We start from the raw sequence: 54,617 nt of genomic DNA, 5'->3' as shown, positions 1-54,617 counted from the left end.
CGGGAGCTGGATATCCGGCCCGCGGCGCGGCAGATGCTGGGCGATCTCGGCCACCCCTTCGCCGAGGGCAAGCCGGTCTACGACATTACCTTCGAGAACGTGCAGGCCGGGCTGCGCACCGACTACCTGTTCCGCGCGGCGAATTTCCATGACGGCATCGTGCTTGGCACCGGCGACCTGTCGGAGCTGGCGCTGGGCTGGTGCACCTATGGCGTCGGCGACCAGATGTCGCACTACAACGTCAACTCCGGCGTGCCGAAGACGCTGATCCAGCACCTCATCCGCTGGGTCATCGCATCCGGGCAGTTCAGCGGCGAGGTGGGCGAGGTGCTCGGCGCCATCCTCGACACCGAGATTTCGCCAGAACTCGTCCCGGCCGAGGACGGCCAGGCGCTGCAAAGCACCGAGGCCAAGGTCGGCCCTTACGCGCTGCAGGACTTCAACCTCTACTACACGCTGCGCTACGGCTTCCGCCCGTCGAAGATCGCCTTCCTGGCGCTGCATGCCTGGGGCGATGCGGCGGCCCGCCACTGGCCGCCGCATTTCCCCGAGGCGAAGCGGAACGCCTATGATCTGCCGACCATCCGGCACTGGCTGGAAGTCTTCCTCAACCGCTTCTTCGGCTTCAGCCAGTTCAAGCGCAGCGCGATGCCGAACGGACCGAAGGTGGCGGCCGGCGGCTCGCTCTCGCCGCGCGGCGACTGGCGGGCCCCGTCTGATGGCAATGCCCGCGCCTGGGTGGAAGAATTACGCCGGAACGTGCCGGAGTAGATTGCATCCCTGCCATGTCTGCGTCGTTCACGCGGCATGGCACAAGACGAACTGCATCACGGCCCGCTGACCGAAACCTGCCTGCATCTCTGCATCGACATGCAGAACCTCTTCGCTGGGCATACCGAATGGCACACCCCCTGGATGACGCGGGTAGCGCCGATGGTGGAGCGGCTGGCCGTCGCCCATCCGGAGCGCACCATCTTCACCCGCTTCATCCCCGCCGACCGGCCGGGCGAGGGAACCGGCACCTGGCGGCGCTACTGGGAGCGCTGGCCCTCCCTGACGCGGGAGCAGTTGCCGGAGGGCGCCATCGACCTGCTGCCACCGCTGCAACGGCTGGTTCCGCCGGCCGAGCTCTTCGACAAGAAGGTCTATTCGCCCTGGGTCTGCGGCACGCTGCACCCGCGGCTGCAGGAGCGGGGGATCGAGACGCTCATCATCAGCGGCGCGGAGACGGATGTCTGCGTCCTCGCCGCTGTGCTGGGCGCCGTCGATCTCGGCTACCGGGTGGTGGTGCCGACGGATGCGATCTGCAGCTCCTCCGACCATACGCATGACGCGATGCTGGCCCTCTACAACGAGCGCTACGGCCAGCAGGTGGAGGCGGTGACGACGGAGCTGATCCTGCGGGAGTGGTGTTAGACAGGGACCTCCACATCCAGCAGCGGCGCGTGCTGCTGCGCGCCGTAGACATCGGTGTCGCCGAAGTCCCCGGCCGGCACCAGCCGCGGCAGCGTCGCCTTGAAGGCGGAGGCGGTGTCGTAGGGGGTGAAGAGCACATCCCCTTCGGCCACGCCATAGAGCCGGGCGAAGAGCGCGGCGCTCAGCACGCCGGTCGCCTTGACGCGGCGGTACAGCGCCGGGTCCTCGAACAGCACGTCGATCGTGACCATGAAGGGCCCGGCATTCTTGCTCTTGCAGATCTGGGCGATATCGCGGATCCGGGGCATCACACGCTCTCGTATTCGATGGGGAAAAGGGCGCAGGGGTCGTCCACCGCGAGGGTGTGGAAGATGCTGAACCGGTAGAGCTCGCCGAGCGGGATGTCCGATGGCGAAAAGGGGAAGGCCATGTTGCCCTCCTTGCAGAGCCGGCCGGGGAAGTCGGCATGCAGCAGGCTGGTGCGAGCCATGGCGAGGACCGCATTCGCCACCTCCTGATCGTCGGCCAGCACCTCGATGACGAAGCCGAGCTCGTGCGAGGTGACGGCCCGCACCGGCTCCCACCCAGCCATCACCGCATCCCGCCCGATGACGCGGACGGCCATGCGGTAGCGCTCCGCGGAGACGCCGAAAGAGGCGGCCTTGGCCTCGACCTTGGCGCGGTGGCTGGCGAGGTAATCGTCGATCTGGCCGATCAGCACCGGGTCCCGCGTGGCGCAGATAGTGATGGCGCGGTAGCCGGCGAGTTCCACCCCCTCCAGCTTCACCGTGTAGGTGTCGGCCGGCGTCCAGCGCATGCCGGCGACCTTCACCGCCCGGTCGGAGACGGGGGTGAAGGTGACGTCCGAGGTGTCGAGCAACCCGCCCGGCTCCACGTGATGGGTGGGGCTGGAATTCTCGTGCAAGGCGAAGTTGGCGACCGAGAGCGGCGTGCAGCGGCGGATCGGGTTGGGCGGCTCGCAGACCAGATGGTCGTCCTCGATCGTCACCAGCAGGCAGTCCGGCTCCTTCGGCGTCGTCGGCTCGGCGCCGCATTCCAGCATCTTGCCGGCATACCAGGAGGGCGCCGGCGCCATGCCCGCGCGGATGGCGGGCGCGGCCCATTGCGCCGGGTCGCTGCTGCGGCCGGCCAGGATCACCTGCGCGCCGCCGTCGAGCGCCTTGGCGATCGGCTCCGGCCCCATCATGCCAACGATGCGCGTGGCGCGATCGATGGTCGCCGCGTCGAGCGGCGGCAGCTTGGCCAGCGGCTTCGTCCGGTCGAGCCGGCTGCCGAGCATCGCCTTGTCCTGCTCGGCATGGATCAGCGCCATGCGGAAGGAGAGGCCGTCCTCCCGCGCGATCTCCCGCGCCAGCGCGGCCATGCTCTGCAGGTGCGGCTCGCCCCCGGCCCCGCCCGAGGTGCCGATGATGCAGGGGATACCGGCCGCGACGGCCGCCTGCAGCATCAGCCGGAAGTCGCGCTTCACTGAGAGGCGCGAGCAGAAGGAGGTGCCGGCGCCGAGATAGTGCGGGCCAGGGTCCGTGGAGCCGCCATCGCAGCCGATGACCTGCGGCTGGCGGCTCATCCCGATACGGAGCGATTCCTCGGCATAGCCGTAGCCGAGGATGCCGCTCGTCGAGAGCATGGTGAAGGTTTTCATTGGCGGGGCAACAACCCTTCCTTGGCGGCCTTGGCCCAGCGGGCGTCGTCGTCGCGCAGCGTGGCGGCCAGCGCCTCGAGATCCATCGGCGCCGGGTCGGAGGCCATGGTCCTGAACTTCTCCTGCATGGCGGGCGTCGCGCTGACCTCGGCGCAGGCGCGGTTGAAGCGGCGGGCGATCTCCACCGGCAGCTTCGCCGGGCCGAAGATCCCGACCCAACCGATGAAGGTGCAGTCGGGCAGGCCGCATTCGACCAGGGTCGGGCTGTCCGGCAGGAAGCCGGACCGCTCGGGCGAGGTGACGGCGATCACCTTCACCTTGCCGCCCGGCAGCAGCGGCATGGCCGTCGCCGTGCTGCCCCAGGCGAGCTTCAGATGCCCGCCGGTGAGGTCGCCGAGATAAGCGCCGCTGCCGCGGTAGGGCACCTCGGTCAGGTCGATGCCGGCGGCCTTGGCGAATTGATTGGCGGCATAGGAGGATTGCGCATCGGAGGTCGCCTGGGCGATCTCACCCTTCGGCCGCGTCTTGGCATAGGCGATGAGGCTGGGGACGTCCTTGAAAGGCGCGTCTGTATTCGCCATCAGCACCAGCGGGTAGCGCGCCATCAGCGCGATCGGGGTGAAGTCATTCGTCGGGTCGAAGGGCAGGTTCGGCACCATGTGGCGGTTCATCACATGGGTGCTGGTGACGGTGACGAAGGTGTAGCCATCGGGCTGGCTGCGCGCCACGGCCTCCGAGCCGACGATGCCATTGGCGCCCGGTCGGTTCTCGACGACGAAGGTCTGGCCGAAGCGCGCGGTCAGCGCCTCCGCCATCGCCCGGGAGGTAAGATCGGTGCCGCCGCCCGGCGCATAGGCGACGACGAGGCGCACCGTGCGCTCGGGCCAATTGCCCTGCGCGCGCACTGCGGGTGCCGCCAGCAGCCCGATGCCGGCCGCGGCCAGCCCACGCCGGCCGAGAATCCCCTTCCTCATTGTGCCTTCCTCCATTCGCCATGTTGCGGCCGTTGCAGGCCGAGATTCTCGCGCAGCGTGCTGCCGGCGTAGTCCTTGTGGTAGAGGCCGCGCCGCTGCATCTCCGGCACCACCAGCCGGGTGAAATTCTCGAAGGAGCCGGGATTCTGCGAGGCGACGAGGACGAAGCCGTCGCAGGCGCGGCCCTCGAACCAGCCCTGCATCTGGTCGACCACCTGCTTCGGCGTGCCGGTGAAGTTGGGGAATTCGCGCGTAGTACCGCGGCCGGAGAAGGTGACGAAGTCGCGCACCGTCGGGTTCTGCTTGCCGCTCAGCATGACGATGCGGTCCTTGAAGCCGCCCCAGGACAGCCCCGCCAGCTCGGCATCGGTGAACGGCTCGTCCATCGGCTTCGAGGCGAAGTCGAAGTTGAGCGCCTCGGAGAGCAGCACCACGCCGTCCTCCGCCGTCGCCAGGGCCTCGGTGAAGCGACGCTTCTCCTCGGCCAGGGCCTCGGTCTCGGCGACGTTGACGTAGACGGCGGGGGCGACGGTCACCTCGTCCGGGTTGCGGCCGGATTCGGCGACGGCGCGCTTGAGGTCGGCATACTGCTTCTTGCCCGCCTCGATATTCGGGTAGACGACGAAGATCAGCTCGCCCCAGCGCCCGGCGAAGCGGCGGCCGCGGCCGGACTGCCCGGCCTGGATCAGCACCGGATGGCCCTGCGGGCTGCGCGGCACCGGCAGCGGGCCATGGCTGCGGAAGAACTTGCCCTCGTAGCGTACGGGCCGGACCTTGGAGGCATCGGCGAAGCGGCCGCCTTCCTTGTCGAGCAGGATGGCGTCGTCGTCCCAGCTATCCCAATGGCCCATGACCGCTTCCATGAACTCATCGGCGCGGTCGTAGCGGAGGTCGTGCTCGAGATGCTCGGTGCGGCCGAAATTCGCCGCCTCGCTGTCATTGAGCGAGGTGACGACGTTCCAGGCGGCGCGGCCCCGCGTCATCAGGTCGAGCGTGGCGAAGAGGCGGGCGACGTGGAAGGGCTCGTAATAGGTGGTCGAATAGGTCCCGCCGAGGCCGAGGCGCGAGGTCGCCTGCGACATGACGGCGAGGATCGTCGCCGGGTCCATCTTGACGACGCGGATGCCGTTCTCGACGGCTGCCACATGGTCCCGCCCGTAGATGTCGGGCATTGCCAGCCGGTCGTCGAAGAAGGCGAGGTGGAATTTGCCCTCCTCCAGGATGCGGGCCACGCGGGTGAAGTAGTCCGGCGTGAGGAAATCCGTCGCCGCGGCGGGGTGCCGCCAGGAGCCGGGGGCGATGGAGCAATTCTGCGCCTGCAGGAAGCCCACCATCTTGATCGTGCGGTCCATTCTTCTTGTCCTCCCGGCCTAGATGGCGCCCGATTGCCGCAGCGCGGCGATGTCCTCGGCCACCATCCCCAGCCAATTGCCCAGGATCTCTTGCGTGTCGGCCCCCCTCGCCCGCCCGGCATGGCGAAGCGTCGGCGGCGTCTCGGTCAGCCGCGGCACCGGCGCCGGCAGGGCCAGCTCCCCCGCCCGCTCGTCGATGACGCGCAGGATGTTCTCGCGCGCCGCGATATGCGGGTCGGCGAAGATGTCGGCGATGCTGTTGATCGGGCCCCAGGGCACGTCCGCGGCGTCGCAGGCGGCGCCGAGCTGCTCCATCGTCATCCCCGCCGCCCAGTCGGCGACGATGCCGTTCACCTCCGAGCGGTTGGCGATGCGCTGGGCCGTCTTCTCGAAGCGGTCGGGTGCCGTCAGCTCCGGCCGCCCCATGGCTTCGGCGAGGCGGGCGAAGATCTTGTCGCTGGTGCAGGCGATCGCCACCCAGCGCCCTTCGCTGGTCTGCCAATGGCCATGCGGCACCACGGTCGGCACATCGGCGCCCATGCGCTCCCGCACATAACCCGTCTTCGCATAGGCCGGCGCGATCTCGTCGAGCAGGCGGAAGACGGATTCATAGAGGCCGATATCGACATCCTGCCCCTGCCCCGTCCGCTCCGCCACGCGCAGCGCCATCAGCACGCCGACCGCACCCCAGATGCCGGAGAGGTAGTCGGCGAGCGAGGTGGAGCCGGGCACGACGGGTTTCCCATCCGGCTCTCCGGCCAGGAAGCTCAGGCCGCCGAAGCCATGCGCCACGCGGGCGAAGCCCGGCAGGCCGCGCTTCGGCCCGGTCTGGCCATAGGCGCTGACCCGCAGCACGACGAGCCTCGGGTTGATCTCGCGCAGCGCATCCGGGCCGAGGCCCCATTTCTCCAGCGTGCCGGGGCGGAAATTCTCGAGCAGCACGTCGGATTGCGCGACCAGCTTGCGGAACACCGCGGCACCCTCCGGGTGGCGCAGGTCGAGCGTCATGCACTGCTTGTTCCGCGCCTCGCTCAGCCAGGCGAGGGTGTCGCCGCATTCGGTCGGGGTGCCGAAGGCGCGCATCGGGTCGCCGAGCTTCGGGTGCTCGATCTTCAGCACCGTCGCGCCGAAATCGGCGAGGATGGTGCCGGCGAAGGGCGCGGCGAGGAAGGTGGCGATGTCGAGCACCTTTACGCCGGCCATGGGCATCGCGGGCGCGCTCATGCCTCGAGCCCCGCCTGCCGCAGGATGTCGCGCGCCATCAGCGCATGCACGGCATCAACCATCATCCCATCCTCCGCGGCCGCTCCGGCCCCTGCTGCTTCCGCCCGGGCGAGCGTCGCCAGGACCTTCCTCGCCCATGCGATCCGCGCCTCGTCGGGCGAGAAGACCGCGTTGATCGGCGCCACCTGGTCCGGGTGGATCGCCCATTTCCCCTCGTAGCCGAGCGCCCGCGAGCGGGTGGCGGAGGCCCGCAGCCCCTCGCCGTCGCGGAAATCGGCATAGACGGCGTCGATCGGCCTCACGCCCGCCGCGCGGCAGGCATTGGCGATGCGGGCCAGCGCGTAATGCCACTGGTCGTTGGCCGCGCCCGCCAGCGCGTAGTCCGGGTTGGGCAGGCCGACGACCGTATCCGGCGTCCGCATCTCGCGCATGTAGTCGCCGAGGCCGAAGATCACCGTCTCGACGCGCGGGTGGGCCTCGGCGATCTCCTCGGCGCGACCGACGCCCCGCGCCGTTTCCACCAGGGCGGCGATGCCGATGCGCGGGCGGCCGGTTGCCGCCTCCACCCCGTCGAGCAGGGCGGCAAGGAAGCGGATGTCGAAAGCCTCGCCCGCCTTCGGCAGCACGATGCGGTCGAGGCGCGGGCAGGCCTCGGCGACCTCGACGATGTCGCGGTGGCACCAGGGCGTGCCGATGCCGTTCACCCGCACCGACATGATGCGCGGGCCCCAATCCACCTCGTTCAGTGCGGCTATGGCGGCGGCGCGCGCCTCCTCCTTCCGGCCCGGCGCGACGCCATCCTCGAGGTCGAGGACGATGGCATCCGCGGCACTCGCTGCTGCCTTCGGGAAGAAGCGGCCGGAGGTGGCGGGAACCGACAGCTCGCTCCGCTGCGGCTTTGCCGCTCTGGCCTCGACGCTCATCGCCTGCGGTGTCACGCTGCACGCTCCATGTCCGTCAACCTCAAGCTGCTGAATGCCTTCCTGCTGGTCGCCGAGCACCGCAGCTTCCGCCGTGCGGCGGAGCTGTCGGGCCGCTCGCAATCGGCGCTCAGCCTGCAGGTGCGGGAGCTGGAAGGGCAGCTCGGCGCCTCGCTCTTCCACCGCACCACGCGCGCAGTCGGCCTGACGCGGGAGGGCGAGGCGCTGCTGCCGCACGCCCGCCGCGCCGATGCCGAGCTAGCGGCGGGGCTGCGCCGGGTGCGGGCCGCGGCGGCGATGGAGGCGGGGCGGCTCGCCCTCGGCTGCCCGCCGCATATCGCGGAGACGGTGCTGCCGCCGCTGCTCGCCGCCTTCCATCGGGCACATCCGCGCGTCGCCATCCACCTGCGCGAGATGCCGCAGGCGGCGGTGCTGGAAGGCGTCAGGCGGCAGGACCTGGAATTCGGCATCGGCCCGCGGCCGGCCCATGCGCCGAGCCTCGCCTTCACCCCGCTCAGGGAGGAGGCGATCCTGGCGCTGGCCGCGCCGCGCTTCGTGCCCAAGGGCGCGCGGAGCCTGCCGCTGGCGGCGCTCGGCCGGCTGCCGATCCTCATCACCAGCGGGGCGAATACGATGCGGGCGATGGTCGAGGAGGCGGCGGCGAGCATCGGCACCTCCTTCGACCCCTGCTGCGAGGTGCAGATGCCGGCGACGGCCATCGCCCTCGCCGCCGAGGGGCTGGGAGTGGCGGTGATCCCGGAGCTGGCCCTGCCGCGCCAGCGCCCGCAGGGGCTGCGCGTGCTGCCCATCACCGATCCGCCGCTGTTGCGCGAGGTCGGCCTCGTGCAGTTGCGCGGCAGCCGGCTCTCGCCGGCGGCGCTGGCCTTCATCAGCCTGCTGGAGGCGGCCCTCTCCGGGTCTGCCGCATAGGACGTCATGCTTCCACCCTGTTTTCCTGATCGAAGCGCTCCCGTGGCCCGGCAGTCCAGCGAGTTTCGGCAAGCGATTGATCGTGGTTTGCGATCACTGATGCTGCTGGCGGGGTTGCTGCTCGCCGGATGCTCCGGGGCGGATGTGCTGAACGGCTTCGCCTCCGCGAGCGGCGTCGCCGTCAGCGAGGGCATCCCTTATGCCGCCCGCCTCACCCTCGATCTCTACGAGCCAAAGGCGCCGAAGCCGGACGCGCCGGTGCTGGTCTTCTTCCATGGCGGTGGTTGGGAGAGTGGCAGCCCGGCCGACTACCGTTTCCTCGGCACGGTGCTGGCGCGGGAGGGGTTGCGCGTCGTCATCCCCGCCTACCGGCTTTGGCCGGAGGCCGGCTATCCCGCCTTCCTCGAGGACGGCGCCCAAGCCGTGCGATGGGCGCGCGACCGCTGGCCAGAGGCGCGTCTGATGCTGATGGGCCATTCCGCCGGCGCCTATATCGCCGTCATGCTGGCGCTCGATGAGCGATGGCTCGGCGCGGCCGGGCTGCGTCCGGGGCGCGACCTTGCCGGCGTGATCGGCCTCTCCGGCCCCTACGACTTCCTGCCGCTACGGAGCCCCGTGCTGCAGGCGATCTTCGGGCCGGAGCAGGGCTGGCCAGAGACCCAGCCCATCGCCCATGTCTCAGCCGGCGCGCCGCCCATGCTGCTGGCGGCCGGCCTGGCCGATACCACCGTCCGCCCGTCCAATACTGCCAACCTCGCGGCTGCACTGCGCGCCGCGGGTAACATCGTGGAAGAGCGCTACTACCCGCAGCTGGGCCATGTCATGACCATCGGCGCCTTCGCCGGCCTGTTGCGGCCGGTGGCGCCGGTGCAGCAAGACGTGCTCGACTTCCTCGCCCGGCGTCAGGCGCCGTGAGCCGGCACCTGGCGCGCCAAGCCGCCATGCAGGTCGAGCATTCGCTCCTGCCAGTCATGCACCGCATCGCCCGGCTCCAGCAGGGGCAGCGGGCTGACCACGCGTGGCCACATCAGCGTGCCGAAGACGCAGTAGTCGCCATAATCCGGCGCGGGGCCACCGACAAAGGGCTGGTGGCGCAGCAGGTGCCGCAGCGGCAGCAGCAGCGCGCGGAATTCCGGCAGCCGCGCCTCGCGCCCCGCCGTCACCTGAGCGAGCGGCATGCCGAAGCGCCGCTCGCGGCTCTCGATGAAATAGGCCCGGTCCTTGGCGTCGAGCATTGCCGGGATGTCGGAGACGATGAGCTTCGCCAGCGCTGGAAGCAGGACCGCGTCCGACCAGGTGGCGAGGAAGCGCTGCGAGGCGGGCGTTCCCTGGAAGAGGTTCGGCGCCTCCGGGTAGTACTCCTCCAGGTATTCGGCGATGGCCCAGCTGTCGGCCACCGTCTTCGCGCCATCGACCAGCACGGGCACCTTGTCGGAACCGGCGAAGGCGATCGCCTCCGTCTCGGTGAAGCGCCAGGGCACCACCTCCGCCTCCATCCCCTTATGGGCGAGCGCCATGCGGCTGCGCCAGCAGTATGGGCTGAAGCGGCGGGCCGGATCGGTGCCGCAGAGTTCGAAGAGCTTGCGCGCCATGGTCCGCCTTCCCCTGACCGTTCAGCGCAACCATAACCCAATCGCAAGCGTCACTAAAGTCATTGGTACACCCGTGCGGGCATAGCGCCAGAACCCAAGCTCCACCCCCTCCGCCTTCGCGCGCTGGGCGACGATGAGGTTTGCGACGGAGCCAACCAGCGTCAGGTTTCCCGCCATGGTTGACGCCATGGCGACCAGCAGCCAGGCGCGTTGCGGGTCGGCCAGCGGTTCGATGAAGGGCTTCAGCACGAGCACCGCGGGCACGTTGCTGACGAGGCTCGAGAGGATTGTCGTCACCGCGGTGAGCGAGAGCGGGTTGTCGAGATGCAACCGCCCGGCGGCGGCCAGCACTTCCGGCGTCAGCATCGCCTTCTCCAATCCGTCGACGACGACGAAGAGGCCGGCGAACATGGCCAGCAGCGGCCAGTCCACCTCGCGCCAGACCTTCTCCGGCTTCACCCGCCGCGTCAGCAGCAGCAACGCGCCGCCGAGCAGGCTGGCCAGCGCCACCGGCACGCCGGCGAGGAAGGCGATGACGACGCCGAACGCGACCAGGGCCGATTTCAGCGCGAGCGGGCGATGGATGCGCGGCAGCCGCGTCGGCGCCGGCACCGGCAGCCTGGCGACGAGGAACTCGCCCGGATGCAGCAGCAGGATCAGCAGGAAGCAGGCGACGAGGCCGAGCGCCGCGACCGGCGCGAGGGCCAGCGCAAATTCTCCCCAGGAGAGGCCGGAGAAGCCGCCGACGATCATGTTCTGCGGATTGCCGGTGATGGTCGCGGCGCTGCCGATATTAGCCGCCATGGCGACCGCCAGCAGGTAGGGCAGCGGGTCCCGCCGCAAGTGCCGCGCCAGCGCCACGACCAGCGGCGTGATGGCGAGGCAGACCGTGTCGTTCACCAGCACGGCGGAGAGCCCGCCGCTGACCAGCACTACGGCGGCAAGCAGCGTCGCCGGGTGCCGGGCGCGCGCCGCCGCCATCACCGTCACCAGGCGGAAGAAGCCGGCGAGGCGCAGGTTGGCGACCAGCAGCATCATCCCCAGCAGCAGCGACAGCGTGCCGAGATCGATGGCCTCGAAGGCCTGGCGTTCGGTCAGCGCACCGCAGGCGACCATCAGCGCGGCGCCGAGCACCGCGGCGCCGGTGCGGTCGAGCCTGAGCCCCGGCACGCGGCCGATGGCCACCACCGCATAGGTGGCGAGGAAGACGAGGACGGCCGCGATGCGGCTTCCGTCGGCAAGGCTCATCGGGCGGGTCTCGTCTCGGGCATCGTCGACCAGAACAGCAGCGTGCCTGCCCCCGCGATGGCGGCGAGCAGCAGGAATGCGGTGGAATAGCCCGCCGCCACGACGACATAGCCGGCCGCCGCTTGGCTGAGGCTCGCCCCGATGCCCTGGGCGGTGGCGATCGCGCCGAGGCTGATGTTGAAATGGCCGGTGCCGCGCGTCAGGTCCTCCGTGATGATCGGAAAGAGCGCACCGAACAGCCCGGCGCCGACGCCGTCCAGGCACTGCACCGCCACCAGCCAGTAGGGGTCGTCGGAGAGGATGTAGAGCAGGCCACGCGCCGTCAGCACCAGGAAGCCGGCGAGGAAGAGGGGCTTGCGGCCCCAGGCCTCGGCGCGGGCGCCGACCAGCATCGCCATCGGCACCATCACCAGCTGCGCAGCAACGATGCAGACGGACATCAGCGCCGTCCCCTGGTTGGCGTCGCGCTCGGCGAGCTTCTGCCCGACCAGCGGCAGCATCGCCGCATTGGCGAAGTGGAAGAGCGTGACGCAGGCGGCGAAGACCAGCAGCGGCCGGCAGGCGAGCAGCACGCTCCAGGCAGAGGCATGGGCGCCCCGCGCCTCGCCGGGCTCGAGGCCGCGCGCCACGTCGTGGTCGATGGCATCCGTCGGGATGGCGAGCACGGCGACGACGCTCGCCACCGCCATGGCCGAGAGCAGCCAGAAGACGACGATGGGGCCGAACATGTAGGAGAGGCCGCCCGCCGCCGCGGCGGCGAAGGCATTGCCCGCATGGTTGAAGCCCTCATTCCGCCCGGTGCGGCGGGTGAAGGCGGCACGGCCGGCGAGCCCGAGGGTGATGGCGGCAATGGCCGGGGCGAAGACGGAATGCGCCACCCCCGCCAGCGCCTGGGTGACCACCACCGGCCAGAAGCCCGGCACGAAGGGCACGACGAGGCAGGTCGCCGTCACCAGCAGGGCGGCGGCGGCGATGAGGCCGCGCTTGGCGCGGATCGCATCGACCAGCGCCCCGCCGGGCGTCTGCGCGATGAGTCCGGCGACGGCCGAGGCCGAGAGGGCGATGCCGATGCTCGCCTGGTCCCAGTGATGCACGGCCAGCAGGTAGATCGCCAGGTAGGGGCCGAGCCCGTCGCGCACATCGGCGAGGCAGAAATTGAGCGCGTCGAGCGCCCGGTCCGGGCCCCGGCTTCCTGTCATCGGCATCACGGTCCCATTTTGCTGGAGCGGGGCCGGAACGGCAACGAGCTGGCCTGGTTCCCGGAATGGCCGGCGTCTTGCCGCATCGCAATGCAGGCGCCCATAGTCCAGGACACAGGGGAAGGAAACGGCGAATGGCAAGGCTCCCGGGCAAGGTCGCCCTCATCACCGGCGCGGGCACCGGCATCGGCCGGGCGACGGCGGAACTCTTCGCGCGCGAAGGGGCGCGGGTGGCGGTCGCCGAGATCGACGCCGCCGCGGGCGAGGAGACGGCGCAGCGCATCGCCTCCGCCGGGGGCGAGGCCATCGCCCTGCCGACCGATGTGCGGGAGGAGGCGCAGATGGAGGCCGCCATACGCCGTACCGTGCAGCATTGGGGGCGGCTCGACGTGCTGCACAACAATGCCGGCGGCTCGACGCTGGAGGACGGGCCGGTGACAGAGGCGCCGGTCGGCGAGTTCTGGCGCGCCATCACGCTCGATCTCTTCGGCACCTTCCTCGGCTGCCGCTTCGGCATCCCCGCGATCATCGCCTCGGGCGGCGGGGCGGTGATCAACATGGCCTCCATCGTGGCGCTGATGGGCTTCCCGGGTCGGGATTGCTACACGGCCGCCAAGGGCGGCGTCGCGGCGCTGACCCGCTCGCTCGCCGTCGAATACGCGGCGCAGCGGGTGCGGGTGAATGCCATCGCACCCTGCGTCACCCTCACCCCAAGGGTCGAGCAGCTGCTTGCCGGCAACGCGGCGGCGCGGCAGGTGGCGGAGGGCCACCTGCTCGGCCTCGGCCAGCCGATGGACATGGCGCAGGCGGCGCTCTGGCTCGCCTCCGACGAGAGCCGGATCGTCACCGGCCAGGTGATCCCGGTCGATAGCGGGGCGGTCGTAGCATGACGGCGAAGCTCGGCTTCATCGGCCTCGGCCAGATGGGCGCGCCGATGGCAGCGCGGCTGCTCGGCCCGGATGTGGCGCTGCATGTCTTCGACCCGCGGCCGGAGGCGGTGGCGGGGCTCGCAGCGCAGGGGGCCATCGGCTGCGCCAGCGCGCGGGCGGTGGCCGATGCGGCGGAGATCGTCCTCGCCTGCCTGCCCAATGGACAGGTCAGCGAGGCGGTCGCGGGCGAGGTGGCCGATGGCGGCGCCGTCAAACTTTATGCGGAGATGTCGACCATCGGCCGGGCGACGGTCGAGGGCATCGCGGCGCGGCTGGCGGAACGTGGCATCGCCATGGTGGATGCGCCGATCAGCGGCGGGCCCTCGGGCGCGCGGGCGGGGACGCTCGCCATGCTCGCCGCCGGCGCGCCGGAGGCAGTGGCGCGGCTCCGGCCCTGGCAGGAGCGGATCGGGCGCGTGGTCTTCACCCTCGGCGAGCGGCCGGGGCAGGCGCAGGTGATGAAGCTCGTCAACAACCTGGTCTTCGCCGCCAACATGGTCGCCGGGTTCGAAGGGCTCGCCATGGGGGCCAAGGCGGGGCTCGACCCCGATACCATGCTGGCGATGCTGAATGCCGGAACGGGGCGCAGCGTCGTCACCGAGCGCGTGGCGGAGGAGGTGCTGGCGCGGCGCTTCGCCTTCGGCGCGGCGATCGCGGTGGTGGACAAGGACGTGAAGCTTGGCCTCGCCGAGGCGTCGTCGCTCGACGTGCCGATGTGGGCGATCGAGCAGGCGGCGCGGGTCTGGCGCTTCGCCGCCGGGCATGGGATGGCGGGGGAGGACATCTCGGCGCTCGCCCGGCTGATGGAAGGCTGGGCGGGGGCGGAGATCAGGAGCCGGCAGGAGTAAGGCGGATGGCGAAGATCCACTACAAGATCGTGCAGCACGATGGCGGCTGGGCCTACAAGCTGGGTGACGTCTTCTCGGAGTCCTTCCCCACGCATGACGCCGCGATGCGGGCGGCGAAGCGCGTGGCGCAGGAGCAGCACGTGCCGGGCAACGACGCCTATATCGAGTACCAGGACGAGAAGGGCGAGTGGCGGACCGAGTATTCGGCGGGCGGTGACCGGCCGGATGCGGATGTGACCGACTAGGCAGCCACAAGGGCTGCCAGCGCCGCGCGGACCTCGGCCACTTCCAGCGCCGCGAGGCGCGGGTGGCGGAGGACGGCGGCCGCGCGGCCGCGCGGGGCGCAGAGGGCCGGGTCGCTCTCCGGGCCGAACAGCGCGAGGGTCGCGCAGCCTGCGGCAGCGGCAAGGTGTGTCGGGCCGGTGTCGTTGCCGACGGCGAAGGCGGCGCGGCGGGCGATGGCGCCGAGGCCGGCGAGGGTGGTGCGGCCGGTCAGGTCGATCACCGCTCCGGGCCGGGCGGCGGCGATGGCGGCGGCGAGCGGCGCCTCGGCCGGGCCGCCGATGACGGCGACGGGCAGGTCGAGGCCGGCGGCGAGCGCGGCGAAGCGTTCCACCGGCCAGCGCTTGCCGGGGCGGCCGGGCGAGGCGCCGGGGATCAGCAGGGCGAATCGTGCCGGCAGGCCGAGGCCGGCGATGTCGTCATCCAGCCAATCCAGGGCCGGCGCCGGGAAACCGGCGATGCCGGCCATCTCCAGCTGCTCGCGCTGGCGCTCGGCGGTGTGCATCAGGTCCCGCGCGGGGTTGGCATGGGGGTGGCTGGCGCCGGGGGCGATGCCGGACCATTCGGCGCCGTACCCGACCATCCACCGGTAGCGGCAGGAGCGGGAGGAGGTCTGCAGATCATAGACCCGCTCGAAACGGGCGGCGCGCAGGCGGCGGGCGAGGCGCCAGACGGCGGGCAGGTCGGTCCAGGCCGGGCGGCCATCGTCCCAGATGCGGTCGAACCAGGGGCTGCGGCGCAGCAGGCCGGCATAGGGCGGCGTGGTCAGCAGCGTGACGTCGGCGCCCGGGTGATGGGCACGGATGGCGGCGAAGGGCCCGAAGGCCTGCACCACGTCGCCGAGCGCGGCGAGCTTGATGACGAGAATGCGGCCGGCAGTCATGCCAGCTCCCGGTAGACGGCGAGCGTCGCCTGCTGCATCGCGGCCGTGGTGTAGTGGGCGAGCACATGGGCGCGGGCGGCCTCGCCGATGGCGGCACGGCGGTCGGGCGGCAGGCCGAGCGCATGGCCGATGGCGCGTGCCAGCGCCTCTGGGTCGCCTGGGGGGACGCGCCAGCCGGTCTCGTTCTGCATCACCGTCTCGCGCGGGCCGCCGAGATCGGCGGCGATCACCGGGCGGGCCATGGCCTGGGCCTCGATCACCGTGCGGCCGAAGGCCTCGGGCTCGGTCGAGCAATGCAGGACGAGATCGGCGAGCATGAGGGCGGCCGGCACGTCCTCGACATGGCCGGCGAAGCGCAGCCGGTCGCCGAGGCCGAGGCGGGCGGCCTCCGCCTCCAGCTCACGGCGGTAGCGGCCGCCATCGCCGACCAGCACGGCGACGGTCGCGCCGGGCAGGCGCGCCATGGCCCGGAGCAGCACCCCCTGCCCTTTCCAGCGGGTGATGCGGCTGGGGAGCATCAGCACCGGGCGGCCCTCCGGCAGGCGCCATTCGGCGCGGAGGGCGGCGAGGCGCCCGGGCGGGACCAGCGCCGGATCGAAGCTGCGGGGATCGACGCCGCGGGGGATGATGCGGATGCGCGCCGGGTCGGTGCCGTGGCGCTCGCGGATATGGGCGGCAATGAAATGGCTGATGGCGATGACGCGCTCGCCCCTCGCCATGACCGAGTTGTAGAGCCGCTTGCCCGGGACGCCCTCGTTGTAGGTGCCGTGATAGGTGGTGACGAAGTGGGCGCCCGCCCGCCGCGCCGCCAGCATCGCCGACCAGGCGGGCGCGCGGGAGCGGGCGTGGATGATGCCGACGCCTTCCGCCGCCGCAAGCCGGGCCAGGGCGCCGGCATTGCGGAGGATGCCCCAGGGCGCCTTGGTGCGCAGCGGCAGGGTGACGTGGGTGGCGCCCAGCCGCTCCAGCGGGCCGACCAGCGGGCCGCCAGCCGAGGCGACCAGGGCGCGGCCGCCGGCGGCGATGATGGCCTCGGCGATCTCGAGCGTGCCGCGCTCCACCCCGCCGGCGACGAGGCTCGGCAGCACTTGGAGGATGGGCGGCAGGCTCACGCGGCGATAGGGCTCGGCATGGCGAGGCCGGCGGCGGCGGCGCGGGCGGCGAGCGCGGGCGGGATGGAGGGATGAAGGGTGACGCCGCGCGCCAGGGCTTCGGCGCGGCGTTGCCAAGCGCGCTCGCCGGGGAGACGGGGCGGCCGGCCGCCCTCGGCGGGCGGGTTGGTGCGGACGGCGTCGGCGATCCAGCCGCTTTCGCGAAGGAAGCCCTCGGCGCCGCCGAAGCGGGCGGGGTCGATCACCAGGACGAAGATATTGGCGCCCCAGCCGCCGGGCGCCTCGGCGCGGCCATGGCCCGCGAGGCCCGAGGTCAGCGCCTCGACCAGCAGGCCGAGGCCGAAGCCCTTGTGGCCGGCGGCCATGCCGCCGAGCGGCAGCAGGGTACCGTCTTGGAAGAAGGCTTCCGGGTCGGAGGTCGGCTCGCCTTCGGCGGTTAGCAGGGCGTCGAAGGGGAAGCGGGTGCCTTCGGCGCGGCGGCGAGCGGTCATGCCGTTCGTCGTGATGGACATCGAGATGTCGATCATCACCGGGCCGTCCGGGCCGGGCCAGCCGGCGGCGAGTGGGTTAGGCGTGATGATGCGGCGCGTGCCGCCCCAGGGGGCGACGGATGCCGTCGCCGGGTCGGAGGACCAGATCTGGGCGACGAGGCCACGCTGCACGAGGCGCGGGAGGTAGGCGGCGAGGCAGCCGATATGATGGCAGCGGCGGATGGCCACCGCAGCCAGGCCGAACTCCGTGGCACGGGCGGCGACGAGGTCGCCGGCCCGGCGGACCAGCCAGGGGCCGGGGAGCTTGCCGCCGTCCCAGGTCTCGGCGACTGGGGTGCCGGAAAGGACCGTGGGTTCCCCCCTGCCCTGCATGTCGCCGCTGGCGAGGCCGTCGAGATAGGGCGGCAGCAAGGCGAGGCCATGGGTGTCGTGGCCCATCAGGTCACCCTCGACTAGGATTTCGGCCACCACCTCGGCCTTGTCGGCATCCATGCCGCCGGCCGCGAAGAGGGCGGCGGCGAGGGTGGTGAGGTCGGCATGGGCGTAGCGGGTCATCGGAGGCCTCGGCGCGATGGAGGGGTGTTCCTCGGGCCGGCGCGGGGATTCGTCAAGGCGGGGGGCAAGGCGGTTCAAAACCTCAATCAGAGATGCCGCAACGTCTTGTTTTGATTGCGCACCGAGACGAAGGTTGAATGTTTGAAGGATTTAGGCGGGGGGCCCTGGCTCGAGACCACGGCCCAAGCGCTGACAAGTTTCCTATACCAAACGAGCGGACGCCATGTCCAAGAGTTCAGGCCGCCTCGCTCTGCAGAGCGGAGAGGAACGCCTTCAGTCGGCTCTGGAGTTCACGCTCCGTCGCGGTATCAGGGAAGACGAAGGCGAGTTGCAGCCCGTCGCTCATTCCAACGACGCGGCAGGCGAAGTCGGGCAGGCCATCGATCGTCAGACGCACCAGATCGCCGGATGCGACTGCGGCCCGGCTGTAGACCTTGGCGCCGCCAAGGGACAGGTTGGCGACTTGGCCGGCGACCGCTTCTTTGCTGCCCGACGGCAGGACGGTGCAGCGACACCGCACCGGGATGCGCGGGTAGTGCCGCCGGTCGCCCTCCTCCAGGGTGGCGCGGACCAGGCCGACGAGGCGCCCCTGCAGCCCGTCGATCGCGGCTGCCACCTGGCCGGAGGTGCCATGCATCATCCCAATGGACATCCGGTTGTCGTCGAGCTTCGCCGCCGCGCCGACCACCTTGGCGGTCGCGGCCTGTGCCGCCCGCGAGGCATCCTCCGCCGCGCGGGCGACGCTGGCCGCGGTTTCCGCCTGAAGGGACATCGCCTGCTCGACGGTTGCGGAGATGCCGGCAAGATCGCGCACGCCGGCGAGGATTGTGTCGACGGCCTGGGTGGTCCGGGTGACGCGATCCAGCACCGCGGCGATCCGCTCGGCGATGGCGGCATTGGCCTTGGCAGCCTCCGCGGCAAGCTGCTTCACCTCGCCGGCGACGACGGCGAAGCCCTTGCCGGCCTCGCCTGCGCGCGCCGCCTCGATGGTCGCGTTCAACGCCAGGAGGTTGGTCTGGCCGGCAATTCCCGCAATCAGCCGGGTGACGGCGTTGATCTCGCCGGCGGCGACCAAGAGCTCGGCGACCAGGCGCTGCGCCTCCTCGCCCCGCTCGGCCATGGCGCGGGAGGTGGCGGCAGCGCGCGACACCTCTCCGGTCAGATCCTGCACGACCTTGAGGATCGCGTCGGTGGCCTCGGCGGCGATGGCGGCCTCGGCCGCGCCGCGCTCGCTGTCGCCGCGGGCGGCCTGCATCTGATGCTCGAGCTCCATGCCCGAGGTCTCGAGCTGGTCAAGCTCCGCCTGCAGGTCGCGCGCGGCGGCGTTGACCTCGGCGACCGCCTCACCCGCCTCCGCCTCAATGCGCGTGGCCATCGCCTCGACCGCCGAAGTTCGGTCCGCGACGGGTGGGGGCGGCGCCGGAGCGGGCGCTGCCTCCGGTACGGGCTGGGGCGGCGGCACAGGCTGACGGCAAAGCCGCAGCAGGCCGAACAGCCCGAGCGCCAGCAGGGGCAAGCCGAGCCAGGGAATGCTGCTGCCGAGAGCAAGGCCGCCAGGCGCGAGGCCGAGGGTCGCCAGGGTGAGGAAGAGGTGCGGGTGAAGCTTCATGCAGCAGCCTCCCAATCGGTGAGTTTACCAAGCTCGGATACGGGCAAGGCGGGGCCGCAATCGATGCGTACCGGCCGCTCGGGGGCGGGGAAGGCGCTGCGGCACCAGGCCTCCAGCTCGGCGGCAAGGCGCTGCGGCTCCGCCCCGGGGGCGGGGATGGCGAAGGCTTTCAACCTCGGTTCGGCCAGGCATGAATCGAGCCGCACCACGCAGTCGGCGACCAGCGGATGCTCGCGCAGGCGGGCGGCGATTCGGTCCGGGTATACATTCACCCCGCCGACCTGCACGGCGTGGTCCTTGCGGCCATGCAGGTGGAGCCCCCCCCTGCTTGTCGAAGACGGCGTTATCGGGCAGCGGGACGGGTCGGCCGGTCTCGGCATCGACGATGCTGCCCGCCTCGCCAGGGCGCCACCAGGGCAGCAGGCGGAAGCTCTCCTCCGGCGCGATGCGGGTGGCGATGCCACCGGTTTCGGAACTGCCATAGACTTCCGTCACACGGCCGAAACCGACGCAGCGGAGCGCCTGGTGGATCCCGGCGGGCAGCGGCGCGGTGGAGGAGACGGCCTCGACATCGGCGGGCAGGCTGGCAGGGCCGATCGAGCGCAGCAGGCCCGAGAACCCTGTCGGGAAGCCGACCAGGAGATCGCCAGGCGCAACCTCCCGCAGCAACCGACCAGGGGCGAGGGCGCGCGCATCCTGCACCGGCAGGCCGAGCAGGTCGGGCAGCAGGGCGGTGAAGAGGAAGCCATAGATATGGTGCGCCGGGACCAGGGTGAGGATGCGACGGCGGTCGGTGAAGCGCCCTGCCCAGTGGGCGCCCTCGGCCAGGAGGCGGGCTGCGGAATGGGTGCAGGGGCGGCGCTCGCCCGTGCTGCCGGAGGTCGTGACGGTAAGGCCCGAGACGCCCTCGGCGAGGGCGGCACGCACTACCTCGGCCCAGCCGGAAAGCGTATGGCGGGCCAGGAGGTAGTCCTCGATCCCTGTCTCATGCAGGTGGAAGAAGGCGTTGACGGCGGCGGCGCAGGTCAGGCGCTCGAGGCTGTCGAGCCCGAGGCCGGATTCGTCGAGCGTCAGGTCGGCGGGCCAGAGCGCGGCCTCCTCCGCCCGGATGCGGCGGCCGGCGGCGGTGAGCTCGGCGGCAAGCAGCGAGCGCAGGACGCGCAGCACGGCGCTTTCGGAGAGGTCGAGATGCTGTTGCGGCGTCATCATCGGCAGAGGATGCGCTCGCGTGCTGAATTTTGGGTAAATGCCGCGCGGGCGGTGCCGGGACGGGTGTTTACCGGATTTTCAGAAGGAGCATGGCAGAGAGGAGCCGCATCATCCACAGCAAGGGAATGGTCGGCATGGAGCTCATCAAGTTCGGGGCGGACAACCTCGAGAACCTGGTCGCGCAGGACCCGTCGCGGCTGAACCGCCTGCCCTTCGGCGCGGTCCTCGTCGATGCGAGCGGCAAGATCATGAAGTACAACAACGCCGAGGGCGAGATCACCGGGCGCAAGCCGGAAGAGGTCGTCGGCAAGAACTTCTTCACGGATGTCGCGCCCTGCACGCGTGGGCACCTCTTCCAAGGCAAGTTCCAGGAAGGCGTCACCAAGGGCCAGGTGAACACGATGTTCGAATACGTCTTCGACCACAACATGGCGCCCGCCAAGGTGCGGGTGCACATGAAGTCGGCTTCGGTGAAGGATGGCGTCTGGATCTTCGTGAAGCGGGTCTGAGCCTGGGTGGGTGGCGGCTCCCTTCAGGGGGCCGTCACGTGCAGGGGCGGGCGGCGACCGCTGTTCCATTGGCCGCCGATGGCCCGCTCAACCTGCGCCGCCAGTTGCAGCAACAGGCCGTCATCGGCCTGCTTCGCCTGGGCCTGGATGCCGAGCGGCAGGCCGTTCTCCTGCTGGCCGAGCGGCATCGACAGGCCGGGGATGCCGCAGAGATTGGCGAGCGGCGTATAGGCGAAGTTGCGCCAGAGATTGCCGAACCAGTCGTGGACATCCGGGTTGCCGCTGATCGTCAGGTATTCGGTGGTGCCGAGGCGGGGAGTGGGAAGCGCGGTGATCGGCGTCAGGATCACATCCCACTCTTCGAAGAAGGCGCCGAAGGCGCGGGAGGTGGCATTGAACGCCGCCTGCATCCGCGCCCGCTCGGTGTAGCTGGTGTGGAGGCCGGCCTCCCAGATGCGGATGTTCATCGGCTCGACCAAATCCTCCGGCGGGCGGTCGAAGCCGCGGGCGGCGATGAGGTTGGCCACAGTCTGGGCGAAGTTGGAGATGTAGCAGGTGGTCTGTGCGGCGAAGGCGGCACGGAAGTCGACCGCGGGCAGCGCCCAGTCGACATGGTGGCCGAGGCTTTCCAGCAGGCGGCCGGCGCGCTCCAGCTCGGCTGCGAAATGCGGCGTGGCGCGGTAGTCGCCCCATTCGTGAGAGAGAGCGATGCGCAAGGGCTTCGGGTCGCGCTGGATCAGCGTGGAGTAGGGCTCGGGTGCGGTCCAGTAGGGCATGAACTCGCCGGGGGCGCCGCCGCGGCAGTGGTCGAGGAAGGCCGCCGTGTCGCGCACGGTGCGGCTCTGGCAGCCCTGCGTCGAGACCAGGCTGCTGATATCGGAGGCATAGGGGGCGGTGGAGAAGACGCCGCGCGAGGGTTTCAGCCCGAGGTTGCCGCAGGCGCCGGCGGGGATGCGGATGGAGCCGCCGCCATCGGTCGCGTGGCTCAGCGGCAGGACGCCGGCGGCGAGCATGGCGCCGCAGCCGGCGGATGACCCGTTGGTGGTGTGCTCGAGGTTCCAGGGGTTGCGGGTGACATAGACCGCCGGGTTCTCGGCGGAGGAGCAGCAGCCGAATTCGGGCGTCGTCGTACGGCCGATGATGTTGAGGCCGGCCTGGCGGATGCGGGTGGTGAGGTAGGCATCCGCCGTCGGGCGGTTTCCGCGCATGAGGCGGGAGCCCATCTCCTGCAGCCGGCCGGCGATGGTAGGGCCGAGATCCTTCATCAGCCAGGGCACGCCGGCGAAGGGGCCGGCGAGGTCGGTGCCGCCGGTCGCCGGGTCGGCGACGGCATCCTCGAAGAGCTCGACGACGCCAGCGAGGGTGGGGTTGAGGCGGGCGATGCCTGCGGCGGCCTGGGCGGCAAGGTCCCCGGGTGTCAGCTCGCCCTGGCGGACGAGGGCGGCGAGGCCCGTGGCGTCCTGTTGCGTCCACTCGTCCCAGCTCATGCTCAGCGTCATCGTCCGTGCCCCAACTCATGCCCCAGCGGGGATAGGGTAAGGCAAAGCCCGGGCCAGGGCGACTGGCGCAGCCGGCTGGGCGGATGTCAGGCTGCGGCCCCCAGGCTGTAGCGCTTGCTGACCCGGCCGACGGGAGTGCCGTCGCGCAGTGGCACCGCAGGGCTGATGGCGTGATCCTCGAAGCCCAGCCGTGCGTAGAAGGCCAGGCCGCCGGCATTGTCGGCGCGGATGGTCGCGTTGATGGCTGACAATCCCCGCTCCGCGGCGGCTTGGCGCGTTGCCGCGAAGAGCCGCGAGCCCGTTCCCTTCTGCACCCGCCCGACGCGGCTGAAGGTGGCGATGTCGCCGATGCCGGCCGGCAGGCCATCGGAGCGGAGGAGGGATTGGAAGCCCGCCAGGCTGCCATCCTCCTCCTGGGCGACGAAGCAGCAGATCACGCCGGAGCCGGCCAGCAGGGCGTCGGCCAGGGCCTCGGGGGTGAAGGGTTCCTCCAGGGCGGTCGTCCCGCCGCGCGCGATGATCGCGTTGAGCAGCTCGGCGAGGGCAAGGGCATCCCCCTTCCGCACTGGCCTGATCTCCATGTCGTGCCCTCCGCTGAACCCTGGCGCCGGCAGCACAAGGCTCGGTGCCGGGCGCGGCGTCAACTCCGCATGGGGCAGCCTGTCAGCGGAGCGCGAGGCCGGTGGCCGGGGTCGTGCGAGCGGCGCGGAGGCGCTCGAGCCGCCTGTCGATGCCGGCCAGTTCGCGGTCGAGGGCAGCGTAGAACCGGTCGCCGAAATCGGCCATCTCCGGCGGCAGCGGGCGGCGTTCCTCGCGCAGCCGGTGCAGGCGGGCGGCATACCAGTGAAGGTTGGGCTCCAGCGCGTGCTGGCGGGGCGTCGCCAGGATCTCGGCGAGCCAGTGGCGGTAGGGGCCAAGGGTCGGCTCGTCGTAGAAGACGAGGCCGAGTTCGGTCTCGTAGACCGCGTTCGCCGGCCAGGCGGGGGCGCTGAGGGCGATGGCGCCGGGGCGGACGGGCAGCGTGCCGAAATCGAGCACGGCGCGGCGGGCGGCGGGGTCCGCGAAGGCGGCTTCCGGGTCGAGCAGCGTGGCATCGTTGCCGCGTCGCATGAGGTTGACGAACTCGTTCTTCGGCACCGGGAAGTCGAGGATGGCGAGCGGCAGCGGCCTGTGCGTCGGCCAGCGGCGCCAGAATCCGGCGGCGGCGAGGGCGTTGTGCGCCAGGTGGATGCAGTTGTCCTGGAAGAGCGACCAGTGGAATTCCCGCTCGCCGCGGCGGTAGGGCGCGTTCTCGGCATTGAGGAAGGCGATCATCGAGAGCATCTGCGCCCGCGTCATCGGCGCCCGCGCGCAGTAGCGGCCGCGGCCGAGGCCGACGGCATAGTCGGTGGCGATGGAAACCTCGTACTTCGCCGCCTCGGGCGGCAGGCCAGGCGGCGCCTTAGTCATGGCCGCGTCATGGAAGGCAACGCCATCATAGAGGCCGAGGCTGCGGGCCTCGGCCAGGACCTCGGCATAGCGGGCGCGGGTCAGCGTCTCGCCGGGGCGGAGATTGCCCTCGAAGAAGAAGTCGCGGCCGGGGATGGCGACCCATTTGGCATTGCGGAAATGCGCGTTCATCGAGAGGCCAACGCCACCCTCGGGCCCGGCGCCGGGCGTGTCGCAGGGGATGAGGGTGCCGTCGGGGCCGCGGCAGGCGCCGTTGAGGTAGAGCACCGCATGGCCGCCGATATCGCCCCGGATCTCGGCGCCGAAGCCGGGGCGCTTCCTGATCTGAGACAGGGCGCAGAACTCGGCGTACCAGGGGAAAGCGGCGGCGTAGCCGGCTTCCGGATCGGCGATGCCGGGGCGGCTGAAATCGACCGTGCCGCAAGCGGCGAGGCTCAGCGAGGACAGGATGGCGGCCAGGAGGGCGAACAGGCGGCGCAGATATCCGGACATCGGTCCTTCGACTGTCGGTTGAGCATGGCCGAAACGCTGCCGTGTCGTTCGGGTTGCGGGCCGGATGGTGACAGGCGCGTCAGGCGGAGGGCGGGTACCGGGGCGGTGCGTGTCATGCCTTCCCCTACCCTCCTCCATGCGTCGCGGCGGCAAAGCCTCGCGGGGCGCGGGGTTCCGACCCGTTGCGCGGGTGGGGCTTCGCGCCGGCGCCGGGGCGGCTAGACTGGCCGGCAATCAGGGAGAGGATGAATGATGCGCCTGGACAACACGGCCCTGCCGCAGGACTGGCCGAACGGGGCCTATGCGGCGCGGATCATGACGGCGGAGGGGCCGAGCGCCATCGGCCTGCTCAACGGCGCGGCCTTCGACATGACGCCGGCCTTCGGCACAGTGAGCGCCTGGCTGAACGAGGCGGACCCGGTGGCGGCGATCCGCAACCGCGGCGTGCCGGTGCCGCTCGACCTGCCGGCGGTGCTCGCCAACAGCCACCATGCGGCGCGGGACGCGGCGAAGCCGTGGCTGCTGGCGCCCATCGACCTGCAGGCGGTGAAGGCCTGCGGCGTGACCTATGTGCGGAGCATGCTGGAGCGGGTGATCGAGGAGCGCTGCCGCGGCGATGCGAGCCAGGCGGAGGCGGTGCGGGCCGAGGTGCGGGGGATCATCGGCGACGAGCTCTCCGCCGTCAGGCCGGGCAGCGCGGAGGCGATGCGGCTGAAGGCGGCGCTGGTCGAGCGCGGCTGGTGGAGCCAGTACCTCGAGGTCGGGATCGGGCCGGATGCGGAAATCTTCAGCAAGTGCCAGCCGATGGCCTCGGTCGGCGTGGGCGCGAAGATCGGCGTTCATCCGACGAGCGAGTGGAGCAACCCGGAGCCCGAGGTGGTGCTGGCGGTCAATGCTCGCGGCGCCATCCTCGGCGCGATGCTCGGCAACGACGTGAACCTACGCGATGTCGAGGGGCGCTCCGCGCTGCTGCTCGGCCGCGCCAAGGACAACAACGCGGCCTGCGCGCTCGGGCCGGTGCTGCGGCTGTTCGACGGCGGCTTCACGCTGGAGGATGTCAGGCGTGCCGAGATCGCGCTGACCATCGAGGGGCGGGACGGATTCCGGCTGGAGGAGACCGGGGCGGTGGGCTCGATCAGCCGCGACCCGACGGAGGTGGTGGATCAGCTCATCGGGCCGCATCACCAGTATCCCGACGGCGCGGTGCTGTTCCTCGGCACGCCCTTCTCGCCGGGCAAGGACCGCGGCGCGGCGGGCCAGGGCTTCACCCATCATCCGGGCGACGTGGTGCGGATCGCCTCGGCGCGGCTCGGGGCGCTGGTCAACGAGGTGGACCGGACGGATGCATGCCCGCCCTGGACCTTCGGGGCGGGGGCGCTGATGGGGAACCTGGCGCGGCGCGGGCTGCCGCGGGCATGAGGGAGGAGAGCGGGCGACTCGACCGCGGGGACGGGGTGGAGCTGGCCTGGCGGCGCGTCGCGGGACGGGGGCCGGGGGTGGTGTTCCTCGGCGGGTTCCGCAGCGACATGACGGGGACGAAGGCGGAGGAGCTGGCTGCCTTCTGCGCGGAGACGGGGCGGGCCTTCCTGCGCTTCGACTATTCGGGGCATGGGGCGAGCGGGGGCGACTTCGAAGCCGGGTGCATCGGGCGCTGGGCGGCGGATGCGGAGGCGGCGATCGGGGCGCTGGCCGAGGGGCCGCAGGTGCTGGTCGGGTCCTCGATGGGCGGGTGGATCTCGCTGCTGCTGGCGCGGCGAAGGCCGGAGCTGGTGGCGGGCTTCGTCGGCGTGGCGGCGGCGCCGGACTTCACCCTGCGGATCGAGGCGGCGCTGACGGGGGAGGCGCGGGCCGCGTTGGATGCGACGGGGGTGTGGCATCGGCCGAGTGCCTATGGCGACCCCTACCCCATCACGCAGGGGCTGCTGCAGGATGGGAGGCGGCAGCTGGTGCTCGATGCACCCTTCCCGCTCGATGTGCCGGTGCGGCTGCTGCAGGGGCAACGGGACCCGGATGTGCCGTGGGAGACGGCGCTCAGGATCGCGGAAACGGTGACCGGCGACGACGTGCATGTGGTGCTGGTGAAGGATGGCGACCACCGGCTGTCGCGGGAGCAGGATCTGGGGTTGTTGCGGCGGGTAGTGGCGGAGGTGGCCGGGGGGTGAATGGGGCGGGCCTTGGCAGGCCCGGCCCGATCCCTCCGTCGGGGCAAACGCCGATCAGATCGCATCATCCGCGCGGGACGGACGGCGGTATCCGCCGCGCCCGTGCGTTCAGCCCAGGCTGATTCCGGTGTCGCGGACGAGTTGCTGGATCAAGGCCCGCTCGCGGACCAGCCGCTCGCCAAGGCGGGCGGGCTCGGCGGCGGTTGCCTCGGCGCCGATCTCGGTGAAGCGGGCCTTCACCTCGGCGTCGGATGTCGCGGCGTTGATCGCTGCTTCCAGGCGTTGGCGCGCCTCCTCTGGCGTGCCACTGCGACAGAAGATCGCATTCCAGCTCGTGATGTCGAAATCGGGAATGCCGGATTCGGCGATCGTCGGAATGCCGGGGATGCCGCCGCGCCGCGCGCTCGTGACGGCGATGGGGACCGCGCGCCCGCCCTGGACGACGGGATTGAGGGAGTTCGCAGTCAGGATGCCGGCAGGCAGCGTTCCAGCGGCGAGGTCACGCGCGACTTCCGCCCCGCCGCGATAGGGGATGTGCTCAAGCTTCACCCCCGCGCGGTGCGCAAGCAGCACGCCGGCGAGATGACCCGGGCTGCCGACGCCCGGCGTGCCGTAGGAGATGCCGTCGCGGTCGGCGCGAGCCTTGTCGAGGACATCCTTGAGGGTCCGCATGCCGCCGTTCGCCGGCGCGGCAAGGATGTAGGGCACCTCCGCGATCATGCCGACGGGCGCGAAGTCACGCTCGTAATTGAAGGGCGTGGTGCGGTGGACGAATTGCGCGACGACAAAGGAGGCCGCGTCGAACAGCAGGGTGTGCCCATCCGCGGGGGCGGAGGCGACCGCGCCGGCCGCGAGCGTGCCGCCGGCGCCGCCGCGATTGTCGACGACGATGTTCTGGCCCAGGACCGCCGCCATCCTTCCGGTGATCAGCCGCGCGAGCGTGTCGGAATTGCCGCCTGGCGCGAAGGCAACGATGAGGCGGATGGGGCGGTTGGGAAAGCTGCGCTGGGCCTGGACCGCGGGCGCGGGCAACAGGGCGGCGCCTGCCAGGGCAACGAGGTTGCGGCGGGATGGGATGAGGTGCTGCATGATGGAGCCCTTGAATGTGGCGCTGGCCGTTGGCGGGATGGCGTTCAATTCCGGGCCAGCGGTTCCAGTCCCGTCCGGCGCAGCGCGGAGGCCGCCTCGGGCGAGGCGAGAAAGCGGATCAGGGCCTGCGCGGCCTCCGGCTGCCGGGTGTTCGCGGTGACGACGGCGCAGAAGATCGTGGGCTTCTGCACGTCTTCCGGGATTGTCCCGAGATAGGCGATGCCGGGAACGGTGACGATCTCGCTGACCTGCTGGAAGCCCAGTTCCGCTTCGCCGCGCGCGACGACGGCGGCGACGCGTTCCGAGAGGATGCGGCGCGCCTTCGGCATGACCTGGTCATGGATGCCGAGGCGGCGGAACATCTCGTTCTCGATGTAGACGCCGCTCGCGGAGGCGGAATAGGCGATGGAGGCGGCGTTCAGGAGCGTCTGGCGGAAGGCATCGGGGGTGGAGATGTCGGGCTTCGGCGTGCCCTCCCGTACGCAGGCGCCGATGAGGGAGCGTGCGATGTCCACGCGGCTGCCAGGGCGGACGAAGCCGCGGGCTTCGAGCGGGGCAAGGCCGCCCTCGGCGAGGAGGAGCACGTCGGCGGGCTCGCCGCGGGCGAGGCGTTGGGGGATCGCGTCCGGGGCGGCGCCCATGGAGGACGCGCCGATGGATGTGAGGCCGTGCCCGGTCGCGCGCTGGAACTCCGGCACCAGCATCAGATAGGCGGCGTTGAGTCCGCCGGAGGAGAAGACGACGAGGTCCGCCGCGGCGGCGGGGCGGGTGAAGAGGGGCAGCGCCACGGCACCGAGCAGCAGCGTGCGGCGCATGGTGCCGTCCGGTGGTCCGCAGGGCATGGCATCCTCCCTCATGATGGACGGCGCGTTCTTGCCGCCGTCCGGAAACCTCAGCGCAGGCGGCCATCGGCCGGCATGGAGGCTCCTAATTGTTGCGAGTTCACCCGATTGCCTGCCTTCCGAGGCACAAGCTACGAGTGCTCGTCATCGGCTTTGCATGTCAGTAAAGAACGCCGTCTTGCCGGACAAGATGCGGCCATTGCCTGATCGGATCCAGGGCCTCGTCAAGGCTGGATTGGGCGTGGCGCTGCCGATCCCGGTCGCGCGTCGCATGGCCTCCCGTCCATCGGCGTTGGATGCACGGGCGGTGGCATGACGGCCGATCTCTCAATCCTCGCCGCGTAGAATAGCGGCCAGCCCCTCGCGATAGGTCGGGTAGCGCCAGGCGATGCCGAGCACCGCCTTGGTCTGCGCATTCGCCACGCGGCGGTTCTCGGTCCAGAAGCTGCGGCCCATGGGGGACATGCTGCGGGCGGCGTCCTCGTAGGGCACCGCGGGCGGCGGGGGGATGCCGAGGAGGCGGGCGGCCTCCTCCGTCACGAGGGCGCTCTCGGCGGGTTCGTCATCGACCAGGTGGAGGATGCGCACGCCCGGGGCCGGGGACTGGCGGAGCGCGGCGGCGACGGCGAGGGCGATGTCGTCGCGGTGGATGCGGCTGAAGGCATGGCCGGGCTTCAGCGTGCGGCGGGCGGTGCCGGCGCGGACCTCCTCGATGGCGCTGCGGCCGGGGCCGTAGATGCCGCCGACGCGGAAGATGTCGAGGGCGCGGCGCCCTGCGGCGGCGCGCCAGGCGTCTTCGGCTTCGAGCCGGCGGCGGCTGCGGTCCTGGCCGGGCGCGGGGGGCGTCGCCTCGTCGACCCAGCCGCCGGCGCGGTCGCCGTAGACGCCGGTCGTCGAGAGGTAGCCGATCCAGCGCAGGGCGGGGGCGGCGGCCAGGGCGGCCGCATGGGCGGCGAGGACGGGGTCTCCCGCCTCCCCCGGTGCGGCGGTGACGAGGAGGTGGGTGGCGGAGGCCAGGGCCTCGCCGGCGGCGGCGAAGGGGATGATCCCGGGGCTGGACGGGGTGCGGCTGGTGCCGGTGACGCGGAAGCCGAGCCGAGCCGCCTCCCGCGCCACGGCCGCGCCGCTGTAGCCGAGGCCGGCGATCAGGAGATGAGGTGGGGTCGGTTCGGTCATCCGGCCTATCTGGCGTGGCCCGGGGCGGGCGGCTAGACTGCTCGGCGTGAAGCCTGCCTCCCCTGTTCTCCTGGCCCTGTTGGCCGCCGGCCTGGTGGCGGGCGCGGGCGGCACCGGTTGGCTCGCTCTGCGGGCGCCGGCGGAAGCGGCGACCGAACCCCTCCCCTTGCCGCCGGATGTGCCGCGCCTCGCCGAGGGGCCGGAATACGAGCGATGCCTCGGGCTGGTGCGGACCGACCTGGTCGAGGCGCGGAATTTCGCCGAAAGCTGGGAAGTCGGCGGCGGTGGCGAGGGGGCGCGGCATTGCGGCGCCCTTGCCCTGCTGGCCGCGGGCGAGGCGGAGCGGGCGGCGGAACGGTTGGAGGGGCTCGGCCGGGCGAGCCGGGCGAGTGCGGCGACGCGGGCCTCGATCTTCGCACAGGCGGGGCAGGCCTGGATGATGGCGGGCGAGACCGGGCGGGCCTATGGCGCCGCCACCATGGGGCTGACGCTGATGCCCGATGATGCCGACCTGATGCTCGACCGGGCGGTCGCGCTCGGGACACTCAGGCGCTACGCCGATGCGATGGACGACCTCAACCGGGTGGTGGCGCTAGACCCGCAGCGAGCGGAGGCCTGGGTGTTCCGGGCGGTGGCGAACCGGCATCTCGACCGGGTGGACCAGGCAGCGGAGGATATCGGACAGGCGCTGGCCCTCGTCCCCGACAATGCGGAGGCTTTGCTGGAGCGGGGCATCATCCGCCAGATCAAGGGCGACACCGCCGGGGCGAAGGCGGATTGGCAGCGGGCGGTCGCCCTCGCCCCAGACAGCCCCACCGCCGACCTCGCACAGCAGAACCTGGCGTTGAACGAGGCAGGGCCGCAGCGGCGCTGAAGGCCGTCCGGCCCGTTCGTTCACAGGGGTTGGAGCGGCACCGCCAGCGGGGCCGCCGCGCATTCCAATTATTCCGATTCGTGTCAGAAGGGCCACGACAGTCGCGGCCAAGCATTCCTGTCAGTATTTCACCAGCCGCGCGAACAGGACAGGGTGATGTTCGACTTTCCGGCGACGACGGCGCGCTCACGCTATTTGGATGGCTTCCTGGCTTTTGTTGTCCTGTTCGGGGCGGCATTGCGGGTGCTTCCCTTCGCCGAGGCGCGTCCCCTTTGGCATGACGAAGCGATGATTGCGCTGAACCTGTTCCGGCGCTCCTACCAGGACCTGCTGCTGCCGCTCGACTACGACCAGTCGGCGCCGGTGCTGTGGCTGTTCGGGACCAAATTCGTCATCGGCCTGTTCGGGCCGGGGGAGATGGCGCTGCGGCTGATCCCGTTGCTGGCCGGCATCGGCTCGCTCGTGCTGTTCGCGCTGACGGTGCGGCGGAGCCTCGACGGCGTCGGGGCGGCGCTGGCGGTGACGCTGTTCGCCATCGCCATGCCGCTGGTCTACTACGCAGCCGAGGCGAAGCAGTACGCGACGGATGTGCTGGTCGTCAGCCTGTTCCTCTGGCTGCTGGCGGGGCGCGGGCAGGGCATCCTGCGGTCCTGGGGCGGGGTGGCGCTGCTGGCGGTGGCGGGGGCGGTCTCGGTGCTGCTGAGCCTCTCGGCCGTCTTCGTGCTGTTCGGTGCGGGGCTTGCCCTGGCGGCGCGGCCGCTGCGGGAGCGGGATGGCGGGGCGGTGCTGCGCCTGGCCTGCATCGCCGCCGTCTGGCTGCTCTGCTTCGGCGCCGTCTCCTACCTGGCGACGAGCGATTCCGGCACGCTGGTCGCGGCGATGCGGCGGTACTGGAGCGAGTGGTTCATCCCACCGGCGCTGTTCATCCCCTCGCGCTTCATCGCCGCCGTGCGGATCATGCTGCAGGTGCCCGAGGGGATGGGCTTCCCGGCCTCGAGCGTGATGCTGCTGCTGCTCTTCGCCGCGCTCGGCGTCTACGACATCTGGCAGCGCTCGCGGGTGCTGGTGCTGTTCCTAGCGCTGACCCTGCTTGGGACGGTAGCGGCCTCGATGGCGCAGTTCTATCCGATGACGGCGCGGTTCGTGCTGTTCCTGGCGCCGGGGTTGATCTACGTGCTCGCGGCCGGGGTGTCCTTCACCTTGCGCATGGTGCCGCGGCTGCGCTGGCCGGTGGCGGGCGTCGTCGCGCTGCTGCTGGGGCTGATGGGGTTCGAGACGGCGGCGCATCTGCGGGTCACGCCGGCCTTCGCGCGGGAGGAGATCGACCGGAGCATCGCCGATGTGGTGCGCAGGAAGCAGCCGGACGACCTCGTCTATGTCTATTACGCGGCGGTGCCGGCGTTCCAGGTTTACGGCAAGGCGCTGACGGCGGCGCCCGGCGGCGTGGTCTATGGCCGGGACATGCGGTCGGACTGGAGCTACATGCTGGCCGACATGCTCAGGATTTGCGGCCGGCGGGTCTGGTTCCTCTATTCGCACCCGATCGACCGCAACGGGGTGGATGACGTTCGGTTCTTCGAGTTCGTCGCCGGCAAGCTGGGGCGCGTGGTGGAGCGGAACATCTCCCGCGAAGCGGGCGCCATCCTGATCGACCTCACGGAGGCGGGGCGCTGCGATGCGATGCGCATCGAGGAGCCCCAACGGCCCTGGGTGCCGAGCCATCCGGGGTTCCGGCCCCTGCCGCCGCTTCCGGGCGAATCATGATCCACGATCACGGGATCGCGGATCATGGCTTACGCCTCCGGCCGTTCCGGCCTTCGACGATCGTGGTTTAGCCGAAGGCTATGAGTTGGCGGACCGCCTCGCCGGATTTGAGGCGGGCGAAGCCGGTGTTGATTTCGTCCAGCTTGAGCGTGCCGGTGATCAGGTGGTCAAGGTGCAGCCGGCCCTGCTGCCAGAGCTTCAGCAGGCGCGGCATGTCGACGCGGAAGTGGTTGGAGCCCATCGAGGAGCCCTGGATCTTCCGCTCGCGCAGGAAGTCGAAGCCGTGCAGCTCGATCTTCACGCCGAAGGGCACCATGCCGATGATGGTCGCGGTGCCGCCGGGGCGTAGCATGGCGAAGCTCTGCTCGGCGGTCGCCTTCATGCCTAGCGCCTCGAAGCTGTAGTGGACACCGCCGCCGGTGAGGTCCCTCACCTGCTGCACCGGGTCGTCGTTCCCGACCAGGATGGTGTCGGTGGCGCCCATGATGCGGGCGAGGTCGAGCTTCGATTGCAGCCGGTCGATGGCGACGATGCGCGAGGCGCCGGCAAGCGCGGCGCCGTTCACCGCCGAGAGGCCGACGCCGCCGCAGCCGATGACGGCGACGGTGGAGCCGGCCTCGATGCGGGCGGTGTTGAAGACGGCGCCGACGCCGGTGATGACGCCGCAGCCGACCAGCGTCGCGCGGTCGAGCGGGATGTCGGGGTCGATCTTCACGAGCGCATTCTCGTGGACGACCATCTGCTCGGCGAAGGCGCTGAGGTTGAGGAATTGGTTCATCACCTCGCCGCCCTTCCAGGAGAGGCGGCGGGATTGGCCGGGGACCATCTTCACCTCGGTGTTCTCGCAAAGCACCGTGTGGCCAGTGGTGCATTGCGAGCAGGCGCCGCAGAAGACCGAGAGGCAGCCGATGACGTGGTCGCCGGGCTTCAGGTAGGTGACGTCGGAGCCGACGGCCTCGACGACGCCCGCGACCTCATGGCCGGGGACGGTCGGCAAGGGGTGGGGATAGAGGCCCTCGATGAAATGCAGGTCGGAATGGCAGAGGCCGGCATAGGCGGTGCGGACCAGCACCTCGCGTGCCTTGGGCTTCTGCAGGGTGACTTCCTCGATGGTGAGCGGCTGGTTCACCTCGTGCAGGACGGCGGCCTTCATGACGGGTTCTCCCCTCTTGGACGGGGGGGACGATAGCATCTAGGCTCGCTCACACCAGAGCGGGAGGAACGCCGGATGGAGCTGTTGCAGGAGCGCGCCGAGGGCGTGCTGTGGCTCACCATGAACCGGCCGGAGGTGCTGAACGCCCTCGGCGGCAACATGATGTGGGACCTGCTCACCGCGCTGACCGAGGCGGCGAGCGACCCCGAGATCGGCTGCGTGGTGCTGACCGGGGCGGGGCGCGGCTTCTCGGCGGGCGGCGACATGAAGGCGCGGGCGACGGGGGCGAAGCCGCCGCCGGCCACCCCCGAGGCGGGTGCCGACGAGCTGCGCAGCCGGATGGAGTGCTCCCGCCTGCTGCATGAGATGCCGAAGCCCACCATCGCCATGGTCAATGGCGTGGCGGCCGGCGCGGGGATGTCGCTGGCGCTCGCCTGCGACATGCGCGTCGCCGGAACGAGCGCGCGGATGACGACCGCCTTCGCCAATATGGGCTTCTCCGGGGATTTCGGCGGGCACTACTTCCTGGCGAAGCTGGTCGGGCCGGCCAAGGCGCGGGAGCTCTACTTCACCAGCGCCAAGCTCGATTCCGCGCAGATGGAGAAGCTTGGGCTGGTCAACCGGCTGGTGCCGGACGAGGAGCTGCGGGCGGAGACGGAGAAGCTGGCGCGGCAGCTCGGCCAGGGGCCGCGCGTCGCCTGGCGCTACATGAAGCGCAACATGAAGGTGGCCGAGGAAGGGACGCTCGTCGAGGCTCTGGATGCCGAGGCGATCGGCATGATGCGGACGCGGGAGACGGAGGATCACCAGGAGGCGCTGCGCGCTTTCATGGAGAAGCGGCCGCCGCGCTTCCAGGGGAAATAGGCGGAGAGGGGGCCGGAGCCCCCTTCCCCGTTCAGAAGCGCAGCGCGGTCGCCTGCACCACGAGCGGCAGGCCGCGCACCTCGGCCAGGACTGGCTCCGGCATCGGCCCGTCGAGGGAGACGAGGCAGATGGCGTCGCCCCCCTGGGCCGCGCGGCCGAGGTGGAAGGTGGCGATGTTGATGCCGGCATTGGCCAGCGTCATGCCGAAGCGGCCGATGAAGCCGGGCTTGTCCTGGTTGGTGACGTAGAGCATGTCGGGCGCGAAGTCGGCCTCGACGGCGATGCCCTTGATCTCGACCAGGCGCGGCTTCGCATCGCCGACCAGCGTGCCGGCGACGCTGCGGGTGCGGCCTTCCGTCACCACCGTGACGCGGAGCAGCGTGGCATAGTCGCCGCGGCGCTCGTGGACGGTCTCGGCGACCTCCATGCCGCGCTCCTTCGCCACCACCGGCGCGTTCACCATGTTGACCGCGCCCATCAGCGGGGTCAGCACGCCGGCCAGGGCCGCCGCCGTCAGCGGGCGGCGGTTGAGTTCGGCGACGTGGCCCTCGTATTCGACGCGGATGGAGCGGATGGCGTCGTCCTGCGCGGCCGTGAGCTGCCCGGCCATGGCGCCGAGCAGGCGGGCCAGCTCCATGTAGGGCTTGAGGCGGGGGGCTTCCTCCGCCGTCACGCTCGGCATGTTGATGGCGTTGGAGACGGCGCCGGTCAGCAGGTAATCGGCCATCTGGTCGGCAACCTGCAGGGCGACATTCTCCTGCGCCTCGGCCGTCGCGGCGCCGAGATGCGGGGTGCAGACGACATTCTCGAGGGCGAAGAGCGGGCTGTCGGTCGCCGGCTCCGTCTCGAAGACGTCGAGGGCGGCGCCGGCGACATGGCCAGATTGCAGCGCCTCGGCCAGCGCCTGCTCATCGACCAGCCCGCCGCGGGCGCAGTTGACGATGCGGACGCCGCGCTTCAATCGCGCGATGTTCTGGCGGCTGAGGATGTTGCGCGTCTGCTCGGTCAGCGGCGTATGCAGCGTGACGATGTCGGCGCGTTCCAGCAGCTCGTTCAGCTCGACTTTCTCGACGCCGATCTCGACCGCGCGCTTCTCCGACAGGAAGGGGTCGTAGGCCACCACCTTCATGTGCAGCCCGACGGCGCGATCGGCGACGATGGAGCCGATATTGCCGCAGCCGATGAGGCCGAGCGTCTTGCCGAAGAGCTCGACGCCCATGAAGCGGTTCTTCTCCCACTTGCCGGCCTTGGTGGAGGCCGAAGCCTCCGGGATCTGGCGGGCGAGGGCGAAGATCATCGCAATCGCATGTTCGGCGGTGGTGATGGCGTTGCCGTAGGGCGTGTTCATCACCACGACGCCGCGGGCGGTGGCGCTCGTCACGTCGACATTGTCGACGCCGATGCCGGCGCGGCCGACGACCTTGAGGCCGGGCGCGGCGTCGAGCAGCTCGCGCGTCACCTTGGTCGCGCTGCGGACGGCGAGGCCGTCATAGGGCGCGATGATGGCGCGCAGCTCGGCGGGGGAGAGGCCGGGCCGGAAATCGACCTCGATGCCGCGCCGCTTGAAGATCTCGATGGCGGCGGGGGAGAGCTTGTCGGAGATGAGGACGCGCGGCATCAGGCGGCGGCCTTCTGCTGCTCGGCCTCGACCTGCGCGAAGGCCCAGTCGAGCCAAGGAAGCAGGGCCTCGATGTCGGCGGTTTCGACGGTGGCGCCGCCCCAGATGCGGAGGCCCGGGGGCGCATCGCGGTAGTTGGCGGCGTCGAGGGCGACGCCCTCCTTGTCGAGCAGGCTGGCGAGGGACTTCGCCGCCTTGGCCTGGGCCTCCGCATCGAGGGCGGTGAACCAGGGAGCCGCGATCTTCAGGCAGATGGAGGTGCAGGAACGGTTCGCCGCGTCCTCGGCCAGGAAGTCGACCCAGGGGGTGCGCGCGACCCAGCCGGCGATGGCGGCGAGGTTGGCCTCGGAGCGGGCGATCAGCGCCGGGAGGCCGCCGATGGACTCGGCCCAGCGGAGGCCATCCAGCGCGTCCTCGACGGCGAGCATGGAGGGGGTGTTGATGGTCTCGCCCTTGAAGATGTCCTCGTTCAGCTTGCCGTCCTTGGTCATGCGGAAAATCTTCGGCATGGGCCAGGCGGGCTTGTGGGATTCGAGGCGTTCGACGGCGCGGGGGCTCAGGGCGAGCATGCCGTGGGCCGCTTCGCCGCCGAGGACCTTCTGCCAGGACCAGGTGACGACATCGAGCTTCGACCAGGGGAGGTCCATGGCGAAGGCGGCGCTGGTCGCGTCGCAGATGGCGAGGCCCTGGCGATCGGCTGCAATCCAGTCGGCGTTGGGGAGACGGACGCCGCTCGTCGTGCCGTTCCAGACGAAGACCACGTCACGGGCGGCATCGGCCGAGGCAAGGTCGGGGAGCTGGCCGTAGGGGGCAGAGATGACGCGGGCATCGGGCAGCTTGAGCTGCTTCACGATGTCGGTGCCCCAATCCTTGGAGAAGCTCTCCCAGGCCAGGACATCGACGCCGCGGGCGCCGAGCAGGGACCAGAGGGCCATCTCCACCGCGCCGGTGTCGGAGGCGGGGACGATGCCGAGGCGCCAGTCGGCGGGCATGCCGAGCACGGCCTTGCTGCGGGTGATGACCTCGGCGAGGCGGGCCTTGGGGCCGGCGGCGCGGTGGCTGCGGCCGAGATAGGCGCCGGAGAGGGCGTCGAGGCTCCAGCCCGGGCGCTTGGCGCAGGGGCCGGACGAGAAGCTTGGATTGGCCGGCCTCACGGCCGGCAGGGGGGGATTCGCCGGACGGAGTCCAGGCTTGGTGGCGCTTGCCATGATGCAGCTCCCTTCCAGAAGCGGATGCGCCCCGGTGGGGGGGCGTGGCCCATCGCAAGCCGTAGATCAGGCCAGCAGCGAGAGCAAGGGGTTTGATGCGCCGCCGGAGGACCCGCCGGCGGCGGCGATGACGTAGCGCTCGGCGAGCTTCTGCAAGGCCTTCGGGTCCTTGAGGTCGGCGAGCTTCAGGCGGGAGGTGATGGCGGCGGCCTGGGTCTCGATCGGCTGCACGACCATGGAATTGGGCAGGCCCAGCGCGCCGGTGACGACGCGGCGCAGCACCGTATTGCCGAGGATGTTGTAGACGTTGGTCTCGCCCTTGGCGTTCTGCAGGAAGTAGAGCGCGTCGGAGATGCCGGCATTCCGGTCGTCGAGGCCAGTGCGGTACTGATACTCGACGAAGCCGTCCATCATCTGCCGCTGGACCTTCGGGTCCTGCAATCCGGCAAGGCCCTTGGCCTTGAGGTCGAGCGTCCTGGCGGCGGTGGCGAAGCGCTTGTCGAGGCTGGCGAGCAGGCCCTTGGGGTCCTTCGGGTCGGCGGTGAGCGCCTTCTGCACCAGCCCGGGATAGGCCGCCTGGTCGGCGAGGCCGAGGGCGGGGAGCAGGACGTTCAGCACGCGCGGGTCCTGCAGGGCAGTCTTCACGTCGCGGGCCTTGGCGATGGCCGCCTGGAACTGCTTCAGCGCGGTGATGGTGACCGGGTCCTTCCTCTCCTGGGCGATGCCCTTGGTGGTGGCGCCGGCCGCCTGGGCAGCCTTCAGCGCGGCGAGGCCGGAGGCCGGGTCGCCGGTATTGGCGGCGGTGTCCGAGCCGCCGAGGAGGGCCGACACCAGGGAGGCGGTGAGCTGCATGCCACCTGCCAACGTGACGGCTGCGGATTGCGATGCGGTTAAGGGCGGGCAGGGTCAGGCATAGCGGCGAAGGCGCTCGCCCGGCAGCAGATCGTAAGGTGCCTGCCAGCCGGGTAGGGCAGCGATCCGCTGCAGCCAGGCCTGCACGGCCGGATAGTCGGTTGCCAGGTCGTAACCGGCCTCCTCCTTCGGGAAGAGCAGGTAGCCGCACATCGACAGGTCGGCGACGGACGGGGCGTCGCCGGCGATGAAGGGCCGCTCCGCCACCTCGCCCGCGAGGATGCCGAGGAAATCATCGATCCGTCCGCGCAGATAGGCCTGCACCTGCAGATCGGGCGAGGGGGTGAAGGCGCGGCGGTAGCGATAGGCGGCCATGAAGCCGCTGAGCTTCTGGTTGTCCCAGAACAGCCAGCGCAGCACCTCGAAGCGCTCACGCTCGTCGCGCCCGCCGAAACGCCCGTGCCGCTCGGCGAGGCGGAGCAGGATCGGCCCGGTCTGGGTCAGGCGCGTGCCGTCCTCCTCGAGCACGGGGATCTCGCCCATCGGGTTGATGCTGGCCCGCCAGGCTGCGCTGCGCGTGACGCCGCCGCCGAAATCGGTCCAGACCGGCTCGAAGGACTGGCCGCAGAGCGTGAGCATCAGCGCGAGCTTGTAGCTGTTCCCGGATTCCGGGAAGTAGTGCAGCCGGTAGCGGGTCATCGGTGGTCCTGTCCTGCGCGAAGCCTCCGGAGGTTAGGCGGAGGCCGGCGACGCCGCCATTCAGTTCGCGGCCCCGAGGCTTGCACCGCGTGCAAGCCCCGCGCTCGCGGCGAAGGCGGCGGCCTCCTCCACCAGCCAGTCGCGGAGCAGGGCGATGCTGCGATCCCTCGGGCCGCGGCCCGGGCGGCGGACGAGGTGGAACTGCCGGGCCATGCGCAGCGGGGCGGGGAGCAGCGGGCGGAGGCGGCCGCTGGCGAGATAGGGCTGCACCACGCCGTCCAGCCCGAGGGCTATGCCCATGCCGGCGGCCGCGGCCTCGTAGACGAGCTGGAGGTTGTCGAAGCTGCGGCATCCCGCGGGCACGGCCGCGATCCCGGCGGCGGCGAACCATTCCTGCCAGAACTCGGCCTGGTGGTGGGAGCCGATGAGCGCGCATTGGAGCAGGTCGCGCGGCTGGCACAGGTCGGCAGGGAAGCCGGGGCTGGCGACCGGGACGCCGTGCACGGGGAGGAAAGGCTCGCTCGCCAGTCCGGGCCAAGGGCCGCAGCCGAGGCGGATGGCGCAATCGAGTTCGGGCCGCGCCCGCAGGTCGGCAAGTTCGGCCGAGGTTTCGATCTCGACCTCGACGCCGCCATGCCGCGCCTGGAACCCCGCGAGCCGCGGCAGGAGCCAGTGCACCGCGAAGCTTGGCATCACGCTGATCCGGATCGCCTGCCGCCGTCCCTGGTGACGGGCCGCCTCGGTCACCTGTTGCAGCGCCTCCCAGGCCGGGGCGAGCGCGGCGTGATAGGCGGTGCCGGCCTCGGTCAGGGCGAGGCCGCGCGGCAGGCGCCGGAACAGCGGCAGCCCGAGATGCGCCTCGATCTGCCGGATGCGGCGGCTGAGGGCGGGCACCGTCAGGCCCATCCCGGGCGCGGCCTCGGCGAGGCTGCCGCAGCGCGCCACCGCCACGAAGGCCTCCATCGCACCGAGGGGGAGGCGACGCATGGGCCGGTCAGGTGACGACGGAGGGCGCGTCGCGGCCGGTGTGGCGGGCGATGCCGGCGATCTCCTGCGCGGCGGCGATGACCGGGGCGAGCACCTCCTGCACCGGCATTGCGTGGCGTGATGGGTCCGGCTCGAAGCGTTCGAGATAGACGCGCAGCGTGGCGCCGACCGTGCCGGTGCCGGAGAGGCGGAAGACGGCGCGGGCATCCTCGGCGAAGAGGATGCGCACGCCCTGCGCGGCAGTGACGGAGCCGTCGACCGGATCGGCATAGGCGAAGTCGTCGGCCTCCGCGATGGTGAGGCCGCCGACCTTTTGGCCAGGGAGCGTCGGCAGGCGCTCGCGCAGCGAGGCCATCAGCGCGTTCGCCGCCGTGGCGTCGACCTCCTCGTAGTCATGGCGTGTGTAGTAGTCGCGGCCGTACTCGGCCCAGTGTTCGAGCAGGATGGCATCGGCTCGCTTGCCGGTGGCAGCGAGGATGTCGAGCCAGAGCAGCACGGCCCAGAGCCCGTCCTTCTCCCGCACATGGTCGGAGCCGGTGCCGGCGCTCTCCTCGCCGCAGAGGGTGATGCGGCCGGAATCGAGCAGGTTGCCGAAGAACTTCCACCCCGTCGGCGTCTCGAAGCAGGGAATGCCGAGGCGCTTCGCCACGCGGTCCACCGCGCGGCTGGTCGGCATGGAGCGGGCGACGCCGGCAAGGCCCCGCGCGTAGCCCGGGGCGAGATGCGCCTGCGCGGCGAGGATGGCGAGGCTGTCGCTCGGGGTGACGAAATGGCCGGGGGCGACGATCATGTTGCGGTCGCCGTCGCCGTCGGAGGCGGCGCCGAAATCGGGGGCGTCGGCGCCCATCATCTCGGCCATCAGCGCCTCGGCATGGACCGGGTTGGGGTCAGGGTGATTGCCGCCGAAATCGGGCAGCGGCACCGCGTTGATCACCGTGCCGGCGGGGGCGCCGAGGCGGCGTTCCAGGATCTCCTGCGCATAGGGTCCGGTGACGGCGGAAAGCGCGTCGAAGCGCATGCGGAAGCCGCGGCGGAACAGGCCGGCGATGCGGTCGGCATCGACCAGCGTCTCCATCAGCGCGGCGTAATTGGCGACGGGGTCGACGACCATCGCCACCATGCCCTCGATGCGCGTCTCGCCGATGCGGTCGAGGTCGAGGTCGGGGGTGTCGGTGGTGCGATACTCCGTCAGCGTGGAGGCGCGGCGGTGGATGGCACTCGTCACCTCCTCCGGCGCAGGGCCGCCATTCGCCATGTTGTACTTGATGCCGAAATCGCCATCCGGCCCGCCGGGATTGTGGCTGGCCGAGAGGATGATGCCGCCGATGGCGCCGCTTGAGCGGATGAGCGCGGAGGCGGCCGGCGTCGAGAGCAGGCCGCCCTGGCCGATCAGCAGGCGGCCTGTGCCGTTGGCGGCGGCGAGGCGGATCGCCGTCTGGATGGCCTCGCGGTTCAGGTAGCGGCCGTCACCGCCGAGCACGAGCGTCGCGCCGCGCAGCCCCTCGCTCGCCGTCTCCAGGATCGCCTGGATGAAATTCTCGATGTAGCGCGGCTGCTGGAAGACCGTGACCTTCTTGCGCAGCCCCGAGGTGCCGGGCTTCTGGTCGGCGAAGGGGCTGGTGGCGACGGTACGGACGGGCATCGGTGGTCTCCGGCTGGCGGGCGCATCATAGCGCCGGGGCGGGGAATGGCGATTCACCGCGGACGAAACGCGAGGGAACCGATCCGGCTCCCGGCTGTTCGCGGTGCATGACCCGATCCCAGGCTTCCGTCCTCATCCTGCTCGGCCTGCTGCTGATGCTGTTCTGGCTGGCGCCGGAGGTGCCGCTGCTTGGCTTCGCCGCGGTGCTGCTGGCGCTCGCCCTGCATGCGGGCGGCGAGCCGCTGGCACGGAAGGCGGGATTGCCGGGCTGGGCGGGGGTGTTGATTGTCGCCGTGCTGGTGATGGCGGCGATCGGCCTGGCCGGTTGGGCGGCGGCGGGGCCGTTGACCGAGCAGGCGCGGGAGTTGGGCCAGCAACTGCCGAAGAGCCTCGAAACCCTGCGCGGCCGGCTCGCCGACACGGGCTGGGGCGACTGGCTGCTGCACCAGGCCGATCCGGGACGGATCTTCGGCAGCGGCGGGGCGGAGAATGCTGCGGCGGCGGCGGCCTCGGCGGCAAGCACGACGCTTGGCGGGCTCGGCAACGTGGTGCTGGTGGTGCTGCTCGGCCTCTATCTGGCGGTGCAGCCGGAGGGCTACGTGCGGGGGCTGCGGCACCTCTTCGCGCCGCAGCTGGACGAGCCGGTGCGGGAGACGCTGGCGGAGGCGGGGCATACGCTGCGCGGCTGGCTGCTGGGCCAGGCCTTCGCCATGGTCGTCGCCGGCACGCTGACCTGGCTCGGGCTGATGCTGCTCGGCGTGCCGCTCGCCGGGCTGCTGGCGACCATCGTGGCGGTGCTGAACTTCATCCCCGTCATCGGCCCGCTGATCGCGGCGGTGCCGGCCATGCTGCTGGCGCTGACGCAGGATCCGCTGCTGCCCTTCTGGGTGCTCGGCGTCATCGTTCTGGTGCAGACCATCGAGGGGAATTTCCTGACGCCGATGGTGCAGAGCCGGACGGCGGACCTGCCCCCTGCCCTGCTGCTCGTCACCCAGGTGCTGACGGGGGCACTGTTCGGCCTGCTCGGCGTGGCGCTGGCGGCGCCGCTCTCGGCGCTGGGTCTCGTCGTCGTCCGCAAGGCCTATGTGGAGGGGTGGCTGGACTGGCCGCGGGAGAAGAAGGAGGGGTAATCCGCGCTTCCGGCTCAACGGCCGGTGCTGAAGGCGAGCCATAGGGCGACGCCGGCGAGCATCAGCGAGAGCGCGCGGCGCATGTGGTCGCGCCGGGCGCCGGCGATGAGCCAGGGCCGGAGACGGCCCGCGAGCAGCACCACGGCGACATGCACCGCCGTCGCCACCGCCAGATAGAGGCCGCCAAGGATGGCCATCTGGACCAGGATGGCGGGCACTGCGTCTCCGGCGCCCACGGGCTCCACGACGAAGCGCGGCAGGACGGAGACGAAGAAGAGGATGGATTTCGGGTTGAGCAGGTTGGCGACGAAGCCGCGCCGGAACAGCAGCGCGGCCTGCGTGCCGAGCGGGGTGTTGCCCGCCGCGTCCCCGGCCTCGCCGCGCCAGCCGTCGACTGCGAGCCAGAGCAGGTAGGCGACGCCGGCCCAGCGCAGCGCCTCATAGAGCAGCGACGAGCGGGCGATGAGGGCGCCGGCGCCGAGGCCCGCCACCAGCGCATGCACGGCGAGCCCGGCGGCGACGCCCAGGACCGCGACCAGGGCAGGCCGCGTCCCGCGCTCCAGCGAGAGCAGGGCGAGATAGGCCATGTTCGGGCCGGGCGTCAGCTCCAGCAGCAGGACGGCGAGCAGGAATTCGGCCAGTGGCGGCATGGCGTCCCGATGGGCGGTCGTGGTGCTCCTTTGTGTGGAACCACGGGCGGGTCGCGCGCAAGGTCGTTTCGATTCGCCTCACAAAGGCGCTGTGCATCTTTGTCGCGCCCGGCGGCGTCCTGGGCCTGCTCGGGACCTTGGGCGGCGACCGGCGTCAGAGCAGCGCTTCGCCGCGAAGGACGGGGACGCAGCCTCCGCCGACCGTCGCGCGGATGCCGTCTGCCGTACGGCGGGCGGTGGTGCGGAGGAGGCTCGGGCGGCCCATCTCGACTCCTTGCAGGATGTCGATTGCGTGGCGCTCGGCACTGCTGAGGGAGAGCAGGAAGCCGGTGAGCGGCGTGGCGGCGCTGCCGGTCGCGGCGTCCTCCGGCGTGCCGGCGAGGGGCGAGAACATGCGGGCGCGGAGGCGCTCGCCATCGCGCCGGTAGAGGTAGAGGGAAAGGCGGCCACCGAGGGCGGGCAGCGCCTCCACGGCACGGCGGAAGGCGGCGTGGTCGGGGGCGGCCATGGCCAGGGCTTCGGACGTGACCTCGAGCAGCACCCTCGGGTTGCCGCCATCGGAGGCGAGGGTCGGCACGTGGCGGGCGGTGAGGATGCCCGCCTCCGAAATGCAGGCGCAGGCGGCGATGAGGTCCGGCGGCAGCGTCTCGCCTATCGTCAGTGGTTGGGGGGCGGCGACGGTGGTCGTGATGACGGCGCCGGCGGCGTCGCGCCCGACCGCGATCTCGACCAGCCCGGCCGGTTGCTCGAAGCGCAGGAGGCCGTCGCGGTCGCGGTCGGCCAGGACATAGGCGGTGCCGACATTGGGATGGCCGGCGAAGGGCATCTCGGCGGTGCGGTTGAAGATGCGGACGCGGGCGGTGTTCGCGGGATCCTCAGGCGGCAGGACGAAGGTGGTCTCGCTCAGGTTGAACTCGCTGGCGAGGGCCTGCATCTCGGCATCCGAGAGCCCGCGCGCATCGGGGAAGACGGCGAGCTGGTTGCCACCGAAGCGGCGGTCGGTGAAGACGTCGAGGGTGACGAAGGGGAAGCGCCTCATGCGATGCGGCCCGGGTCGAGGGTGACGGCGTGGTTCAGCGGGCCATGGCCGCGGCCGAAGCCGGGGGCGGCGAGGATGGCGGCGCGGACATAGCGGCGGGCGCGGGCGACGGCCTCCGGCAGGGCGAGGCCCTGGGCGAGGCCGGCGGCGATGGCGCTGGCGAGCGTGCAGCCGGTACCGTGCGTGTGGCGGGTTTCGATCCGCGCATCCTCGAAGCGGATAACGCCATGGGGCGTGCCGAGCAGGTCGACGAGCACGGGGCCGGCGAGATGGCCGCCCTTCAGCAGCACCGCCCCGGCGCCGAGGGTCAGCAGCGCGGGCATGGCGGCCTGCATCTCCGCCTCGGTGGTGATGCGGAGGCCGGTCAGCACCTCGGCCTCGGGGAGGTTCGGGGTGATGAGGGCGGCGCGGGGGACGAGGCGGCGCTTCAGCGTCTCGACCGCATCGGGTTGCAGCAGCGGATGGCCGCCCTTGGCCACCATCACCGGATCGGCAACCAGCGGTATGCCGGGCGGGAGCGCGTCGCAGACGGCTTCGATGGTCGGGCTGTCGTGCAGCATGCCGGTCTTCAGCGCATCCGCCCCGAGGTCGCCGAGCACGACCTCCATCTGCTGGCGGATGAAATCGGTCGGGATGGGGAGGACGCCGTGGACGCCCTCGGTGTTCTGCGCGGTGAGCGCGGTGATCGCCGTCATGGCGAAGCCGCCGAGGGCGGTGACCGCCTTGATGTCGGCCTGGATGCCGGCGCCGCCGCCGGAATCGGAGCCGGCGACGATGAGGACCCGGCCCCGCATCTAGGCGGCGATCCGGGCGCGGATGGTGGCGGCGAGGGCTTCGACCGTCTCGGTGACGAGAGCCTCGTCCTCCGCTTCGGCCATGACGCGGATCAGCGGCTCCGTGCCGCTGGCGCGGATCAGGATGCGGCCGCGCTCGCCGAGCCGCTCCTCGAAGGCGGCGATCTCGCGCTGCACGGCATCGTCCTTCAGCGGCGAGGCGCCGGCGAAGCGGACATTGACGAGGCGCTGCGGCAGCGGGGTGAAGCGGCGGCAGACCTCGCTGGCGGGCTTGCCTTCCTGCACCAGGACCGAGAGGACCTGGAGGGCGGCGATCAGGCCGTCACCCGTCGTGGCGAAGTCGGCCATGATGACATGGCCGGATTGCTCGCCGCCGAGGTTGCAGCCGGTATCGCGCATCCGCTCGCCGACATAGCGGTCCCCGACGGCGGTGCGGAGCAGGCCGAGGCCCAGGCCCTTCAGGTGGCGCTCAAGTCCCATGTTCGACATCACCGTCGCCACCACGGCGCCGCCGCGGAGGCGCCCTTCGGCCTGCCAGGAGCCGGCGATGAGGGCGAGGATCTGGTCGCCGTCGATCAGCGCGCCGCACTCATCGACCAGCACCAGGCGGTCGGCGTCGCCGTCGAGGGCGATGCCGATATCGGCGCGGCGCTCCCGCACGAGGCCGGCGAGCTGGCCCGGCGCGGTGGAGCCGACGCCCTGGTTGATGTTGAAGCCGTCCGGCGCGACGCCGATCGGCACCACCTCGGCGCCGAGCTCCCAGAGCACCGTGGGAGCGACCTTGTAGGCGGCGCCATGGGCGCAATCGACGACGATGCGGAGGCCTTCCAGCGTCAGGCGGCGGGGGAAGCTCTGTTTGGCGGCCTCGATGTAGCGGCCGGGGGCATCCTCCAGGCGGCTGGCGCGGCCGAGGCGGGCGGGCGCGACCTGGGCGGCGGAGAGGTCGCCGGCCATCAGCGCCTCGATCTCGGCCTCCTGCGCGTCGGAGAGCTTCAGCCCGTCGGGGCCGAAGAGCTTGATGCCATTGTCCTCGAAGGGGTTGTGCGAAGCGCTGACCATCACGCCGAGATCGGCGCGGAGGCTGCGCGTCAGCAGCGCGATGGCGGGCGTCGGCATCGGGCCGACGAGGACGGCATCCATCCCGGCGCCGACGAAGCCGGCGGTCAGCGCCGGTTCCAGCATGTAGCCGGAGAGGCGCGTGTCCTTGCCGATGACGACGCGATGGCGATGGGTGCCTCGGTTGAAATACTGCCCCGCCGCCTGGCCGAGCCGGAGGGCGGTGGCGGCATCCATCGGCGCCTGGTTGGCCTTGCCACGGATGCCATCGGTGCCGAAGAGGCGGCGGGTGGGCTGGGTCATCCCGTTGGATTAGCGCCGGTCGGCGGGCGTGTCACCGGAAAGCGCGGCCTGTTGGACGCGGAGCGCCTGGACCGTCTCGGCGACGTCATGCACGCGGAGGATGGCGGCGCCCCGCGCGGCGGCGAAGAGCGCGGCGGCGACGCTGCCGGGCATGCGGGCGCGGCCCCCCTCCATGGCGCCGGAGAGGCGGCCGATGGAGCGCTTGCGCGAGGCGCCGACCAGCAACGGGCAGCCGAGGCCGGCGAGCAGCGGCAGGCGGTGCAGCAGGGCCAGGTTGTGCTCCAGCAGTTTGCCGAAGCCTAGGCCCGGGTCGAGGGCGATGCGGTGGCGCGGGATGCCGGCGGCCTCCACGGCGGCAAGCCTTTCGGCCAGGAAGTCGGCAACCTCGAGGGTGACATCGGCATAGCGCGGGTCATCTTGCATGCGGCGCGGGTCGTCGCCGAGCATGTGCATAAGGATGAGGGGGGCGCCGGCCTCTGCCACCACCCGCGCGGCCCCCGGGTCGTGGCGCAGGGCCGAGATGTCGTTGACGATTCGGGCGCCGGCGGCCAGCGCCTCCCGCATCGTTAGGGCGTTGCGGGTATCGACCGAGAGGGGGGCGAGCGGGGCGAGCGCCCGGATGACGGGAAGGATGCGGCGGCACTCCTCCTCCGGCGTGACAGGGGCGGCGCCGGGACGGGTGCTCTCGCCGCCGATGTCGAGGATGTCGGCACCGGCGGCGAGCATCGCCTGGCCTTGGGCCAGGGCGGCCGCGACCAGGGCCTCGCCTGCGAGGCCGGCGGCGAGGAGGCCGTCGCCGGAGACGCTGTCGGGGGTGACGTTGACGACGCCCATCACCAGCGGGGCCCCGCAGCCGAAGCGGGGGACGAGGCCGGCGAAGGGCGGTGGGGCCTCGATCAGCGGCGGCACCAAGCCGTGCCAGGGAGGCGGGATGGCGGTGGCGGAAACAAGGCATTCACCGCCTCGCCCGACCAGCCGGACAAGGGCGAAGGCGGTCGGGCCGCCTTGCAGCGGCAGGGCCAGGCCAGCCTCCATCGCCGCTGCCGCAGCAGGGCCGGTCAGCAGGCCGAGCGGTTCGATCCATCTGTCGGGCATCGCATCCCCCGAAACGCAATCAGCGCGCCCGGGGGCGCGCTGATCGTCAGTCCTGTATCGGGTGTCCGGCCTAGGTGGCGGGGGCCGGGCCGGGGTTCAGGCCGCCGCTCGGGCGCGGGGACCGGCCGCTGCTCGGCACGCTGCCGCGGCCCTGCGGCACCGGCTCATCCGGGCGATCACGGACGATCGGCTCGCCACGGATGATCTTCTTGATCTCGTCGCCCGAGATGGTCTCGTGCTCCAGGAGGCCCTTCGCCAGCAGATGCAGCTCGTCGATATTCTCGGAGAGCAGCTGCTTGCAGCGGGAATAGGCCTCGTCGATGATGCGGCGGATCTCGCCGTCGATCATCTGCGCGGTGTTCTCCGACAGGTTCTTCGACTGGGTGACGGAGTGGCCGAGGAAGACCTCCTGGCTGTTCTCGCCATAGGCGATCATGCCGAGCTTCTCCGACATGCCCCACTCGGTAACCATCATGCGGGCCTGGTTGGTGGCCATCTTGATGTCGCCCGAGGCGCCGTTCGAGACCTTGTCCGGGCCGAAGATCAGCTCTTCGGCGACGCGGCCGCCCATGGCCATCGCCAGCTCGGAGAGCAGCTTCGACTTGTGCTTGGAGTAGCGGTCGCCCTCCGGCAGGGACATCACCAGGCCGAGGGCGCGGCCGCGGGGGATGATCGTCGCCTTGTGGACCGGGTCGCATTCCGGGAGCTTCATGGCGCAGAGGGCATGGCCGGCCTCATGATAGGCGGTCATGCGCTTCTCGTCCTCGGACATGACAAGGCTGCGGCGCTCGGCGCCCATCAGCACCTTGTCCTTGGCCTGCTCGAACTCGTGCATGCCGACGGTGCGGCGGCCGGTACGGGCGGCGAGCAGGGCGGCCTCGTTGACGAGGTTCGCCAGGTCGGCGCCGGAGAAGCCGGGAGTGCCGCGGGCGATCACCTTCGGGTCGACGTCGGAGGCGAGCGGGACCTTCCGCATGTGGACGCGAAGGATCTTCTCGCGGCCCATCACATCGGGGTTCGGCACGACGACCTGACGGTCGAAGCGGCCAGGACGCAGCAGGGCGGGGTCGAGCACGTCCGGACGGTTGGTCGCGGCGATGAGGATCACGCCCTCATTCGACTCGAAGCCGTCCATCTCGACGAGCATCTGGTTCAGAGTCTGCTCGCGCTCGTCGTTGCCGCCACCGAGGCCCGCGCCGCGATGACGGCCGACGGCGTCGATCTCGTCGATGAAGATGATGCAGGGGGCGTTCTTCTTGCCCTGCTCGAACATGTCACGGACGCGGCTGGCGCCGACGCCGACGAACATCTCGACGAAGTCGGAACCGGAGATCGTGAAAAAGGGAACGTTGGCCTCGCCGGCGATGGCGCGGGCGAGCAGGGTCTTACCCGTACCCGGGGGGCCCACCAGCAAGCAGCCCTTCGGGATCTTGCCGCCGAGGCGCTGGAACTTCTGCGGGTCGCGCAGGAACTCGACGATCTCCTCGAGCTCACCCTTGGCCTCGTCGATGCCGGCCACGTCCTCGAAGGTGACGCGGCCCTGCTTCTCGGTCAGCAGGCGGGCGCGGGACTTGCCGAAGCCCATGGCGCGGCCGCCGCCGGATTGCATCTGGCGCATGAAGAAGACCCAGACGCCGATGAGCAGCAGCATCGGGAACCAAGAGAGCAGGTAGTGGAAGAGCGGATTGACGTCGCTCTCCTCCGGCCGCGCCACGACGCGGACGCCCTTTTCGGTCAGGCGGGAGACGAGGTTGGGGTCTTCCGGCGTGTAGGTCTGGAAGGTGCGCCCGTCAGAGAGCTGGCCGCTGACGGTCCGCCCCTGGATGGTCACGTCCCGGACATGGCCGGCGCCGACCTCGTTGAGGAAATCCGAATAGGCGACCTGCTGGGCGCCCCGTTGCGCCGAACCGCTGGGCTGGAACACATTGAACAGTGCCACCAGCAGCAGCGCCACGATCACCCAGAGCGCCAGATTCCGGCCGAAATTATTCACCGATGCGTATCCCGTTCCCGCCAAAGCCCCGATCGGGCCCTGGTGCCTCAGGCTGAGCCCGAAGCCAGCGATCCCTAAGATAGGGAGGCGGACCCCGGCCGTGAATGCCCCCCAATGCGTCTAGACTGTGCCGCCCGCGGAATTGACCGCGGCAGCCGCCTCTCCGGCAGGGAGGGACCCAACCGGAGCGAACACTGCGCGGAAGGCCATGCAGCGATCCGGATCAGGATAGTCCAGCGCGGGCACGGCCACCAGCATTCCATGATGGCGGATGGCGGGCAGGCCGGCCAGCAGCGCGGCGGGCCAGGCGGGGGCAAGGTGGCGGAGCCGGGCGGCCTCGACGGGGCCGAGGGCGCCGAGGGCATGCTCGGGAGCGCCAGGGCCGGCAAGGCGGAAGCGGCCGTCCCAAAGGGCGCAGTGCGTCGCCTCGACGGAGGGGGCCAGGCCGGCGGGTTCGCGAAAGAGCAGCCAGGTGCCGCGACGGGGGCGGAGCCAGGTGCCGGCCAGCGTCCCCTCCCCTCGCCCACGAAGGGTGGCGATGGCGGCGGCGGGCGGAGCGTGGCGGGCGCCACCGATCGCCTGGACGAGCCGGGCGAGCAGCACATCGGCCAGCGCATCGGTGCCGAGGGCGGAGGGGTCGATCTCGGCGAAGCCGGCGGGGCGGAGCGTCGTGCTGGCAGCGAGGCGAGTGGCAAGTGCCGAATCGAGGCGGGCGCGCCGACGCGCGAAAGCGGCGGCCGCCTCGGCCAGGGCCTCGCTCGCCGCCGGGTCGAGCAGGGCGCGGAGGCGAGCGCGGGCGAAGCGCGGGTCGGCGTTGCTCGGGTCCCGGATGGGGACGAGGCCGGAAGCGGCGACGGTGGCAGCAAGGCGGGCGGCCGGGACGGGCAGCAGCGGGCGGAGGATCATCGCCTCGGCCGTGGCGCGGAGGGGCGGGATGGCGGCGAGGCCGCGCGGCCCGCTGCCGCGGAGCGCACGGAAGAGCAGCGTCTCGGCCTGGTCGTCACGGTGATGGGCGAGGAGGAGCCAGGGGGTACCGGCCTCGCCGCAGGCGGCGAGCAGCGCGGCGAGGCGGGCCTCGCGGGCACGCTCCTGCAGGCCGGCGCCAGGCGGCAGTCCGAGGCGGAGCAGGCGGCCGGGTATGCCGTGCGCAGCAAGCTGGCCGAGCGTGGCCTCGGCCTCGGCGGCACTCTCCGGGCGGAGGCCGTGATCGGCGACGAGGGCAAGCAGGCTGCCGCCGCGGGCGCGAGCCCAGTCGGCGGCGAGCAGTGCAAGGGCGAGGCTGTCGGGACCGCCGGAAACGCCGGCGGCGAGGCGGGGCGCCCGGCCGAAGGGGCCGAGCGGGGCCATCAGCACGGCGAACTCCTCCGCCGAGAGAGGCTCGGCAAGCGCGAGCGGATTTACGCCTGCGGGCGATGCCGCCCTCCGGCGATCCGCTTGTTCAGCAGGTGCAGGCGCGAGCGGATTCACGCCTGCGGGCGATGCCGCCCTTCGGCGATCCGCTCTATCGACAGCCGGCGCGGCGGCGGGCATCGGCGGCGCGCTCGGCCAGGGCGCCGCGGAGATTGGGGAAGTTGCTCCGAAGGTCGTCCAGCGTGTCGCAGGATTCGCGCTTGTTGCCGAGGCTATTGAAAGCGCCCGCAAGGCCGAGCAGCGCCTCCGGGGCGCGCGGGCCGGTGCGGCCGCGGGTATAGGCGTCGTTATAGGCCAGCGCCGCGCCGGCATGGTCGCGCTTGCCGGAAAGGGCGTCGCCGAGCAGGAGCTGGGCGTCCGTCGCGCGGGGGGAGTTGCGGTTGGCGAGCACCTCGCGGGCGGCGGCCTCGGCCGCGGGGTAGTCGCGGCGGCCAAGGGCGGCCTGACCTTCGGAGAGGGCACGTTCGGGCGTGCGAGCCGCATTCGGGGCCGGCGTGGGCGCAGGGGCCGGGGCGGGCGTAGGCGCCGCCGCCGGGGCGCGGGGCGCCGGTGCGGCCTGGCGGCTCGCAGGCTGGCTCTCGACCTGCTGCAGGCGGTAGTCGATGTCGCCCTGCATCTTCTCGACATTCTGCTGGAGAGTGCGGTTGCGGTACTCGACCTCGTCGAGCCGGCCGCGGAGGCGACGGGTCTCCTCCTCCAGCGCGGTCACGCGGTCGAGCAGGGTGCCGACCAGCTCGCTCCCCGCGACGCTGCCGCGCGGCGCGCTGGGCGCCGGCAGGGCCGAGGCGCCGCTGCGGCGGACCTGGTCGAGTTCCTGGCGGAGCTGGAGAATCTGGTTCTGGAGGTAGATGCCCTCGCGGCTCTCAGCCTGGGCCCAGGCGCCCTGGGCGGGCAGCAGCAACGGGGCGGCGACGAGCAGGGCGGCGAGGAAGGAGCGGGTCACGGGTCCTCCGGAAAGGCGCGAGGCGGAAACGGGTACGGGCCGGCTGGATAAGCCAGCCGGCCCGCATCGGCCAGAGGGATTAGGATGAGGGCCGGGGCCCCAAGACCCCCGCCGCGGCCATCACGCACGGGACAGCGCCCGCGGCGTGACGGGCGAGGCTCAGCGGACGACGGTGACGGCGCGGCGGTTCTGGGCCCAGGCATCGTCGGTGGAGCCGAGCGCGGCCGGGCGATCCTTGCCGTAGGAGATGGTGGAGATGCGGGCGCCGGCGGTGCCGCCCGCGACCAGCACGTCGCGCGCCGCATTGGCGCGGCGCTGGCCGAGGGCCAGGTTGTACTCGCGGGTGCCGCGCTCGTCGGCATGGCCCTCGAGCTGCACCGTCACCTGCGGGTAGCGGGCGAGCCAGGCGGACTGGCGCTCGAGCACCGTGCGCTGGTCGGCGCGGATGCTGGACTCGTCGGTGTCGAAGAAGACGCGGTCGCCGACATTGGCGACGAGGTCTTCCTGGCTGCCCGGGCGCGGACCGGCCGAGGTGCTGGCCGCCGCGCCGGCGCCGGTCGCGGCATTGTCGGCGGTCGAGGACTGGCAGGCGGCGAGCAGGGCCAGCGCCGCGAAGGCGGTCATCACCTTGGTGTTCAACATGGATGTCGTCCCTTTCCTGTCTGCCGTCGCGCAGCCCGGCACTGCGGCATTCTGCCGGGGGCGTTACAACCGGCACGTGATAGCGTCAAGAAAAACGGACCTGAAGTCGCAACGGAGACTTGGTTCCATGCTTTTGGTGCAACACAGCCATTGTCCGTGCGGGCGACGGCTGTTCTCCCATGTCGGCCTCCCCTGCGATTACGCCAGCAGGGGTGACCAGGCCGGGTCGGACGCATCGGTCGGGGTGACGATCTGGCGCTCGTTGAAGCCGGCGATGTCGATGCTGGAGAGGCGCGAGGAGAAGCCGCTGCCGCGGGCATCGCGCGCCGGCGTCTCGCGGAAATACATCATGACCCGGCCGTTGGGCGCGAAGGTCGGGCCTTCCATGCCCCAGCCCTCGGAGAGGATGCGCTCACCCGAACCATCGGGGCGCATCACGCCGATGGCGAATTGCCCGCCGGCGATGCGGGTGAAGGCGATGAGGTCGCCGCGCGGCGACCAGACCGGCGTCGCATAGCGGCCGCGGCCGAAGGAGATGCGGCGCACGCCCCCTCCCCCCGCATCCATGACATAGAGCTGCTGATCGCCGCCGCGGTCGGAGTTGAAGACGATCTGCGAGCCGTCCGGCGAGTAGCAGGGCGAGACGTCGAGCCCGCCGCCGGAGGTGAGCTGGCGCTCGCGCCGGCTGCCGAGGTCGACGACATAGATGTTGGCGTCGTTGCCGCGCGTCGAGGAGAGCACGACGCTGCGGCCGTCCGGCGAGAAGCGCGGCGAGAGCGTCATGCCGGCGAAGGTGCCGAGCACCTCCTGCCGGCCGCTGTCGAGGTTGAAGAGGTAGACCCGCGGCTCGTTGCGGGCATAGGACATGAAGGCGATCTGCTGCGCGTTCGGGTGGAAGCGCGGCGTCAGCGCGGCGAAGGAGCCGTCGGTCAGGTAGCGCTGGTTCTCGCCGTCCTGGTCCATGATGGCGAGCCGCCGTGTGCGGCGGTCGCGCGGGCCGGTCTCGGCGACATAGACGACGCGGGTGTCGAAATAGCCCTTCTCGCCGAGCAGGCGCTCATAGATCACGTCCGAGATGAGATGGGCGATGCGGCGCCAGTTGCCGGCCGGGGCGGTGAAGGCGGTGCCCTGGATCTGCGCCTCGGGCAGCACGTCCCAGAGGCGGAACTCGACGCGGAGGCGGTCGCCCGAGAGCTCGGCGCGGCCGGTGGTCAGGGCCTGGGCGCCGATGACGCGCCAGTCCTGGAAGCGCGGCGTCTGCGCCGCGGCCTCGGCGGTCTGGATGTAGGCGGCGCGGTCGACGGGGCGGAAGAGGCCGCTGTTGCGCAGGTTGGTCTGGATGACGCCGGCGATGTTCTGGCCGAGGCGCTGCGCCTCGTCCGAGCCGCCGGCGAAGTTGGGCACGGCGATCGGGATCGGGTCAGTACGGGCCTTGGTGATGTCGACGACGGAGCTCTGGGCGAAGGTCGCACGGGCGCCGATGAGCGGCAGGCCGAGCGCGGCGCCGCCGAAGATCGCGGCGCGGCGGGAGAGCTGGCGGATCGCAGCCTCGTCCATCTGGGTCTTCCTCCGGTAGTTACAGGCCTGCATGGCCTCAGCGCAGGCCGAGGTCGCGCGGATTGAAGCGGAATATGGTGTCGCGCAGGGCGGCGAGGCGCTCACGCGGCAGCGGCAGCGGGTTGCATTTCGGGTCGAGCAGCGCACGGCGCGCAGCCTCATAGACGGCGCGGGCGCGCGGCTCGGCCGGCGGCGAGCCGTTGGGGCGGACGTTGCGGACGGTGCCGGCGGCATCCACCTCGACGCGGAACTCGACGACGATGCTCTGGATGTTGAGGCCGCCGGCGTCGACGCTCCAGCACTCGCTGATCTTCTCGGCAAGGCCGGCGCGCTCGCCGGCGCTCAGCGAGGCGGTGCCGGTTGGCGTGCCACCGCCCGTCTGCGGGGCGCCGGGGGTGGTTTGCGGGCGACCGCGCGGCGCCTCGTTCGAGGCCTGCATCTGGCGCAGTCGGTCGAGCGTGCTCTGCACGCTGTTGCTCAGCTCCTGCGGACGGGCGACCGGTGGCGTGCGGCCGGTGCCGGCCTGCTGGCTGGTCTGGGGCGGCGGCGGGACGGGCGTCGGTGGCGCCGGGCGCGCGTCGGGGCGCGGCGGGGCGGGCGTCGCCTGGGCCTGTTGCTGCTGCGGGCGCGGCGGCGTTGGCGGGGTCGGCGGCGCCGGCTGGGCCTGAGGCTGCGGGCGCGGCGGCTGGG

Annotated in this window: 52 protein-coding genes and 1 pseudogene (2 of these 53 only partly in view); 14 read left to right on the top strand and 39 right to left on the bottom strand. The window is 71.5% G+C overall.

What is annotated here, in order from left to right:
* Positions 1–771: the end of an NAD(+) synthase gene (locus JMJ56_RS11325; protein ID WP_202831709.1), read on the top strand. It extends 1,272 nt beyond the left edge of the window; only the last 771 of its 2,043 coding nucleotides appear in the window; the start codon falls outside the window, past its left edge; the stop codon is at positions 769–771.
* 36 nt (positions 772–807) lie between these two features.
* Entirely contained in the window at positions 808–1,416 is a 609-nt protein-coding gene (locus JMJ56_RS11320; RefSeq protein WP_202831708.1) for a cysteine hydrolase family protein, read from the top strand.
* On the opposite strand, the gene JMJ56_RS11315 is transcribed toward JMJ56_RS11320, so the two are convergent.
* The 6 genes from JMJ56_RS11315 to JMJ56_RS11290 are packed head-to-tail and all read right to left on the bottom strand — an operon-like array spanning position 1,413 to position 7,567.
* On the bottom strand, positions 1,413–1,724 hold the full coding sequence (locus JMJ56_RS11315; RefSeq protein WP_202831707.1) for a DUF4387 domain-containing protein: 312 nt from the start codon (positions 1,722–1,724) through the stop codon (positions 1,413–1,415). The two genes, JMJ56_RS11320 and JMJ56_RS11315, sit on opposite strands and share 4 nt — an antisense overlap.
* Positions 1,724–3,079, bottom strand: a complete 1,356-nt coding sequence (locus tag JMJ56_RS11310) for an acyclic terpene utilization AtuA family protein (RefSeq protein WP_236037644.1) — start codon at positions 3,077–3,079, stop codon at positions 1,724–1,726. Before JMJ56_RS11310 ends, JMJ56_RS11315 begins: the two co-directional genes overlap by 1 nt.
* Positions 3,076–4,053: a Bug family tripartite tricarboxylate transporter substrate binding protein gene (locus JMJ56_RS11305; protein ID WP_202831706.1), complete on the bottom strand. Its 978-nt coding sequence runs from the start codon at positions 4,051–4,053 to the stop codon at positions 3,076–3,078. Before JMJ56_RS11305 ends, JMJ56_RS11310 begins: the two co-directional genes overlap by 4 nt.
* Positions 4,050–5,405, bottom strand: a complete 1,356-nt coding sequence (locus JMJ56_RS11300; RefSeq protein WP_202831705.1) for an LLM class flavin-dependent oxidoreductase — start codon at positions 5,403–5,405, stop codon at positions 4,050–4,052. Before JMJ56_RS11300 ends, JMJ56_RS11305 begins: the two co-directional genes overlap by 4 nt.
* 18 nt (positions 5,406–5,423) lie before the next feature.
* Positions 5,424–6,629, bottom strand: coding sequence for a CaiB/BaiF CoA transferase family protein (locus JMJ56_RS11295; protein ID WP_202831704.1), 1,206 nt, complete (start codon positions 6,627–6,629; stop codon positions 5,424–5,426).
* Positions 6,626–7,567, bottom strand: a complete 942-nt coding sequence (locus JMJ56_RS11290) for an HpcH/HpaI aldolase/citrate lyase family protein (protein WP_202831703.1) — start codon at positions 7,565–7,567, stop codon at positions 6,626–6,628. The genes JMJ56_RS11295 and JMJ56_RS11290 overlap by 4 nt, the downstream gene beginning before the upstream one ends.
* A gap of 12 nt (positions 7,568–7,579) precedes the next feature.
* On the opposite strand from JMJ56_RS11290, the gene JMJ56_RS11285 reads away from it, so the two are divergent.
* A complete protein-coding gene (locus tag JMJ56_RS11285; RefSeq protein ID WP_202831702.1) occupies positions 7,580–8,479 on the top strand; it encodes a LysR family transcriptional regulator in 900 nt (299 codons plus the stop codon).
* Positions 8,480–8,566: 87 nt separating this feature from the next.
* Positions 8,567–9,394, top strand: coding sequence for an alpha/beta hydrolase (locus JMJ56_RS11280; protein ID WP_202831701.1), 828 nt, complete (start codon positions 8,567–8,569; stop codon positions 9,392–9,394).
* On the opposite strand, the gene JMJ56_RS11275 is transcribed toward JMJ56_RS11280, so the two are convergent.
* Genes JMJ56_RS11275 through JMJ56_RS11265 form a run of 3 tightly spaced genes read right to left on the bottom strand, consistent with a single transcriptional unit; the run spans position 9,382 to position 12,518 of the window.
* On the bottom strand, positions 9,382–10,071 hold the full coding sequence (locus JMJ56_RS11275) for a glutathione S-transferase family protein (protein ID WP_202831700.1): 690 nt from the start codon (positions 10,069–10,071) through the stop codon (positions 9,382–9,384). The genes JMJ56_RS11280 and JMJ56_RS11275 overlap by 13 nt on opposite strands.
* Positions 10,072–10,092: 21 nt before the next feature.
* On the bottom strand, positions 10,093–11,319 hold the full coding sequence (locus tag JMJ56_RS11270; protein WP_202831699.1) for an anion transporter: 1,227 nt from the start codon (positions 11,317–11,319) through the stop codon (positions 10,093–10,095).
* Entirely contained in the window at positions 11,316–12,518 is a 1,203-nt protein-coding gene (locus JMJ56_RS11265; protein ID WP_202831698.1) for an MFS transporter, read from the bottom strand. Before JMJ56_RS11265 ends, JMJ56_RS11270 begins: the two co-directional genes overlap by 4 nt.
* A 134-nt stretch (positions 12,519–12,652) precedes the next feature.
* Between JMJ56_RS11265 and JMJ56_RS11260 the strand changes: the two genes are divergently transcribed.
* From JMJ56_RS11260 to JMJ56_RS11250, 3 genes are read left to right on the top strand one after another with little or no spacing between them, the layout of a single operon-like run.
* The gene (locus tag JMJ56_RS11260; protein WP_202831697.1) at positions 12,653–13,408 is read left to right on the top strand and encodes an SDR family NAD(P)-dependent oxidoreductase; all 756 of its coding nucleotides are present in this window, start codon (positions 12,653–12,655) and stop codon (positions 13,406–13,408) included.
* Positions 13,405–14,295 carry an NAD(P)-dependent oxidoreductase gene (locus tag JMJ56_RS11255; protein ID WP_202831696.1) on the top strand — a complete coding sequence of 297 codons (891 nt, stop codon included), beginning with the start codon at positions 13,405–13,407 and terminating at the stop codon, positions 14,293–14,295. The genes JMJ56_RS11260 and JMJ56_RS11255 overlap by 4 nt, the downstream gene beginning before the upstream one ends.
* Before the next feature lie 5 nt (positions 14,296–14,300).
* Entirely contained in the window at positions 14,301–14,540 is a 240-nt protein-coding gene (locus JMJ56_RS11250) for a DUF2188 domain-containing protein (RefSeq protein WP_202831695.1), read from the top strand.
* Here JMJ56_RS11250 and JMJ56_RS11245 read toward each other — a convergent pair.
* The 6 genes and pseudogenes from JMJ56_RS11245 to JMJ56_RS11225 all read right to left on the bottom strand — a co-directional run.
* Positions 14,537–15,460 (bottom strand): glycosyltransferase family 9 protein, encoded by a 924-nt coding sequence (locus JMJ56_RS11245; protein WP_202831694.1) that lies wholly within the window; start codon positions 15,458–15,460, stop codon positions 14,537–14,539. The two genes, JMJ56_RS11250 and JMJ56_RS11245, sit on opposite strands and share 4 nt — an antisense overlap.
* Positions 15,457–16,572, bottom strand: coding sequence for a glycosyltransferase family 4 protein (locus JMJ56_RS11240; protein ID WP_202831693.1), 1,116 nt, complete (start codon positions 16,570–16,572; stop codon positions 15,457–15,459). Before JMJ56_RS11240 ends, JMJ56_RS11245 begins: the two co-directional genes overlap by 4 nt.
* Positions 16,569–17,618, bottom strand: a complete 1,050-nt coding sequence (locus JMJ56_RS11235; RefSeq protein WP_202831692.1) for an Ldh family oxidoreductase — start codon at positions 17,616–17,618, stop codon at positions 16,569–16,571. Before JMJ56_RS11235 ends, JMJ56_RS11240 begins: the two co-directional genes overlap by 4 nt.
* A gap of 235 nt (positions 17,619–17,853) precedes the next feature.
* Positions 17,854–19,227: a methyl-accepting chemotaxis protein gene (locus JMJ56_RS11230; protein ID WP_202831691.1), complete on the bottom strand. Its 1,374-nt coding sequence runs from the start codon at positions 19,225–19,227 to the stop codon at positions 17,854–17,856.
* Positions 19,224–19,607: an AMP-binding enzyme gene (locus JMJ56_RS35495; protein ID WP_407927902.1), complete on the bottom strand. Its 384-nt coding sequence runs from the start codon at positions 19,605–19,607 to the stop codon at positions 19,224–19,226. Before JMJ56_RS35495 ends, JMJ56_RS11230 begins: the two co-directional genes overlap by 4 nt.
* Positions 19,594–20,433: pseudogene (locus JMJ56_RS11225) on the bottom strand (AMP-binding protein); the annotation flags it as partial. The gene JMJ56_RS35495 and the pseudogene JMJ56_RS11225, both read right to left, overlap by 14 nt.
* A gap of 137 nt (positions 20,434–20,570) precedes the next feature.
* Between JMJ56_RS11225 and pyp the strand changes: the two are divergent.
* Positions 20,571–20,945, top strand: a complete 375-nt coding sequence (gene pyp, locus JMJ56_RS11220) for a photoactive yellow protein (RefSeq protein WP_043366569.1) — start codon at positions 20,571–20,573, stop codon at positions 20,943–20,945.
* Positions 20,946–20,968: 23 nt separating this feature from the next.
* Here the strand turns inward: pyp and JMJ56_RS11215 are convergent, their stop codons facing one another.
* The 3 genes from JMJ56_RS11215 to JMJ56_RS11205 all read right to left on the bottom strand — a co-directional run bounded on the left by JMJ56_RS11215 (position 20,969) and on the right by JMJ56_RS11205 (position 24,385).
* Positions 20,969–22,444, bottom strand: a complete 1,476-nt coding sequence (locus tag JMJ56_RS11215; RefSeq protein WP_202831689.1) for an amidase — start codon at positions 22,442–22,444, stop codon at positions 20,969–20,971.
* An 86-nt stretch (positions 22,445–22,530) separates the two neighbouring features.
* A complete protein-coding gene (locus tag JMJ56_RS11210) occupies positions 22,531–23,025 on the bottom strand; it encodes a GNAT family N-acetyltransferase (RefSeq protein WP_202831688.1) in 495 nt (164 codons plus the stop codon).
* A gap of 82 nt (positions 23,026–23,107) precedes the next feature.
* Positions 23,108–24,385 carry a hypothetical protein gene (locus tag JMJ56_RS11205; protein WP_202831687.1) on the bottom strand — a complete coding sequence of 426 codons (1,278 nt, stop codon included), beginning with the start codon at positions 24,383–24,385 and terminating at the stop codon, positions 23,108–23,110.
* 249 nt (positions 24,386–24,634) lie between these two features.
* Here JMJ56_RS11205 and JMJ56_RS11200 point away from each other — a divergent pair, with 249 nt between their 5' ends.
* Both JMJ56_RS11200 and JMJ56_RS11195 read left to right on the top strand, forming a co-directional pair.
* Positions 24,635–25,804 carry a fumarylacetoacetate hydrolase family protein gene (locus JMJ56_RS11200; RefSeq protein ID WP_202831686.1) on the top strand — a complete coding sequence of 390 codons (1,170 nt, stop codon included), beginning with the start codon at positions 24,635–24,637 and terminating at the stop codon, positions 25,802–25,804.
* Entirely contained in the window at positions 25,801–26,547 is a 747-nt protein-coding gene (locus tag JMJ56_RS11195; RefSeq protein WP_202831685.1) for an alpha/beta hydrolase, read from the top strand. Before JMJ56_RS11200 ends, JMJ56_RS11195 begins: the two co-directional genes overlap by 4 nt.
* 108 nt (positions 26,548–26,655) lie before the next feature.
* Here JMJ56_RS11195 and JMJ56_RS11190 read toward each other — a convergent pair whose 3' ends face one another.
* The 3 genes from JMJ56_RS11190 to JMJ56_RS11180 all read right to left on the bottom strand — a co-directional run bounded on the left by JMJ56_RS11190 (position 26,656) and on the right by JMJ56_RS11180 (position 29,654).
* The gene (locus JMJ56_RS11190; RefSeq protein ID WP_202831684.1) at positions 26,656–27,636 is read right to left on the bottom strand and encodes a Bug family tripartite tricarboxylate transporter substrate binding protein; all 981 of its coding nucleotides are present in this window, start codon (positions 27,634–27,636) and stop codon (positions 26,656–26,658) included.
* 44 nt (positions 27,637–27,680) lie between these two features.
* Complete coding sequence (locus JMJ56_RS11185) at positions 27,681–28,478, bottom strand: molybdate ABC transporter substrate-binding protein (protein ID WP_202831683.1); 798 nt, start codon at positions 28,476–28,478, stop codon at positions 27,681–27,683.
* Positions 28,479–28,805: 327 nt separating this feature from the next.
* On the bottom strand, positions 28,806–29,654 hold the full coding sequence (locus tag JMJ56_RS11180) for a Rossmann-fold NAD(P)-binding domain-containing protein (protein WP_202831682.1): 849 nt from the start codon (positions 29,652–29,654) through the stop codon (positions 28,806–28,808).
* A 46-nt stretch (positions 29,655–29,700) separates the two neighbouring features.
* On the opposite strand from JMJ56_RS11180, the gene JMJ56_RS11175 reads away from it, so the two are divergent.
* Both JMJ56_RS11175 and JMJ56_RS11170 read left to right on the top strand, forming a co-directional pair.
* Entirely contained in the window at positions 29,701–30,528 is an 828-nt protein-coding gene (locus JMJ56_RS11175; RefSeq protein ID WP_328702351.1) for a tetratricopeptide repeat protein, read from the top strand.
* A gap of 156 nt (positions 30,529–30,684) precedes the next feature.
* Positions 30,685–32,292, top strand: a complete 1,608-nt coding sequence (locus tag JMJ56_RS11170; protein ID WP_202831681.1) for a glycosyltransferase family 39 protein — start codon at positions 30,685–30,687, stop codon at positions 32,290–32,292.
* Between the two features lie 67 nt (positions 32,293–32,359).
* Here the strand turns inward: JMJ56_RS11170 and JMJ56_RS11165 are convergent, their stop codons facing one another.
* Positions 32,360–33,445 (bottom strand): Zn-dependent alcohol dehydrogenase, encoded by a 1,086-nt coding sequence (locus tag JMJ56_RS11165; RefSeq protein WP_202831680.1) that lies wholly within the window; start codon positions 33,443–33,445, stop codon positions 32,360–32,362.
* 75 nt (positions 33,446–33,520) lie between these two features.
* Between JMJ56_RS11165 and JMJ56_RS11160 the strand changes: the two genes are divergently transcribed.
* Positions 33,521–34,309, top strand: coding sequence for an enoyl-CoA hydratase (locus JMJ56_RS11160; protein WP_202831679.1), 789 nt, complete (start codon positions 33,521–33,523; stop codon positions 34,307–34,309).
* A gap of 31 nt (positions 34,310–34,340) precedes the next feature.
* Here JMJ56_RS11160 and serA read toward each other — a convergent pair whose 3' ends face one another.
* From serA to JMJ56_RS11130, 6 genes are all read right to left on the bottom strand, one after another.
* Positions 34,341–35,927 carry a phosphoglycerate dehydrogenase gene (gene serA, locus JMJ56_RS11155; protein WP_202831678.1) on the bottom strand — a complete coding sequence of 529 codons (1,587 nt, stop codon included), beginning with the start codon at positions 35,925–35,927 and terminating at the stop codon, positions 34,341–34,343.
* Positions 35,927–37,135: a phosphoserine transaminase gene (locus JMJ56_RS11150; RefSeq protein WP_202831677.1), complete on the bottom strand. Its 1,209-nt coding sequence runs from the start codon at positions 37,133–37,135 to the stop codon at positions 35,927–35,929. Before JMJ56_RS11150 ends, serA begins: the two co-directional genes overlap by 1 nt.
* 66 nt (positions 37,136–37,201) lie before the next feature.
* Positions 37,202–37,987 (bottom strand): DUF1217 domain-containing protein, encoded by a 786-nt coding sequence (locus JMJ56_RS11145; RefSeq protein WP_202831676.1) that lies wholly within the window; start codon positions 37,985–37,987, stop codon positions 37,202–37,204.
* 54 nt (positions 37,988–38,041) lie between these two features.
* A complete protein-coding gene (locus tag JMJ56_RS11140) occupies positions 38,042–38,686 on the bottom strand; it encodes a glutathione S-transferase family protein (protein WP_202831675.1) in 645 nt (214 codons plus the stop codon).
* Between the two features lie 60 nt (positions 38,687–38,746).
* Entirely contained in the window at positions 38,747–39,673 is a 927-nt protein-coding gene (locus JMJ56_RS11135; protein WP_202831674.1) for a LysR substrate-binding domain-containing protein, read from the bottom strand.
* A gap of 7 nt (positions 39,674–39,680) precedes the next feature.
* Positions 39,681–41,315, bottom strand: a complete 1,635-nt coding sequence (locus JMJ56_RS11130; protein WP_202831673.1) for an alpha-D-glucose phosphate-specific phosphoglucomutase — start codon at positions 41,313–41,315, stop codon at positions 39,681–39,683.
* 107 nt (positions 41,316–41,422) lie between these two features.
* On the opposite strand from JMJ56_RS11130, the gene JMJ56_RS11125 reads away from it, so the two are divergent.
* Positions 41,423–42,445, top strand: coding sequence for an AI-2E family transporter (locus JMJ56_RS11125; protein WP_202831672.1), 1,023 nt, complete (start codon positions 41,423–41,425; stop codon positions 42,443–42,445).
* A 14-nt stretch (positions 42,446–42,459) separates the two neighbouring features.
* On the opposite strand, the gene JMJ56_RS11120 is transcribed toward JMJ56_RS11125, so the two are convergent.
* The 11 genes from JMJ56_RS11120 to JMJ56_RS11070 all read right to left on the bottom strand — a co-directional run.
* Positions 42,460–43,095, bottom strand: a complete 636-nt coding sequence (locus JMJ56_RS11120; RefSeq protein WP_202831671.1) for a LysE family translocator — start codon at positions 43,093–43,095, stop codon at positions 42,460–42,462.
* A 154-nt stretch (positions 43,096–43,249) separates the two neighbouring features.
* A complete protein-coding gene (locus JMJ56_RS11115) occupies positions 43,250–44,134 on the bottom strand; it encodes a PhzF family phenazine biosynthesis protein (protein WP_202831670.1) in 885 nt (294 codons plus the stop codon).
* Positions 44,131–44,928 carry a bifunctional hydroxymethylpyrimidine kinase/phosphomethylpyrimidine kinase gene (gene thiD, locus JMJ56_RS11110; protein ID WP_202831669.1) on the bottom strand — a complete coding sequence of 266 codons (798 nt, stop codon included), beginning with the start codon at positions 44,926–44,928 and terminating at the stop codon, positions 44,131–44,133. Before thiD ends, JMJ56_RS11115 begins: the two co-directional genes overlap by 4 nt.
* Complete coding sequence (gene glmM, locus JMJ56_RS11105) at positions 44,929–46,287, bottom strand: phosphoglucosamine mutase (RefSeq protein WP_202831668.1); 1,359 nt, start codon at positions 46,285–46,287, stop codon at positions 44,929–44,931.
* A 9-nt stretch (positions 46,288–46,296) separates the two neighbouring features.
* Positions 46,297–47,382 (bottom strand): dihydropteroate synthase, encoded by a 1,086-nt coding sequence (gene folP, locus JMJ56_RS11100; protein ID WP_202831667.1) that lies wholly within the window; start codon positions 47,380–47,382, stop codon positions 46,297–46,299.
* 70 nt (positions 47,383–47,452) lie between these two features.
* Positions 47,453–49,375 (bottom strand): ATP-dependent zinc metalloprotease FtsH, encoded by a 1,923-nt coding sequence (gene ftsH, locus JMJ56_RS11095; RefSeq protein WP_202831666.1) that lies wholly within the window; start codon positions 49,373–49,375, stop codon positions 47,453–47,455.
* Between the two features lie 120 nt (positions 49,376–49,495).
* Complete coding sequence (gene tilS / locus JMJ56_RS11090; RefSeq protein WP_236037676.1) at positions 49,496–50,722, bottom strand: tRNA lysidine(34) synthetase TilS; 1,227 nt, start codon at positions 50,720–50,722, stop codon at positions 49,496–49,498.
* Positions 50,723–50,876: 154 nt separating this feature from the next.
* A complete protein-coding gene (locus tag JMJ56_RS11085) occupies positions 50,877–51,728 on the bottom strand; it encodes a tetratricopeptide repeat protein (protein ID WP_202831664.1) in 852 nt (283 codons plus the stop codon).
* 159 nt (positions 51,729–51,887) lie between these two features.
* Positions 51,888–52,367 (bottom strand): peptidoglycan-associated lipoprotein Pal, encoded by a 480-nt coding sequence (pal, locus tag JMJ56_RS11080; RefSeq protein WP_202831818.1) that lies wholly within the window; start codon positions 52,365–52,367, stop codon positions 51,888–51,890.
* A 201-nt stretch (positions 52,368–52,568) separates the two neighbouring features.
* Complete coding sequence (tolB, locus tag JMJ56_RS11075) at positions 52,569–53,927, bottom strand: Tol-Pal system beta propeller repeat protein TolB (protein WP_236037642.1); 1,359 nt, start codon at positions 53,925–53,927, stop codon at positions 52,569–52,571.
* Between the two features lie 37 nt (positions 53,928–53,964).
* Positions 53,965–54,617, bottom strand: partial view of a hypothetical protein gene (locus tag JMJ56_RS11070; RefSeq protein WP_202831663.1) — the 3' portion only. It continues 502 nt past the right edge of the window; the window shows 653 of its 1,155 coding nt (coding positions 503–1,155); the start codon falls outside the window, past its right edge; its stop codon occupies positions 53,965–53,967.

The sequence above is a fragment of the Belnapia arida genome (assembly GCF_016773205.1).
GTDB lineage: Bacteria > Pseudomonadota > Alphaproteobacteria > Acetobacterales > Acetobacteraceae > Belnapia > Belnapia arida.
Note: the sequence above shows the minus strand (reverse complement) of the source record. Positions and strands in the feature narration are given on the sequence as shown.

What these genes read in the sequence shown, in the direction of transcription:
- JMJ56_RS11165 (WP_202831680.1), bottom strand. Translation starts at nt 33,445, where the DNA reads ATGAAGGCCGCCGTCCTGCACGAGGTGAACCAGCCGCTCACCATCGAG.
- JMJ56_RS11310 (WP_236037644.1), bottom strand. Translation starts at nt 3,079, where the DNA reads ATGAAAACCTTCACCATGCTCTCGACGAGCGGCATCCTCGGCTACGGC.
- serA (WP_202831678.1), bottom strand. Translation starts at nt 35,927, where the DNA reads ATGCCGCGCGTCCTCATCTCCGACAAGCTCTCCCCCGCCGCCATCGAG.
- JMJ56_RS11295 (WP_202831704.1), bottom strand. Translation starts at nt 6,629, where the DNA reads ATGAGCGCGCCCGCGATGCCCATGGCCGGCGTAAAGGTGCTCGACATC.
- JMJ56_RS11170 (WP_202831681.1), top strand. Translation starts at nt 30,685, where the DNA reads ATGTTCGACTTTCCGGCGACGACGGCGCGCTCACGCTATTTGGATGGC.
- JMJ56_RS11200 (WP_202831686.1), top strand. Translation starts at nt 24,635, where the DNA reads ATGATGCGCCTGGACAACACGGCCCTGCCGCAGGACTGGCCGAACGGG.
- JMJ56_RS35495 (WP_407927902.1), bottom strand. Translation starts at nt 19,607, where the DNA reads ATGCCGAGACCGGCCGACCCGTCCCGCTGCCCGATAACGCCGTCTTCG.
- JMJ56_RS11190 (WP_202831684.1), bottom strand. Translation starts at nt 27,636, where the DNA reads ATGCAGCACCTCATCCCATCCCGCCGCAACCTCGTTGCCCTGGCAGGC.
- thiD (WP_202831669.1), bottom strand. Translation starts at nt 44,928, where the DNA reads ATGCGGGGCCGGGTCCTCATCGTCGCCGGCTCCGATTCCGGCGGCGGC.
- JMJ56_RS11115 (WP_202831670.1), bottom strand. Translation starts at nt 44,134, where the DNA reads ATGAGGCGCTTCCCCTTCGTCACCCTCGACGTCTTCACCGACCGCCGC.
- tolB (WP_236037642.1), bottom strand. Translation starts at nt 53,927, where the DNA reads ATGGACGAGGCTGCGATCCGCCAGCTCTCCCGCCGCGCCGCGATCTTC.
- JMJ56_RS11210 (WP_202831688.1), bottom strand. Translation starts at nt 23,025, where the DNA reads ATGGAGATCAGGCCAGTGCGGAAGGGGGATGCCCTTGCCCTCGCCGAG.
- JMJ56_RS11255 (WP_202831696.1), top strand. Translation starts at nt 13,405, where the DNA reads ATGACGGCGAAGCTCGGCTTCATCGGCCTCGGCCAGATGGGCGCGCCG.
- JMJ56_RS11140 (WP_202831675.1), bottom strand. Translation starts at nt 38,686, where the DNA reads ATGACCCGCTACCGGCTGCACTACTTCCCGGAATCCGGGAACAGCTAC.
- pyp (WP_043366569.1), top strand. Translation starts at nt 20,571, where the DNA reads ATGGAGCTCATCAAGTTCGGGGCGGACAACCTCGAGAACCTGGTCGCG.
- JMJ56_RS11150 (WP_202831677.1), bottom strand. Translation starts at nt 37,135, where the DNA reads ATGGCAAGCGCCACCAAGCCTGGACTCCGTCCGGCGAATCCCCCCCTG.
- JMJ56_RS11250 (WP_202831695.1), top strand. Translation starts at nt 14,301, where the DNA reads ATGGCGAAGATCCACTACAAGATCGTGCAGCACGATGGCGGCTGGGCC.
- JMJ56_RS11180 (WP_202831682.1), bottom strand. Translation starts at nt 29,654, where the DNA reads ATGACCGAACCGACCCCACCTCATCTCCTGATCGCCGGCCTCGGCTAC.
- tilS (WP_236037676.1), bottom strand. Translation starts at nt 50,722, where the DNA reads ATGGCCCCGCTCGGCCCCTTCGGCCGGGCGCCCCGCCTCGCCGCCGGC.
- JMJ56_RS11145 (WP_202831676.1), bottom strand. Translation starts at nt 37,987, where the DNA reads ATGCAGCTCACCGCCTCCCTGGTGTCGGCCCTCCTCGGCGGCTCGGAC.
- JMJ56_RS11275 (WP_202831700.1), bottom strand. Translation starts at nt 10,071, where the DNA reads ATGGCGCGCAAGCTCTTCGAACTCTGCGGCACCGATCCGGCCCGCCGC.
- JMJ56_RS11205 (WP_202831687.1), bottom strand. Translation starts at nt 24,385, where the DNA reads ATGTCCGGATATCTGCGCCGCCTGTTCGCCCTCCTGGCCGCCATCCTG.
- JMJ56_RS11265 (WP_202831698.1), bottom strand. Translation starts at nt 12,518, where the DNA reads ATGACAGGAAGCCGGGGCCCGGACCGGGCGCTCGACGCGCTCAATTTC.
- JMJ56_RS11305 (WP_202831706.1), bottom strand. Translation starts at nt 4,053, where the DNA reads ATGAGGAAGGGGATTCTCGGCCGGCGTGGGCTGGCCGCGGCCGGCATC.
- folP (WP_202831667.1), bottom strand. Translation starts at nt 47,382, where the DNA reads ATGCCCGACAGATGGATCGAACCGCTCGGCCTGCTGACCGGCCCTGCT.
- JMJ56_RS11195 (WP_202831685.1), top strand. Translation starts at nt 25,801, where the DNA reads ATGAGGGAGGAGAGCGGGCGACTCGACCGCGGGGACGGGGTGGAGCTG.
- JMJ56_RS11215 (WP_202831689.1), bottom strand. Translation starts at nt 22,444, where the DNA reads ATGACGCTGAGCATGAGCTGGGACGAGTGGACGCAACAGGACGCCACG.
- JMJ56_RS11320 (WP_202831708.1), top strand. Translation starts at nt 808, where the DNA reads ATGGCACAAGACGAACTGCATCACGGCCCGCTGACCGAAACCTGCCTG.
- JMJ56_RS11125 (WP_202831672.1), top strand. Translation starts at nt 41,423, where the DNA reads ATGACCCGATCCCAGGCTTCCGTCCTCATCCTGCTCGGCCTGCTGCTG.
- JMJ56_RS11245 (WP_202831694.1), bottom strand. Translation starts at nt 15,460, where the DNA reads ATGACTGCCGGCCGCATTCTCGTCATCAAGCTCGCCGCGCTCGGCGAC.
- glmM (WP_202831668.1), bottom strand. Translation starts at nt 46,287, where the DNA reads ATGACCCAGCCCACCCGCCGCCTCTTCGGCACCGATGGCATCCGTGGC.
- JMJ56_RS11120 (WP_202831671.1), bottom strand. Translation starts at nt 43,095, where the DNA reads ATGCCGCCACTGGCCGAATTCCTGCTCGCCGTCCTGCTGCTGGAGCTG.
- JMJ56_RS11130 (WP_202831673.1), bottom strand. Translation starts at nt 41,315, where the DNA reads ATGCCCGTCCGTACCGTCGCCACCAGCCCCTTCGCCGACCAGAAGCCC.
- JMJ56_RS11300 (WP_202831705.1), bottom strand. Translation starts at nt 5,405, where the DNA reads ATGGACCGCACGATCAAGATGGTGGGCTTCCTGCAGGCGCAGAATTGC.
- JMJ56_RS11135 (WP_202831674.1), bottom strand. Translation starts at nt 39,673, where the DNA reads ATGCGTCGCCTCCCCCTCGGTGCGATGGAGGCCTTCGTGGCGGTGGCG.
- JMJ56_RS11315 (WP_202831707.1), bottom strand. Translation starts at nt 1,724, where the DNA reads ATGCCCCGGATCCGCGATATCGCCCAGATCTGCAAGAGCAAGAATGCC.
- JMJ56_RS11235 (WP_202831692.1), bottom strand. Translation starts at nt 17,618, where the DNA reads ATGACCCGCTACGCCCATGCCGACCTCACCACCCTCGCCGCCGCCCTC.
- JMJ56_RS11160 (WP_202831679.1), top strand. Translation starts at nt 33,521, where the DNA reads ATGGAGCTGTTGCAGGAGCGCGCCGAGGGCGTGCTGTGGCTCACCATG.
- JMJ56_RS11285 (WP_202831702.1), top strand. Translation starts at nt 7,580, where the DNA reads ATGTCCGTCAACCTCAAGCTGCTGAATGCCTTCCTGCTGGTCGCCGAG.
- JMJ56_RS11270 (WP_202831699.1), bottom strand. Translation starts at nt 11,319, where the DNA reads ATGAGCCTTGCCGACGGAAGCCGCATCGCGGCCGTCCTCGTCTTCCTC.
- JMJ56_RS11230 (WP_202831691.1), bottom strand. Translation starts at nt 19,227, where the DNA reads ATGAAGCTTCACCCGCACCTCTTCCTCACCCTGGCGACCCTCGGCCTC.
- JMJ56_RS11185 (WP_202831683.1), bottom strand. Translation starts at nt 28,478, where the DNA reads ATGCCCTGCGGACCACCGGACGGCACCATGCGCCGCACGCTGCTGCTC.
- JMJ56_RS11260 (WP_202831697.1), top strand. Translation starts at nt 12,653, where the DNA reads ATGGCAAGGCTCCCGGGCAAGGTCGCCCTCATCACCGGCGCGGGCACC.